The 56,313-nt window shown below is 44.3% G+C and carries 58 protein-coding genes; 25 read left to right on the plus strand and 33 right to left on the minus strand.

Translation table 11 applies throughout. The annotated features are described in order from the left end of the window. Positions 1–710: efflux RND transporter permease subunit (locus R8N28_RS18490; RefSeq protein ID WP_318183396.1), on the plus strand; the 710-nt coding region annotated here is incomplete at its 5' end. A 507-nt stretch (positions 711–1,217) separates the two neighbouring features. Here the strand turns inward: R8N28_RS18490 and R8N28_RS18495 are convergent. The 5 genes from R8N28_RS18495 to R8N28_RS18515 all read right to left on the minus strand — a co-directional run bounded on the left by R8N28_RS18495 (position 1,218) and on the right by R8N28_RS18515 (position 8,542). Next, the gene (locus R8N28_RS18495) at positions 1,218–2,057 is read right to left on the minus strand and encodes a hypothetical protein (RefSeq protein WP_025767990.1); all 840 of its coding nucleotides are present in this window, start codon (positions 2,055–2,057) and stop codon (positions 1,218–1,220) included. Positions 2,058–2,061: 4 nt separating this feature from the next. Then, positions 2,062–3,282 (minus strand): hypothetical protein, encoded by a 1,221-nt coding sequence (locus tag R8N28_RS18500; RefSeq protein ID WP_025767991.1) that lies wholly within the window; start codon positions 3,280–3,282, stop codon positions 2,062–2,064. 339 nt (positions 3,283–3,621) lie between these two features. Then, a complete protein-coding gene (locus R8N28_RS18505; RefSeq protein ID WP_005373876.1) occupies positions 3,622–3,888 on the minus strand; it encodes a hypothetical protein in 267 nt (88 codons plus the stop codon). Positions 3,889–4,212: 324 nt separating this feature from the next. Beyond that, positions 4,213–7,371: an efflux RND transporter permease subunit gene (locus R8N28_RS18510; RefSeq protein WP_065275148.1), complete on the minus strand. Its 3,159-nt coding sequence runs from the start codon at positions 7,369–7,371 to the stop codon at positions 4,213–4,215. Positions 7,372–7,384: 13 nt separating this feature from the next. After that, positions 7,385–8,542 carry an efflux RND transporter periplasmic adaptor subunit gene (locus tag R8N28_RS18515; RefSeq protein ID WP_025767993.1) on the minus strand — a complete coding sequence of 386 codons (1,158 nt, stop codon included), beginning with the start codon at positions 8,540–8,542 and terminating at the stop codon, positions 7,385–7,387. Positions 8,543–9,060: 518 nt separating this feature from the next. Here R8N28_RS18515 and R8N28_RS18520 point away from each other — a divergent pair. Then, positions 9,061–10,578, plus strand: coding sequence for a phospholipase D family protein (locus R8N28_RS18520; protein ID WP_065275147.1), 1,518 nt, complete (start codon positions 9,061–9,063; stop codon positions 10,576–10,578). Between the two features lie 90 nt (positions 10,579–10,668). Further along, the gene (locus tag R8N28_RS18525; RefSeq protein ID WP_017819795.1) at positions 10,669–11,256 is read left to right on the plus strand and encodes a class I SAM-dependent methyltransferase; all 588 of its coding nucleotides are present in this window, start codon (positions 10,669–10,671) and stop codon (positions 11,254–11,256) included. Positions 11,257–11,310: 54 nt separating this feature from the next. On the opposite strand, the gene R8N28_RS18530 is transcribed toward R8N28_RS18525, so the two are convergent. After that, on the minus strand, positions 11,311–11,781 hold the full coding sequence (locus tag R8N28_RS18530) for an ASCH domain-containing protein (protein WP_065275146.1): 471 nt from the start codon (positions 11,779–11,781) through the stop codon (positions 11,311–11,313). A 200-nt stretch (positions 11,782–11,981) separates the two neighbouring features. Between R8N28_RS18530 and R8N28_RS18535 the strand changes: the two genes are divergently transcribed. Then, a complete protein-coding gene (locus R8N28_RS18535; protein ID WP_005373890.1) occupies positions 11,982–12,827 on the plus strand; it encodes a tetratricopeptide repeat protein in 846 nt (281 codons plus the stop codon). 13 nt (positions 12,828–12,840) lie between these two features. Further along, entirely contained in the window at positions 12,841–13,236 is a 396-nt protein-coding gene (locus R8N28_RS18540; protein WP_005373896.1) for a DUF2391 family protein, read from the plus strand. 9 nt (positions 13,237–13,245) lie between these two features. Here R8N28_RS18540 and soxR read toward each other — a convergent pair whose 3' ends face one another. Then, on the minus strand, positions 13,246–13,680 hold the full coding sequence (gene soxR / locus R8N28_RS18545; RefSeq protein ID WP_047102776.1) for a redox-sensitive transcriptional activator SoxR: 435 nt from the start codon (positions 13,678–13,680) through the stop codon (positions 13,246–13,248). A 201-nt stretch (positions 13,681–13,881) separates the two neighbouring features. Here soxR and R8N28_RS18550 point away from each other — a divergent pair, with 201 nt between their 5' ends. The 5 genes from R8N28_RS18550 (at position 13,882) to fusA (ending at position 20,592) form a co-directional block, all read left to right on the plus strand. Further along, positions 13,882–15,090, plus strand: coding sequence for an MFS transporter (locus R8N28_RS18550; RefSeq protein ID WP_065275145.1), 1,209 nt, complete (start codon positions 13,882–13,884; stop codon positions 15,088–15,090). Between the two features lie 153 nt (positions 15,091–15,243). Then, the gene (locus tag R8N28_RS18555; RefSeq protein WP_047102778.1) at positions 15,244–16,125 is read left to right on the plus strand and encodes a LysR family transcriptional regulator; all 882 of its coding nucleotides are present in this window, start codon (positions 15,244–15,246) and stop codon (positions 16,123–16,125) included. A 101-nt stretch (positions 16,126–16,226) separates the two neighbouring features. Next, positions 16,227–17,231, plus strand: a complete 1,005-nt coding sequence (dgcN, locus tag R8N28_RS18560; RefSeq protein ID WP_318183398.1) for an N-acetyltransferase DgcN — start codon at positions 16,227–16,229, stop codon at positions 17,229–17,231. 50 nt (positions 17,232–17,281) lie between these two features. Then, positions 17,282–18,274: an N-acetyl-D-Glu racemase DgcA gene (gene dgcA / locus R8N28_RS18565; RefSeq protein ID WP_065275144.1), complete on the plus strand. Its 993-nt coding sequence runs from the start codon at positions 17,282–17,284 to the stop codon at positions 18,272–18,274. Between the two features lie 293 nt (positions 18,275–18,567). Next, positions 18,568–20,592: an elongation factor G gene (fusA, locus tag R8N28_RS18570; RefSeq protein ID WP_005387204.1), complete on the plus strand. Its 2,025-nt coding sequence runs from the start codon at positions 18,568–18,570 to the stop codon at positions 20,590–20,592. Between the two features lie 75 nt (positions 20,593–20,667). Here fusA and R8N28_RS18575 read toward each other — a convergent pair whose 3' ends face one another. After that, positions 20,668–20,862 carry a hypothetical protein gene (locus R8N28_RS18575; protein ID WP_005373920.1) on the minus strand — a complete coding sequence of 65 codons (195 nt, stop codon included), beginning with the start codon at positions 20,860–20,862 and terminating at the stop codon, positions 20,668–20,670. A gap of 187 nt (positions 20,863–21,049) precedes the next feature. On the opposite strand from R8N28_RS18575, the gene R8N28_RS18580 reads away from it, so the two are divergent. Next, positions 21,050–21,862, plus strand: a complete 813-nt coding sequence (locus R8N28_RS18580; RefSeq protein WP_042523305.1) for an aminoglycoside phosphotransferase family protein — start codon at positions 21,050–21,052, stop codon at positions 21,860–21,862. Here R8N28_RS18580 and nqrM read toward each other — a convergent pair. From nqrM to R8N28_RS18595, 3 genes are read right to left on the minus strand one after another with little or no spacing between them, the layout of a single operon-like run. Further along, on the minus strand, positions 21,840–22,049 hold the full coding sequence (gene nqrM / locus R8N28_RS18585) for a (Na+)-NQR maturation NqrM (protein WP_005464141.1): 210 nt from the start codon (positions 22,047–22,049) through the stop codon (positions 21,840–21,842). The two genes, R8N28_RS18580 and nqrM, sit on opposite strands and share 23 nt — an antisense overlap. Before the next feature lies 1 nt (position 22,050). Continuing rightward, the gene (locus tag R8N28_RS18590) at positions 22,051–22,551 is read right to left on the minus strand and encodes a NifB/NifX family molybdenum-iron cluster-binding protein (protein ID WP_065275143.1); all 501 of its coding nucleotides are present in this window, start codon (positions 22,549–22,551) and stop codon (positions 22,051–22,053) included. After that, positions 22,548–22,838, minus strand: a complete 291-nt coding sequence (locus tag R8N28_RS18595; protein ID WP_042523433.1) for a DUF134 domain-containing protein — start codon at positions 22,836–22,838, stop codon at positions 22,548–22,550. The genes R8N28_RS18590 and R8N28_RS18595 overlap by 4 nt, the downstream gene beginning before the upstream one ends. Positions 22,839–23,338: 500 nt before the next feature. Between R8N28_RS18595 and R8N28_RS18600 the strand changes: the two genes are divergently transcribed. The 4 genes from R8N28_RS18600 to ompV all read left to right on the plus strand — a co-directional run bounded on the left by R8N28_RS18600 (position 23,339) and on the right by ompV (position 27,254). Further along, positions 23,339–24,238 (plus strand): ABC transporter permease, encoded by a 900-nt coding sequence (locus R8N28_RS18600; RefSeq protein WP_042523309.1) that lies wholly within the window; start codon positions 23,339–23,341, stop codon positions 24,236–24,238. Continuing rightward, entirely contained in the window at positions 24,231–25,460 is a 1,230-nt protein-coding gene (locus R8N28_RS18605) for a quaternary amine ABC transporter ATP-binding protein (RefSeq protein WP_065275142.1), read from the plus strand. Before R8N28_RS18600 ends, R8N28_RS18605 begins: the two co-directional genes overlap by 8 nt. Before the next feature lie 261 nt (positions 25,461–25,721). Next, complete coding sequence (locus tag R8N28_RS18610; protein ID WP_005373930.1) at positions 25,722–26,255, plus strand: copper resistance protein NlpE; 534 nt, start codon at positions 25,722–25,724, stop codon at positions 26,253–26,255. A 222-nt stretch (positions 26,256–26,477) separates the two neighbouring features. After that, positions 26,478–27,254 (plus strand): outer membrane protein OmpV, encoded by a 777-nt coding sequence (gene ompV / locus R8N28_RS18615; protein WP_042523313.1) that lies wholly within the window; start codon positions 26,478–26,480, stop codon positions 27,252–27,254. 75 nt (positions 27,255–27,329) lie between these two features. On the opposite strand, the gene R8N28_RS18620 is transcribed toward ompV, so the two are convergent. From R8N28_RS18620 to R8N28_RS18630, 3 genes are all read right to left on the minus strand, one after another. Then, positions 27,330–28,997, minus strand: a complete 1,668-nt coding sequence (locus tag R8N28_RS18620; RefSeq protein WP_065275141.1) for an ABC transporter substrate-binding protein — start codon at positions 28,995–28,997, stop codon at positions 27,330–27,332. Positions 28,998–29,157: 160 nt separating this feature from the next. Beyond that, positions 29,158–29,772 carry an outer membrane beta-barrel protein gene (locus tag R8N28_RS18625; RefSeq protein ID WP_005373936.1) on the minus strand — a complete coding sequence of 205 codons (615 nt, stop codon included), beginning with the start codon at positions 29,770–29,772 and terminating at the stop codon, positions 29,158–29,160. 180 nt (positions 29,773–29,952) lie between these two features. After that, on the minus strand, positions 29,953–30,837 hold the full coding sequence (locus tag R8N28_RS18630; RefSeq protein ID WP_065275140.1) for a LysR family transcriptional regulator: 885 nt from the start codon (positions 30,835–30,837) through the stop codon (positions 29,953–29,955). Positions 30,838–30,930: 93 nt separating this feature from the next. On the opposite strand from R8N28_RS18630, the gene R8N28_RS18635 reads away from it, so the two are divergent. After that, positions 30,931–31,812, plus strand: a complete 882-nt coding sequence (locus R8N28_RS18635) for a DMT family transporter (protein ID WP_005373940.1) — start codon at positions 30,931–30,933, stop codon at positions 31,810–31,812. Positions 31,813–31,874: 62 nt separating this feature from the next. On the opposite strand, the gene R8N28_RS18640 is transcribed toward R8N28_RS18635, so the two are convergent. The 4 genes from R8N28_RS18640 to pncB all read right to left on the minus strand — a co-directional run bounded on the left by R8N28_RS18640 (position 31,875) and on the right by pncB (position 35,548). Next, complete coding sequence (locus tag R8N28_RS18640) at positions 31,875–32,654, minus strand: methyltransferase domain-containing protein (RefSeq protein WP_017819786.1); 780 nt, start codon at positions 32,652–32,654, stop codon at positions 31,875–31,877. Between the two features lie 170 nt (positions 32,655–32,824). Then, a complete protein-coding gene (locus R8N28_RS18645; protein WP_005373945.1) occupies positions 32,825–33,343 on the minus strand; it encodes a glycine zipper 2TM domain-containing protein in 519 nt (172 codons plus the stop codon). Between the two features lie 214 nt (positions 33,344–33,557). Beyond that, positions 33,558–33,917 carry a hypothetical protein gene (locus tag R8N28_RS18650; RefSeq protein WP_005373947.1) on the minus strand — a complete coding sequence of 120 codons (360 nt, stop codon included), beginning with the start codon at positions 33,915–33,917 and terminating at the stop codon, positions 33,558–33,560. A gap of 320 nt (positions 33,918–34,237) precedes the next feature. Beyond that, a complete protein-coding gene (gene pncB / locus R8N28_RS18655) occupies positions 34,238–35,548 on the minus strand; it encodes a nicotinate phosphoribosyltransferase (RefSeq protein ID WP_042523435.1) in 1,311 nt (436 codons plus the stop codon). Between the two features lie 298 nt (positions 35,549–35,846). Between pncB and R8N28_RS18660 the strand changes: the two genes are divergently transcribed. The 4 genes from R8N28_RS18660 to R8N28_RS18675 all read left to right on the plus strand — a co-directional run bounded on the left by R8N28_RS18660 (position 35,847) and on the right by R8N28_RS18675 (position 38,692). Beyond that, positions 35,847–36,572 carry an NUDIX domain-containing protein gene (locus tag R8N28_RS18660; protein ID WP_005373953.1) on the plus strand — a complete coding sequence of 242 codons (726 nt, stop codon included), beginning with the start codon at positions 35,847–35,849 and terminating at the stop codon, positions 36,570–36,572. Between the two features lie 32 nt (positions 36,573–36,604). After that, positions 36,605–37,258 (plus strand): isochorismatase family protein, encoded by a 654-nt coding sequence (locus tag R8N28_RS18665; RefSeq protein ID WP_053307171.1) that lies wholly within the window; start codon positions 36,605–36,607, stop codon positions 37,256–37,258. 29 nt (positions 37,259–37,287) lie between these two features. Further along, complete coding sequence (locus R8N28_RS18670) at positions 37,288–37,644, plus strand: VOC family protein (protein ID WP_042523322.1); 357 nt, start codon at positions 37,288–37,290, stop codon at positions 37,642–37,644. 154 nt (positions 37,645–37,798) lie between these two features. Further along, positions 37,799–38,692 (plus strand): DMT family transporter, encoded by an 894-nt coding sequence (locus tag R8N28_RS18675; protein ID WP_065275138.1) that lies wholly within the window; start codon positions 37,799–37,801, stop codon positions 38,690–38,692. Here R8N28_RS18675 and R8N28_RS18680 read toward each other — a convergent pair whose 3' ends face one another. Beyond that, positions 38,693–39,433: a DNA-binding transcriptional regulator YciT gene (locus R8N28_RS18680; RefSeq protein WP_017635127.1), complete on the minus strand. Its 741-nt coding sequence runs from the start codon at positions 39,431–39,433 to the stop codon at positions 38,693–38,695. A 217-nt stretch (positions 39,434–39,650) separates the two neighbouring features. Between R8N28_RS18680 and R8N28_RS18685 the strand changes: the two genes are divergently transcribed. After that, entirely contained in the window at positions 39,651–40,130 is a 480-nt protein-coding gene (locus R8N28_RS18685; protein WP_005388723.1) for a peptide-methionine (S)-S-oxide reductase, read from the plus strand. Between the two features lie 38 nt (positions 40,131–40,168). Here the strand turns inward: R8N28_RS18685 and R8N28_RS18690 are convergent, their stop codons facing one another. The 4 genes from R8N28_RS18690 to R8N28_RS18705 all read right to left on the minus strand — a co-directional run bounded on the left by R8N28_RS18690 (position 40,169) and on the right by R8N28_RS18705 (position 45,116). Next, positions 40,169–41,224, minus strand: a complete 1,056-nt coding sequence (locus R8N28_RS18690) for an NAD(P)H-dependent flavin oxidoreductase (RefSeq protein ID WP_065275137.1) — start codon at positions 41,222–41,224, stop codon at positions 40,169–40,171. 187 nt (positions 41,225–41,411) lie between these two features. Beyond that, positions 41,412–42,815, minus strand: coding sequence for an ethanolamine permease (gene eat, locus R8N28_RS18695; RefSeq protein WP_005373969.1), 1,404 nt, complete (start codon positions 42,813–42,815; stop codon positions 41,412–41,414). A gap of 11 nt (positions 42,816–42,826) precedes the next feature. Then, the gene (gene eutC / locus R8N28_RS18700; RefSeq protein ID WP_064354513.1) at positions 42,827–43,711 is read right to left on the minus strand and encodes an ethanolamine ammonia-lyase subunit EutC; all 885 of its coding nucleotides are present in this window, start codon (positions 43,709–43,711) and stop codon (positions 42,827–42,829) included. Then, positions 43,704–45,116, minus strand: a complete 1,413-nt coding sequence (locus R8N28_RS18705) for an ethanolamine ammonia-lyase subunit EutB (RefSeq protein WP_065275136.1) — start codon at positions 45,114–45,116, stop codon at positions 43,704–43,706. Before R8N28_RS18705 ends, eutC begins: the two co-directional genes overlap by 8 nt. 184 nt (positions 45,117–45,300) lie before the next feature. Between R8N28_RS18705 and R8N28_RS18710 the strand changes: the two genes are divergently transcribed. Further along, positions 45,301–46,251 (plus strand): helix-turn-helix domain-containing protein, encoded by a 951-nt coding sequence (locus R8N28_RS18710; RefSeq protein WP_065275135.1) that lies wholly within the window; start codon positions 45,301–45,303, stop codon positions 46,249–46,251. Between the two features lie 44 nt (positions 46,252–46,295). Here the strand turns inward: R8N28_RS18710 and R8N28_RS18715 are convergent, their stop codons facing one another. Further along, complete coding sequence (locus R8N28_RS18715; protein ID WP_005373975.1) at positions 46,296–46,823, minus strand: TetR/AcrR family transcriptional regulator; 528 nt, start codon at positions 46,821–46,823, stop codon at positions 46,296–46,298. Positions 46,824–46,945: 122 nt separating this feature from the next. Between R8N28_RS18715 and R8N28_RS18720 the strand changes: the two genes are divergently transcribed. Next, positions 46,946–47,167, plus strand: coding sequence for a hypothetical protein (locus R8N28_RS18720; RefSeq protein WP_017635120.1), 222 nt, complete (start codon positions 46,946–46,948; stop codon positions 47,165–47,167). A gap of 98 nt (positions 47,168–47,265) precedes the next feature. Here R8N28_RS18720 and R8N28_RS18725 read toward each other — a convergent pair whose 3' ends face one another. Both R8N28_RS18725 and R8N28_RS18730 read right to left on the minus strand, forming a co-directional pair. Beyond that, positions 47,266–47,637 carry a VOC family protein gene (locus tag R8N28_RS18725; protein ID WP_005373979.1) on the minus strand — a complete coding sequence of 124 codons (372 nt, stop codon included), beginning with the start codon at positions 47,635–47,637 and terminating at the stop codon, positions 47,266–47,268. A 59-nt stretch (positions 47,638–47,696) separates the two neighbouring features. Next, a complete protein-coding gene (locus R8N28_RS18730; protein WP_005388706.1) occupies positions 47,697–48,587 on the minus strand; it encodes a LysR family transcriptional regulator in 891 nt (296 codons plus the stop codon). A gap of 109 nt (positions 48,588–48,696) precedes the next feature. On the opposite strand from R8N28_RS18730, the gene R8N28_RS18735 reads away from it, so the two are divergent. Then, positions 48,697–49,308 carry a LysE family translocator gene (locus R8N28_RS18735; RefSeq protein ID WP_033906294.1) on the plus strand — a complete coding sequence of 204 codons (612 nt, stop codon included), beginning with the start codon at positions 48,697–48,699 and terminating at the stop codon, positions 49,306–49,308. Positions 49,309–49,439: 131 nt separating this feature from the next. Here the strand turns inward: R8N28_RS18735 and R8N28_RS18740 are convergent, their stop codons facing one another. The 3 genes from R8N28_RS18740 to R8N28_RS18750 form a co-directional block, all read right to left on the minus strand. Next, positions 49,440–49,649 (minus strand): hypothetical protein, encoded by a 210-nt coding sequence (locus R8N28_RS18740; RefSeq protein ID WP_082240179.1) that lies wholly within the window; start codon positions 49,647–49,649, stop codon positions 49,440–49,442. A gap of 105 nt (positions 49,650–49,754) precedes the next feature. Next, complete coding sequence (groL, locus tag R8N28_RS18745) at positions 49,755–51,353, minus strand: chaperonin GroEL (protein WP_053304624.1); 1,599 nt, start codon at positions 51,351–51,353, stop codon at positions 49,755–49,757. Between the two features lie 33 nt (positions 51,354–51,386). Further along, entirely contained in the window at positions 51,387–51,677 is a 291-nt protein-coding gene (locus R8N28_RS18750) for a co-chaperone GroES (protein WP_005373989.1), read from the minus strand. Between the two features lie 267 nt (positions 51,678–51,944). Here R8N28_RS18750 and R8N28_RS18755 point away from each other — a divergent pair, with 267 nt between their 5' ends. Beyond that, a complete protein-coding gene (locus tag R8N28_RS18755) occupies positions 51,945–52,295 on the plus strand; it encodes a rhodanese-like domain-containing protein (protein WP_054865459.1) in 351 nt (116 codons plus the stop codon). Between the two features lie 93 nt (positions 52,296–52,388). On the opposite strand, the gene R8N28_RS18760 is transcribed toward R8N28_RS18755, so the two are convergent. The 4 genes from R8N28_RS18760 to R8N28_RS18775 form a co-directional block, all read right to left on the minus strand. Then, positions 52,389–52,787 (minus strand): GFA family protein, encoded by a 399-nt coding sequence (locus tag R8N28_RS18760; protein WP_005388696.1) that lies wholly within the window; start codon positions 52,785–52,787, stop codon positions 52,389–52,391. Between the two features lie 251 nt (positions 52,788–53,038). After that, complete coding sequence (locus R8N28_RS18765) at positions 53,039–53,302, minus strand: DUF3012 domain-containing protein (protein WP_005373992.1); 264 nt, start codon at positions 53,300–53,302, stop codon at positions 53,039–53,041. Between the two features lie 194 nt (positions 53,303–53,496). Further along, on the minus strand, positions 53,497–54,516 hold the full coding sequence (gene fni, locus R8N28_RS18770; protein WP_054576170.1) for a type 2 isopentenyl-diphosphate Delta-isomerase: 1,020 nt from the start codon (positions 54,514–54,516) through the stop codon (positions 53,497–53,499). Between the two features lie 238 nt (positions 54,517–54,754). Further along, positions 54,755–56,313: sodium:proton antiporter (locus tag R8N28_RS18775; RefSeq protein ID WP_318183397.1), on the minus strand; the 1,559-nt coding region annotated here is incomplete at its 5' end.

The following is a 56,313-nucleotide window of genomic DNA, read 5'->3' on the forward strand; positions in this document are numbered from 1 at the left end:
TCACTCAAGTTGAGTATGGGATCAAGTTAACCTTGTCACATAACTTCGCTGTCAAGGCTTCGCGGGTGAAGAGTTACGCCAACTCAACCGCCATTATTCGTCAGTTCCAACAGGATGAGGCGCCAAAGCTTATGCAAAAGTATCCTGGTCTTCGCTTTGATTTTGAAGGCGAAGCCAAAGATACCGCTGAAACTGGCGCATCAATGGGTAAAGGCTTCTTGCTTGGTTTATTTGGCGTGTTTGCGATTCTGAGTTACCAATTCCGCAGTTATTTGGAACCATTCGTCGTCATGCTTGCGATTCCACTCGCCTTTATTGGCGTGGTATGGGGACACATCCTACTCGGTCACTCATTAAGTATGCCGAGTATGATGGGCTTTGTCTCACTAGCGGGGATTGTGGTGAATGACTCGATTCTGTTAGTTCAGTACATACGCCATCATGTCGATGAAGGGGATAATGTGCACGACTCAGTAGTCAAAGCCAGTCGGGAACGCTTTAGAGCAGTATTCCTGACATCAATGACCACTGCAGCAGGTTTGCTTCCGTTACTGACTGAAACCAGTTTGCAAGCACAGGTTATCCAACCACTGGTTATCTCCATCGTGTTTGGTATTTTCGCATCCACTCTGCTGGTGTTGTTTATGATCCCTGCTGCGTATGCCATTTTAGCTGACTTCGGCCTAGTCCATAAGCACGAAGAAATCTAAAACGACTGATAAGTAAACTTATCAAAATGCACAAGAGCGGCTTAGGTCGCTTTTTGTTCAATACCAATGCGTTAAAAAACACACAATCACTTAACAAACAGAGGGTTATTGTGTCTCATTAAGTGTGAATATGAACAGTTAAGGATTAAGTATGTTGAGTTTTATATAACCAAATCAAATAACCAACACAAGATTTATAATATGTCTTATTGTCAAAAACGGAATTTCACAGAGTAAAAATACACGTAGGCAACACATTCACAATTTAAACTCACGATAATGAAAACATTGATTGAAGAATTAACATTTTAACAATCATTACAACAATGTTAACTTTAGCCTCGTTGGTCGCGCTGGTGGTAAGCCTCTCACCAAGCCTATTGTCAGTTTTATATGGACGTTCGACCATCTCCAAAATGAATAGACACCCAATTTGGTGCCCTTTTTTCGCCCGTGAAAGCATTCTTCGCGGGCTTTTTTCTTTAAGTTAAGTATGAACGCTCTGGATCAACTTTTTTTTGTCAACCTTTCGGATTTGGAGGTAGTATGTGAATCAATAAGCGGAGACAGTGCTAGCAACTCTAAAACATTTTTTTCAAAGATTTCATCCGCGTGTCTTACCCAATCTAAAAACTTTTTTTGAGCAAACATAGGCTCGATTTCATATAAAAATTCAATACTAAAGTAAAACTCATTTTTGATAGGCAAATTGTACACTCTTCGATAGTCTTTTTTATACTCCAAATTTCCTTCTACATATTTTGAAAATGTATTTTCACCAATCTTGATATCTTGGCATTTGATTGGAGGGTAACCACGAAGAAACTCTCCTACAAGGAACTCTTCTTTCGCTCTCTTTTTTTCTTCGTTTATCGGGTCCATTCCCCAACGATGATTTGCGTACGCAATGGCATCATTCATCAACTCTGTATGATCACCTTTTCGAGAGCCGTCAGGTGACTCTACAGCATGATAAAAATCCACGTACTCTTTCTCTATAAATGAAGATAGTTCATTAACACTAGTAATATATTTATCTGAAGATTTAATCCTTAACCGAATATATAAACCACCTTGTTTATTGATTGGTAATAGTGGATTTATTATTTTATTTTGAAAAGAGAAATAAATCGTGGCCAATTTTATAAACTTTTCATGCCGCTCTACTTTTGAATCAATATTGAACCGTTGTAATTCAATAAAATCTTGGTATACATGTCCTTCATATATGTTGTTCGGACACTCAAATGACAGCACTAAGTCATCTATCTGGAATACATTATGTAACAAGTTTGCAAAATCTGGCTTTCCTCGAAAGCCATCTTTATACATTTTAATAAGGCCCATATATCTAACCCTTGTTCTTTAAATATTCATCAATATCTTTTAAACGTTTACTAGCCATATTATTACCAGACATCATCAGTTGTCGTCGATAAGATTCCACACCGAAATAGGGTAATGTATGTGGGCTCTCTGTGACCTCTCCATTCATCACTAATCCCAAGAATTTACAACAACGAACGAGACTACTTGCAGATAATGGAGTTTGTCTCGCAGCAATATTTGGGACAATATCAAAGGGATTCGTTCGGGTTTTTGTGTAATTAACTTTCAAACCAAGCTGCTGTGCATTTTTCCCTATCTTCGTTGTATTTGTTCCCCCTGCATGCACAACGATTTGTTGATTCAATAGTCTTAAGCTCGGATTATTTTTTCTAACATACTCAAGAGCAGAGTTAAAAATAATGGCACCTTGGCTATGCACTGTCCATTTTACTTCCTTACCCTGCTCTGCACATTGTTTCATTACTGCTGCTAGGTGTTGAGCATTGTGCGAAGTAAAACGAGTTTTGTCATAAACACATTCAATAAGGTCCAGCTTCGCATTATCAGAAGGGTTGTGAAACAACGTATACTCTGTTGGCTTATCTTCTTTGTACGCCACCTGCGTATGTACCCCCATCAGTGTCGCCGCTTTCTCATAATCATTCAACATTCCATTTACCGTTGCATGAAGCGTATTGACTTGATGAGTTACTTGAGCTTTAGTGTGGTCCCACTCAGCCAACAATAACTTTGCTTCATCATTGTTCTGCACTCCATTATACTCACCATTTTTACCTGTTTCTTTCTTCACATGATACATTTGGGTTCTTTGATGTGAATGCTTAAAAATAGACTTACCATGCAACTGTCGATCAAAAGCAATATCATGAATTACAACTTTCCCGTCTCTAAGGATACAAGTTAATAAGTAATGATAATTTTTGAAGGGATACCTAGTTCGAAATATTCGAAGCAATGGATTGCGTTTGTGTCTAACTACAGAGGGTGTGCTTGGATTAGATGAAAGAAAATACATTTCTTTGACAACTTGCTTCTGATCATATTCATTCAGAGACGCAAGCATGACGAGGGATTGTCTTGATAAGTATAGTTTTTTATTGCTAAAGAGTGCAGCTGAAAGTCTCACTCTTCCATGTAAGAATTGTTCAACCTCATTAACCGACTTATTATTTAGCCCAATGTAATCAAAAGCCTCTTTCCTTTCAATAAATTCCCAAGTCATTACTAATCCCTCTTCAAATAAAAGTGAACCACATACTAAGGTATTATGAAGGTCAAAAAGGAGATCGGATCTTTTCTAAATTTTAAATATCTAACATCACCTCCACTTTACTGAAATCTACACTTTTAAAAGTTACATCCGCTCCATCCAGCAATAGCTCATCAAACACGCCAACTATTGATAATAAGCTTGAGGATCTGATCTCCACCCATGAAATGAGAAACAAAAAAGCCAGCCTTAAAAGGCTGGCAAGTTGAGCAACAAGGTCAGTGCTTACTGCTAACTAACACCGAACTCGTATTGGATTCATTTTCGTCTGTTAGTCTCTTTTAGCGGCGTTTATGACTTGCTTGCTTTCTCTTTGTGGCACGTTACCTTTACTAACTGTTCTTGCTCATCTTTAATGTTTTTCACGATACGCTCATCACGTGCGTGAATGGCATCCATGTTCATTTGCTGAATATCTGCTATAGCTTCATGTTTCATCTCAGAAAAGTCCTGACGTAAATCTGAGCTCCACTCCTCTTTGTCTAAAGTGTTAGCAGCAGCGATTGGTGATGACATTACAGCAATAAGACTTAGAGTAGATAGAAATACGCTTTTCATAATAAGCTCCTTGAGGATTAGCAGTTAATTTTAATTACAATTTATATATTGCACATACGATGCCAACTTTTATTTTGTTATTTTTCAACAACTTAAATAAAGCCTCATATTCAACGTTATCTTCGTCTGGTAAATTTCGCTAACCAAGCGTCAAATTAACCATGCGAATTTAAAACATTAGAAACATACACATTAGAAATGCTTTGTCAGGCAGTTTTCTCATCAGATAATTACGTAACTGCCCACTAAAAAATCGCTTTGAATCAAAATGCGGAAACAAAAAAGCAGCCCGAAGGCTGCTCCTAATCGTTAACATCAAGCTTGTTAACTCGATACGCTTGCTTCAACGCTCGACGTCACTGGCGACTTTCTGAAACGATTAATCAAACGATGGATAAACCTCTTAATCGATCTGAAAATATTTTTAATATCTTCAAGCATTAAATACAAACAAGGCACCAACACTAAAGTCAGAACCGTTGCGTACAACACCGCAAAGCCCAAAGCGACAGCCATCGGTATGACAAAACGCGCCTGCAAACTCGTTTCAAACATTATCGGCAATACACCCACAAACGTCGTTATTGAGGTGAGCGTGATAGCTCGAAAACGAGCACAACCCGCCTCAACAACCGCTTGTTTGATGTTCATACCCTTTTCTCTCACTTGGTTTACGTAATCTGTCATAACCAGAGAGTCGTTAATAACCACGCCAGCAGCGGCGATCAAACCAAATGTCGACATCATACTGATGTCTAAACCTAGCCAGAAATGGCCCCAAATCGCCCCCGTCAGACTAAACGGAATGACGGACATTACAATCAAAGGTTGGGTATAACTTTTTAACGGTACAGCTAACAAAATGTAGACGATGATCATGCCTGCAATAAAGAACAAAATCTGTTCATTACGCTGCGCAGCCTGCTCTTCAATATCACCACCCAATTCTGTTTTCACACTCGAGAACGCTTGCTTCATATCCGGTAAGATATTGTCGTCAATGACCTTCACGATTTCTTGAGGTTCAACCAATTCTTCGTCTATGGAACCATAGACATAAACGGTTTGATACCCGCCTTCACGTCGAATGCTACTCACGCCCGGCTGCTCATTGATCTTCACCACATCACCCAACATGACCTTCTTACCTGCTGGTGTGGTAATCACAGCGTAACGCAATGATGAGAATGCTTCACGCGTCAATTGCGGGTAACGCACCATAACTTTAATTTCTTCACCATCACGAATAATGCGCTGTGCTTCGCCACCATAAAAGCTGCCACCAACTTGCTCTGCGATCATGGTGAGATCCAGACCGAGATCGTACGCTACAGGCGCAAGAGACAGGAGTACTTCTTTGCTTCCAGAATCAATAGAAGATGAAATATCATATAACCCTTCTTCCTGCTGTAAACGCTCTATCAAGTAACGCCCAGCCTCGTTGAGCTCATTGATGTTAGAACCAAACAACAAGTAGCCAAACTCATCTCTGTCACCACCACCCGCACTCTGCTCGCGGATTTTGATGCTCTTCATACCTGGAATAACAGGCATAGCTTCACGCCAACGTCGAGCTAGTTCAAATGTATTGAACGGGCGTAACTCTTCATCAACCAGAGGTACTAATACACGACCTTCGGTGCGGCTTCTGTTGTACGACAGCACATCACGAATCATTCCTTGACCATGTTCTGCAATGGTCTCAGATTCGATCTTTTGCATGACACGTTCAATAGTCTTGAGTGCACTGATTGTCTGCTCACTTGAAACGGTATCATTCATTTCAATAGTGATCGCAGGATAGTCAGTCGGCACTTTAGGGTTAGGGATCACCCGAACATAATTCGCGTTGATCAAAGCCGCGCTGATCAGCAGTAAACCACAGAACACCGCAAACACTGTCCAGCGCCAATGGGTGCATGTTGTTACAAAGTTCCGATATGGACCATTTACAAAACCAAAAAAACGTTGGTTAAATCGGTCACGCCAACCACCTGGTTTAACTGGCTTAAAATGAGTATGCGCAAGGTGTGCAGGAAGGATCAGCTTCGATTCAATCAAACTGAAGATCAAACAAAGAATCACGACCCCCGCGATACCATAAAAGAAGGCACTATCAATACCGCTAGACAACAAGAAAGGGGCAAACACCGCAATTGTGGTTAACACACCGAAAGTGGCTGGTGTGGCAACACGTTTTACACCACGAACCACGTTTTCGACGCCACCGCCTTTTTCTTCAATTTCGCTGTAAGCGCTCTCTCCCATCACGATGGCGTCATCAACTACAATACCGAGCACCATAATGAAGGCAAAAAGAGACACTATGTTTACCGTGATCCCTAATGCAGGCATCATCATTACGGCACCGAGAAAACAGACAGGTAGCCCAATCATTACCCACATAGCCAAGCGGAAACGTAGGAAAATGGTCAGCATAATCGCGACTAATGCAGCGCCTTGCAGCAAGTTTTTCAACATCATGTCGAGACGCCCATTTAAATAATAAGTCGTATCAACTAAGACTTTGAGCTTAACATCCTGCGGTAATGTCTTGTTTTTTGCTTCAATATAATTACGAACGGACTGTGCAACAGGGATAATGTTCTGGTCACGAGTTGCTTCAACAGACATGTAGATCGCATTCTGACCTGAGTATTCAAAGTAGCGCTCTTCTTCCGTAAAGCCATCTTTTATTGTGGCAATATCTTGCAACAGAACCTTTGCACCATTTGCGCCAAGCTTTACTGGAATATTTCTAAACTCATCACCACGGTAGTATTGGTTTTCAATCCTTACTGCAATCATCCCTGAGTTTGTTTTTACTTCGCCCGCAGAAAAGTTGGCTGAGTAACGGCTGATCGCGCTGCTGATATCGCTCAACGTCAGGTCGTATTTACGAAGAACAAGTGGGTCAACTTCAATCGCTATTTCTTCTTCTGGCGCACTCAGATACACCAGCATGACGTTTTCTAACTGAAGTAATTCATCTTCGATTTGCTTAGCAAGCGGTTTAAGCTCCTCGAGCGGTCGGTCCCCAACTAACCCCATTTCGATTACATCTTGGCGCCATTCAACTTGGTAAACATTGATTGGTTCCATACCCGTTGGTAAGTTAGACAATGTATCAATACGTTGGTTTACATCATCTAAGACACGCTTGATATCGGCATTAACGTCTACCTCGATAGAAACATACGCGCTACCTCTAGAGGCCGTTGAGACTGCTTTTTTAATCCCGGTGACGTCTTTAATCGATTCCTCGACCTTAACGAGAATACTCTCTTCTATCTCTTGAGGAGAAGCGCCAGGATAAGTCGCACGAACATCAATGTAGTTCACCTCAATATTCGGAAACATCTGCCTTTGAATAAAGAGAAAACTCACCACACCCATGATAATGATGAACACCATCAAAAGGTTGGCAGCGACGGGGTTATTCGCAAAATAGGCAATCAAGCCCTTTTGTTTAATATCTTCCATGACAAACTCCTACTTACTGTACGACGGTTTCGGAGTCGTCACTCTTTTTTGCGATTTGTACCGCCATGCCTTTTTGAGGGTACTCGGGCAAGGTCAGTACCAACTTATCACTTTGCTCTAAACCTTCGCCCACCAGCAAAAACTCACCTTCTGCTCTCAAAACCGTGACAGTTCTGGGTTGAAGTTGATTATCGCCATTCACTACCCACACGGTACGATTTTTTACTAATTCCTGTGGTAAGCGGTAGATATGCTTAAGTTCCTTACCAGTGAAGCTCACTTCAACGTAGGAGCCGAATTTAATTGGAGGCTGCTGGTTATCGACACCGTATGGGTCCGCGATTTGAATGACCATGTTAATCATTCGGGTAGCGCTATCAATCATGCCTAAATCACGAACTACTCGACCTTCTCTAGTGGTAGAAAACACACCTTGCTGCGTCACTGTCGCAGTGAGTTCACCAATGGATTCGGGTAAAAATGCACTATCAAAACCGGCAATGGGTACGTGCACCTCTGCCACTTCGATGTTGTTTAACGTGGCAACTCGAGAACCAGATGTAACAAATTGACCAACACCAATATCACGCTCAACAACCAGCGCATCGTAAGGTGCAACGACTTTGCAATTTTCTAACTCTCTTTTTGCTCGTTTGAGTGCCGCTTGAGCCGACTTCACTTGGGCTTGTGCGCTCAAAACGTGAGGTTTGCGTAAATACAGATCCGTCACTTGCTTATCGCTCAGTCTCTTTGCCTGACGTTTTGCCACTTCGGCTTTCGCTTGTTCCTCAATCAAGTTTGCGCGTGCACTAGCTAAATCGGCTTCAGCTTGTAGAACCGACGCTTCATAGTTGTCACTTTCAATTGTGAAAAGAACCTCTCCTCGTTTCACGATGCCACCCGTTACAAAATTCGGGTGCCAACTTATCACTTCACCACTGACTTGCGCGGAAAGGTGTGTTTTTTCAAAAGGGACTAATTCACCGTGACTGGTAATCACCACTTTGTGATCAGTAGGAAAAAGAGAAGAAGCCTGAACAGTAGGTTCTGTAATTGCATCTTTGGTTGACTCTTTTTCCGGCGCAGTTGCGGCAATTGCAGCATATCCTGCATAAGAGCCTCCAACGACGACGAAGGGTAAAAGCCAACGTAATATGGGTTTTGCTAACATCGAAAATCCTTTTTTATTGTTGTTTTCAACACCACACTTTTATTCAGTCCATTGCTCCCGGTAAGCATGGTGGTGAGAGAATTGAATTTGAATAAACATCAAAGCGGCGCTTGCCTAGTCTTTTAAGCAGCTAACTAGATAGTTATTGCCAATTCAAAGTTAATAAAATTAACAAAAAATTAACCAACTGCGCAAGTTGCTCTGACTTAACTTTTATTCTAAACAGCAAATGACATGCCAAGCATTTATTTATTAAAAATCATATGGTTATATAAAAATCATTATTTTATCCAGTGTGCTATTGGTCATAATCACCAGATATTAGTGATTATGACCAATACGGCCATAATGATAATTAAAATAAATGATTATCTGCGCTCTAAAAGTTGAACTTAGTGCAGGCTCTATGGCAATTCATTGATTAATCGCTCGTTATCAAACGGTTCTGGGTGCATGTGGCGTCAGCTTAAGTCTATAATTTGGAGTAGGTAACACTCTGTAAGACAAGGAAATGTGCTTTGTTACAAACGCTCGCCAAGTTGCTCTTCCCCTCGCTGCTCACTATTTTATCGGCATGCTCATCCGTATCGTTGAATGACGCCAGTGAAAAGTCCACCAGCTTTCAGCTCGGTTATCAAAAGGATTCTGTTCTTGCGAAGTACTTTGAAGCTTACGGGAGAGACCCTAAGTCCATTACTGGCTTTGCACCGTTAAATCAGGGACACGATGCCCTTCTTGCTCGAACCTCTTTGATCGAGTCCGCCCAGAAAAGCCTTGATCTTCAATACTATATTTACCGTGGTGACGAAACGAGTCAGCTAATAACGTGGCGCTTGTATGAAGCGGCAAAGCGTGGTGTTCGAGTAAGGCTGTTGCTTGACGATATGCAAAAGCGAAACGACGATGTGATGGCTGCCCTCAATGCACATCCTAATATAGAAATCCGCTTATTTAACCCGCATCAGTATCGCGACTCCCGTTGGTTCGCTCTTGCTAGCGATTTTGAACGCCTTAATCGTCGTATGCACAATAAGTCTCTGATTGCAGACAGTGTTTCCGCCATTGTCGGAGGTAGAAATATCGGCAATGAATACTTCTCTTTTGAATCGCAAGTTGAGTTTGGTGATTTTGATCTTCTGCTCTATGGTGAGGCGGTACAGCAAACTGCCGATCAGTTCGACCTCTACTGGAATAGCGCCTATTCGATACCAATGGAATGGATTACACCGAATTCACAGCAAATTACCGACCAAGCGATTCAAAAGCAGGTCAATAAACTCCGGTTAGAGGAAAAGTTTTCAACCGGCCGCTATGACTTCACTCAACTGGATATGTACCAAGATCTAAAACAAGGCAAACTCAAGCTCTACTGGGGAGAAGCGAAAGTATGGTTTGATCTGCCCGATAAAGTCGCGACCCGAGAGAGCCAACTTATTGATAATTTAACGGATCTGGTTAAAAGTGTTGAGGATTCATTTGTGCTCATCTCTCCCTATTTCGTTCCAACTGAAGTAGGTACTCAAGCATTAAGTAACGCGGCCAAGCGAGGCGTTGATATCACGATTGTGACCAATAGCCTCGCGTCTAACGATGTGTTTGCCGTGCATGGTTGGTACGCAAAGTATCGAAAAGATCTACTCGAAGCTGGAATAAAGCTTTGGGAAGTAAAAGCGAGCGCGAAACTCAAAAGTAAGTGGAGCCTCACGGGGAGTAGCAGAGCAAGTTTACACGCTAAAGCAATGACGATTGATAACAAAACACTTTTCGTTGGTTCGATGAACTGGGACCCACGTTCGGCCGCTTTGAATACCGAAATGGCCGTTGTTATCGAACAGCCAGAATATGTGCAAATGTTTCTAGAACAACTGCCGAGTCAACTGTCGAGTAACGCCTATGCCTTAACTCTGCGCGACGGGGACATTGTCTGGACCGACGTAAAAACAGGCGAAGAATACGACTCCGAACCAGAAGCAGGAGTATGGCGAAAAATGGGCGCTTGGTTCTCCGGAATATTACCGATTGAAGATCAGCTATAACAGCTGCCAATACTGCAAACCTCCCCAGTCAAGCAAAACAAAATGGACGCTAGTTTTGGGCAGGGGACACAACCAACATAAGGAAGTTCAATGCCAGCGCAATGGAATGAATACTATCAGAAAATTTTAAGCCAACCTCACCGCCCAAACGTGGAAAATGCCGTAAACCAACTTAAGATAGAAGGCAAAGTCGCTCTTGATATTGGCTGCGGAATAGGTCGAGACAGCCACTTTCTACTCGAACAGGGATTTAAGGTTCACGCATGTGATAGCAATGAAGATGCAGTAAAAACTTGTTTAACACGCTTTGAAGGTAATAAACGATTTTCGGTTTCGCAGTGCTGTTTTACTGAATTTAATTACCCTCAGTGCAGCTTGGTTATCGCAAATGCCAGTTTGTTCTTTTGCCCTGACACAGGCTTCAAACAAGTCTGGACAAAAATAGACAGCGCATTACAACCGGGCGGTATCTTCTGCGGCGATTTCTTGGGAGTGAAAGACTCCTGGGTTACCTCCGAAATGCACCCAAACATTACCGCATTAACAAAAAAGGAAGTGGAAAGCTTATTCGAAGGTTACGACCTCATTTCATTGCATGAAAGAGATGAAGACGGGACCACTGTAGTCGGAAGCCAAAAACATTGGCACATGTTTAGTGTGACCGCTCGAAAGCGCTAAAAATGGTCTCTCAGTAAAGAAAGCAGCACTTCAAATCAGTGCTGCTATCAGAGATTAATTGACGGGATACACCACTTCAAAACGCTCTAAAACCAGCGTACGTTTCTCATGCCAATCGATGTTCAACTCATCGCATTCAGCTTTAAAAAATGCAGTATGAGCATCACGCCACCAGTTTAAGGTTCTATCACCTTCGCCTTCTGCGTAGGCAAACTCTGCGGTTACATTCTCATATTTGCATGTACTTACGTCAGTAATTCGTATCACGCAAACCGGGTCCCCATCCCAATTCGTCACTACTTGTAAATGACCGACTTGGGGCATGGTTTCACCATGTTCTCGATACCAAAGCTCCAAACTGCACGATGCAGTTTTCTGTCCAATACGAACCAAGTCTGCGCATACATTCGCGTTGTGTTCATCGGCACAATAATAGTCAGCACTGACTGATGGTACAGCTTCCCTTTGTTCTGGTGATAATAATTCTAGGAATTGTTCTAAGTAATCCTTAGCTCGCGCGTCCATGCTCACTCCATTAATCATAAATTCGCAAGGAGGATAAAAGATATCACAACAAATAACCACCAGGAACAAACTGAAAAACAACAAGAATATGACTTCTACGAAGACGACTGTTATTTCTTTTGTAATAACTTTGCTAAACGTTTGTGCTATTTGCTATTGTTGCATGGTCTATCTGTACTCTTCTCGTGAAAGGACGTTATATGCGCTTATTTATTGGTATTTTTTTCTCGCTGATACTTGCCTTGCCAACAATGGCATCGGAGGAAAAGTATTCAGAATCGGATCTGTTAGATAGACCATTAATGGAACGCTATATTTTAGATGAACTAAAAGCGCTGCGTCAGGACTATCAAAGCCTAGAAAAGCGAATGATCACAGAGATCACCGATCGCGAGCTAACGGTCGCAGATAAATCGTTGAACTATGCCAACGTGACCGTTACATACTTCTTCTACATCATTGCTGGTGTCGCATCTCTGATTGCCTTTGTCGGATGGCAATCTCTGCGCGAGTTTAAACACAACACCAAAGAGATGGCTGATAAACGATTGGAGAAGATCGCCCAAGAATACGAGAAAAAGTTTGTCGCCCTTGAGCGAGATTTAAAACGCAAAACTCGCATTATCAGCGAAAACAACAAAGAGATTGAGAAAATCAACGAGATCCATAACTTATGGCTACGTGCACAAAGCTCTCAAACTCCAGAACAACGTATTGAAATCTATGATGAAATCTTATTAATTCGTCCAGGTGATTTAGAAGCGTTGACTTACAAAGCCGACGCAGCGATGGAAATCAACGAATACCATTGGGCACTTAGCATTTGTAACCGCGTACTTGAAGTCGATTACACCAACGGCCCTGCACTGTATCAACGCGCGTGTGCATACTCTCGCCTTGGTATCGAAGAGCAAGCTATTGAAGACTTGGAACGCGCAATTGAATACAGCCCATCCATTCGTGATTTACTTGCCGAAGAACGAGACCTCGAATTGCTGCACGGTAATGAGCGTTTTGAAAAGCTCTTACATCTAGCAAGCGAATAATGGAATAAACAGCATGAGCAGCCACTTTAATCTAGAAGACGCTAGCCAAGTATTGGTTGGCGCTTTTGCCCTAGCAGTCCCGATCTCATTTTCGGAGGAAGCGTGGCGATTGGGTGAGAGCCTACCAATGGCAAACTTGCTCATGCTGTTAAGTCTTTCTGTCATTTTCCTCAGTTTTTTCGCGTATCAAAGCGTGTTTCAAAGCCACATCAAGAATCGCGTATCCATCTTTATTTTTCGTGTGGTTATCGCGTACCTCATTGCGGCCGTTGTGGTAGCGTTAGTTCTTTTCTGTCTTGATAAGCTGCCACTCATGAATGAGCCTTTGGTTGCGATAAAGCGCGTTATCGTCATCACAATGCCTGCTTCGATGGGCGCGATCGTAGTCGACAGTTTCGACAAAGAATAGAGATAATCGCTACTCTTCTTCTAACGTTAAGTTCGACCCCGAGTGGTCTTTCCCTAATACATCTTCTGGGTTTCGCAGTGCGCAGGTTTCTAACGACAAGCACCCGCAGCCAATGCATCCTCCTAAATCGTTTTGCAACGCTTTAAGTTTTTGAATCTTTTGTTCTAACTGTTCATGCCAATGGCTTGCCATTTTTTCCCATTGCGCTTTGTTAGGGGCTTGGTGTTTCGGCAGTTCATCTAACGCATGTTTAATTTCTTCTAACGACAACCCAACTTGCTGCGCTGCTTTGATCACCGCAACACGGCGCAACACACTACGATGGTAGCGACGCTGATTACCTTGATTTCTCCAACTCGAAATCAGTCCTTTTTGCTCGTAAAAATGTAGGGCAGATACTTTCACTCCAGAACGTTTTGCCACTTCTCCTACGCTGATTTCCATCCTTGACTCCCTGTGTATCAATTTTGTTAAAAAAATGCTTTACCTCAAGTTTACTTGAGGTTTTAAAGTTGAACCATCTTAATTAACGCTAAACCCCGGCGATCTCAAGATAATGTGTTCAGCGCGAACGACTTGGTTGTTAACCACAAGACAGTTGGACATCAACCTTTTGAAATCCATCGGGAGTTAGAGGCAAACATAATGAAAAATAAAACTCAGCCGTACTTAGCTGGCCGCTTCTTCGACAGCATTTCCTCTGGCTTATTCATGATGGCGCTGCCATGGGTCATGCTTTCCGAACCTAACATGGGCACTTTCGTCGCTTTAGTTTCTCTGAGCTGCACCGCGATTTCTTTTCTAGCAACGCCTTTCTTTTCCACTTTAATTGACCGACATTCACGCAAAGTACTACTCGTGCTCAATCAATGGATTCAATCGGGTATGGCTTTGGTGGTGTTCATTGCTTATTGGTTAGGGTTTGAGTCACACTGGTTGCTGGCTTTTGCGCAATTGGTGTATTGGGTTTCGAGTAATTTTGCATGGACGACCAACAACGCCTTCACCCAAGAAAATTATCAGCACCATGAGTATGCGAAAATTTCGGGTCAGCAAGAAATTGTAATGCAATCCACAACCCTCGGAGCTGGCGCGTTGGGTATTGTTTTGCTTGAAATGTGGGGTATGAAAGAGTTTGCTTTGTTTGCGGCCAGCGCCTCTGCGTTAGCAGCGATGTTCTATATTCTGACGCCTTATACCCAACAATTAAGGGCATCAAAATCCGTTGCTTTCATCGCGCAACTCAAAGAGAGCAAACAAATATTCCGTCTCGAACCTCGATTTTATGGCTTTATTCTGCTCTCTTGCCTCGCTTATCCTGCATTGACGTATTTGAGCAAACTGGTGCCGATTTGGTTTTCTGAACAAGGCATCTCTGGCGATTGGTTTGCAGGGTTCAACATCAGTTTTGGCCTCGGCTCGTTGCTAACCGGCTTTATTGTCACCAAAGTGCTAAGCCGTGCCTCCCATAGCCACATTATGTTCGCTTCGATGGTTATGGTCTCTTTTGCGCTTATCGGGATGAGTTTTGCGATGAACCCGCTGACCATCTTATTGTTTACGGCGCTGTTTGGCGTATTTAACGCGCTAAATCGCATTGCGAGAGTCAACTGGATGCATCACACCGTAGCGGTTCATCAACGAGGTCGCGTCGATGGCGGCATCAGCATGTTTGCCACCACCATTCAATCTCTCAGTTACGTCCTGATTGCAATGTTGAGTCATTACGAACTAACACAATACGGTTTTGCAATCGCAGCTGCTGTCATGGTGTTAGCAGTGATTTTGATGGGATTACTCAGTCGAGACGTAGAGCCGTTTAACGACCTGCCCCTTCATGCAGCAGCAAAGTGAAGCATAGAAATTGAGAAGTTGAGAAATTGAAAAAGCGAGATAGGAAGGCACCAACATCGTCTTCCTATTTTTTACGCCAGCACTTTTACCTCTATCGCTCATCAGCAAGGTTGGGTATTCTGAGGTGAGCAACATGAGCAGAGGGAAATCGCAGTGAACTTAAGGCAATTAGAAGTCTTTTACGCCATTATGCAAGCAGGAACGGTGTCAGGCGCGGCTCGCTTACTGCACGTTTCCCAACCTAATGTCACTCGAGTTCTCGCCCATACAGAACAACAACTGAGCTTCGCTTTATTTGAGCGTGTAAAGGGCCGTCTCGTTCCCACTCAAGAAGCCAAAGCCTTATTGCCAGAGGCTGAAAAAGTCTATCAACAACTCGGACAATTTCGCTCTCTGACCAACAAAGTCAAACAGGGAACTCAACATTTACGAGTCGGTGCTCCGCCTGTTTTGGCCGCACACTTGTTAGCGCCGACTGTCGCGTTGCTGTCGAAAGAGCACGGCATCTCCTTTGAGCTCTCAACGGCTAATCGCGATGAGCTGTGCTCAGGTTTACTGAAACATGAATTGGATGTCGCCATTGCGTTCGGTGAAGAAACGCCACCAGCGATCATGGGACACATGTTATTAAAAGAAAACTTGGCGCTAATTGCCCCTAAAAGCGCAGCGATACCCACAGAAAAAACCGTCACTTTAGAAGAACTCATCAGTCACGATTTACCCATTATCGGTTTAGATAGCCGAGACCCTCTGGGCTTATTGCTGCATCAAACCTTATCGGCGCGTGACGAGCATTATCAACATGCCATCACCGTCCGCAGCTACTCCGCGGCGGCTGAACTGGTGAAAAACGAAGCAGGATTCGCGATTGTAGACCCTTGGACTGCAAAACAATATCGCCAAGATAATGCCGTTTCCGTGCATGCTTTGGAGCCAAATATGTCCTTCTCTGTCTCTATTTTATTCGCAGAGCACACACCTCAATCCATTGCGACAAAGCAATTTATCACCGCCCTAAAACAACAGATGGTTTAAAGGTATAACCTGAAGTTATACCCGCCTAACAAATAAGCATTCGGTTTCCTAAATCAGTCTGGCTACATTAATGAGCAATAACGATGACGAAGGGAACCATCATGCAAATTGCTCAACCTTACCTACTCTTTCTTGGCGATGTAACCGATCCACTCGCAGCAAAAACCGCGCGTGGCATATATCAATGGCGACCTGAGATTTGTCTTGGCCAAATCCGCCTGACGCCAGAAACCGTATTGCTTGGTTTAACCGACATGACACTGCAACAAGCGCAGCAGCAAGGAGCAAAAACGCTGGTGCTCGGCACGGCAAATTCAGGAGGCGTCATTCCCGAAGCTTGGCAAGCAACCTTACTTGAAGCGGCAGAGATGGGGTTTGAAATTGCATCGGGCATGCACCAACGTTTGGCGGAATTTTCTCCTCTTGCCGATCTAGAACAACGCGGATTAACCAAACTGTATGATGTTCGCCATTATGATGCCCCGCTCAAGGTCGGCAATGGCAAAGCTCGCGCAGGCAAGCGAGTACTTACTGTAGGGACAGATTGCTCCGTTGGCAAAATGTACTCTGCCCTTGCCATTGAGCATGCATTGAAGCGTAAAAACTGTCGTGCAGAGTTCAAAGCAACGGGTCAAACCGGAATTCTCATCGCAGGCAGTGGCATTTCGATTGATGCCGTAGTTGCCGATTTTATCTCCGGCGCAGTAGAAACGATCAGCCCTGAGTTCACCGATCACGATTGGGACATCATCGAAGGGCAAGGTTCGTTATTTAACCCTTCGTTTGCTGGCGTAAGTTTGGGCTTACTTCACGGCGCACAAGCTGACGCTCTGATACTGTGCCATGAGATTGGTCGCCCGCACATCCGCAACTTACCACATGCGAGCTTGCCAACCATTGAACAAACGATAGAAGCGAATCTGGCCGCTGCTCGCCTAACAAATCCAAACGCTCAATTAGTGGGTATTTGCTTAAACACTTCGGCGCTCAGCGAAGAAGATGCTGCCCAGTTATGCCAGGATTGGAGCGACAAATACCAAGTGCCCGTCACCGACCCTGTACGTTTTGGCGTTGATGCGGTTGCAGATAGGCTCCTTACGATTTAAGAAACATTTACGGTTTAGAAAATAACTGTGGTTTAGGGAAAACTAGTGAGATGAAAATTCATGTAGAATCTGTCACGCTTGCCATGGCGACACCATTTCGCATCTCTCGCGGCAGTCGGACAGAGTGCCACGTAGTCCGAGTGACAATTGAACATCGAGGCATGACAGCCCAAGGTGAATGCACGCCATACCCTCGTTATGGTGAATCGGTTGAATCGGTGATTAAGGCGATTTCTCACGCCGCACATGAACTGCAAAGTTTGTATGCCAAAGGCGAAGCTGATGTCATGGTTCTCAAAAGCCTGCTTCAATCGTTATTGCCCGCGGGGGCGGCAAGAAATGCATTGGATTGCGCCCTTTGGCATCTTCACGCGCTTTTGAGCCAAAAGCAGCAGGTTCACGACCTCTTTACGTTACCCGAGGCGATTGTGACGGCGATGACGGTTTCTATCGACAAGCCGCAAGCGATGGCAAGACAGGCACAAACTTACCTTAGCCAAGGCGCAAAACTGCTTAAGGTAAAACTGGATGGTGAAAACGTGATTGAGCGCGTTGCAGCAGTACGCGATGCCGCGCCGCACGCACAAATTGTCTTAGATGCGAATGAAGCGTGGCAAAACCTCGACCTCGCGACGGTATTTGCTCAACTCGAACCGCTAGACATCACCATGATCGAACAACCGTTGCCACAAGACTGCGATGACGTACTCGCCAGCATTCCGCACCCCATTCCACTTTGCGCCGATGAAAGTTGTCACACCAGAGAGCAATTGCATCAGTTGGTTGGCAAATATGAAATGGTGAATATTAAGCTAGATAAAACTGGCGGGCTCACTGAAGCACTATTATTAGCCGACGACGCCCAAAAACTCGGTTTTAGCCTCATGTCCGGTTGTATGTTGGGGACGTCGCTTGCGATGCGTGCTGCCTTACCCATTGCTGCTCAGGCAAGCGTTGTCGATCTTGATGGCCCGGTGCTGCTCGGACAAGATGTAACGCCAAGCTTGGTTTATCGCGACGGCGAAATCGTTCTTTCCAAATAGCCTAAACAATCCAGAGGTTTTGCTCCAAAAGTCAGAACCTCTGAGTTTATGATCTCGATTAAAAAACAATCAGCCCCATCATGAAATAAGTCACATAAATTATACGGTTATTACGGCATGCTAAGATTACAGTGGTCCAAGAAGGTGGTCTTATGCATCGAGTCATCCGAAAAATGACATGGAAGACGAATAGGCGGTAATCCCGCCCTACTCCAATGCAGTGCGTGGGTTTCTATAGCAACCCACTTCCTAGCAATTCGTAGGTTTTTCACGCCATCTTGCAAGGAGGCTCTATGCCTATCAACAAAATACGCAATATCGCTTTTGTCGGCCAAACCGGGACCGGTAAAACCACGCTAATAGAAAAACTGCTCTTCACCTGCGATGCCACGCACCATTTAGGCAGCGTAGAAAAAGGCGATACCGTTACCGACTTCGACCCTCAATCCATCCAATATCAACACAGTATTGAAGCAACGCCAGTCGCACTGCGCTGGAATAAACACCGGCTCAATATCATCGACACTCCGGGACAAAACGAGTTACTTGGCCGTACTATCAGCGTTTTTCCTGCCGTTGAAACATCTGCCCTTGTCATCGACCCTCAAACCCCACTTAACCAAACTTCCGATCGCTTATTCACCTTTGCTAAAGAGCAGCAAAAATGTCAGATGATCATCATCAATAAGCTCGATAACCACGGTAATCAGTTAGAAAGATTGATGGAGAACATCGTTGAGCATTTTGGGGACCACTGCTTGCCGATCAACTTACCTTCGGCTGACGGGGAATCTGTAGTTGACTGCTATTTCGAACCAGAATTGGGACGAGAAACCTTACTTGCAACGGTAGATGAAGCTCATGAGACCTTAATTGACCAAGTCATCGAAGTCGATGAAGAACTGATGGAACTGTATCTGGAACAAGGCTCCGAACTCACCGCAGAGCAACTGCATGATCCGTTTGAAGAAGCACTGAGAACTGGACATGTGATTCCGGTCTGTTTTGTCTCAGCACAAACCGGCGCGGGCGTCGAGTTGCTGCTGCGCACCTTGGCGGAGATCATGCCCATGCCAAACGAGGGTAACCCTCCTCTACTGGAAAAGAACGGCAAAAAAATCAAAGTAAATTGCGAAACCTTAGAGCACACCGTCGCACACGTGTACAAAGTCAGCGTCGACCCATATATGGGAAAACTTGCCTACTTACGTGTGTATCAGGGTGAAATCAATGCGGGCAGCCAGCTTTATATTGGCGAAAGCAACAAGGCATTTAAAGTTGGGCACTTATATCAACTGCAGGGCAAAGATAGAACCGAGATCCCTCGCGCGCTTGCAGGCGACTTCTGCGTTTTAGCCAAAGTGGATGATCTCGAATTCGATTCAATCGTTCATGACTCTCACGAAGAAGATGGAGTTCAACTCAAAACGTTGGACCTTCCTGACTCCATGTATTCTTTGTGCTTGAAGCCTCTTAAGCGTGGAGATGAGCAAAAATTAGGAGATGTGCTGAATAAAATTGCCAGTGAAGATCCTTCGCTGCGCATCGAACATCGCGCTCGCACCAACGAAACCATCATCAGCGGCCAAGGGGAGTTTCACCTCAAAGTCGCATTAGAAAAGATGGCGAACGTGTACAAACTGGACGTCGAAACCTGCCAACCAAGCGTCGAATACTTTGAAACCATCACCAAACCTGCCGAAGGGCATTATCGACACAAAAAACAAAGTGGCGGTGCAGGCCAGTTTGGTGAAGTGCAATTGAAGGTTCGTCCACTCGAACGTGGTGCCGGATTTAAGTTCATCAACAAAGTGGTGGGTGGCGCCATCCCAACCGCGCTCATTCCTGCTGTTGAAAAAGGTATTTTGCAAGCGTTAGAGGAAGGCGCGATTTCTGGCAACCCAATTAAGGATGTGGAAGTCACCGTTTATGACGGTAAATATCACTCCGTCGATTCGAAAGAAATTGCGTTTGTCATCGCAGGTAAGAAAGCCTTTTTAGATGCTATTAACAACGCCGATCCTATTGTGCTAGAACCCATTGTCCAGATGGAACTGCACATCCCAACCGCGAATGTTGGCGATGTTTCTGGTGATTTATCTGGCAACCGAGGCTTAATCGAAGGCTCCGAGCCAATCGACAGCAGCTTCACCTTACTCAGAGCCAAGTCACCTGTAAACGAGCTGCAAGATTACGCTCGTCGATTACGCTCTATCACTGGTGGTGAAGGCAGCTTTAGTATGACCTTAAGCCATTACGAGCCTGCGCCACCAGCAGTGCAAAAACAGGTCTGCCAAGGCAGTACACAACAAGGTTAATTCCCTAAGATTCAAATCAATCACATAAACAAAAAAGCGCCCTCATTTTGAGGGCGCTTTTAGGTAAAAGAAAAATTATTTATCGAGAGACAAACCTATCTGACTGATTTTGCTTTCAAACTCTTCGATGCTGTTCGCTTTGTAAGTCGGAGCACCGTTAAAGTAGCGCGGTTTCTCTGGCAGCATCGCATTTTTCAGCTCTTGTTCTTGATCGATATTGTCATGGTAAACCGTTACACGATTTGGAATATCCTGCTTCATTACAGCCATTTTGGTTCTCCTTTATTAAGACGAATAGTAAGCGTAGAACGAATTTATCGGAGTACAGGCGAGACTGTGTAAAATTTAGACACTCACAGCAAAATCATATTTAAACAGTTGCATTTAATATTTTTGAGGCACTTTGTCGTGGCTATTGGAAAACGTGAGTGCAGCGATTAAGGTGAGCTCTCTCTACATGAAGACAGGAAGTCCGGTGTCGCAACAAGAACTCAACCAAATGGGCAGTGCCAAAGTTTTTCTCATCGAAAAAGATGGCGTCCAAGTAATAGAAAAACGTAACCCTACTCAAATAGAAGTGGCGTTTTATCAACGCTATGCCGAGCAGTTTAACGCGCTTGGAATACACGTACCGCGCTTGATTCAACTCGACGACCAGAAAAACGTTCTGTACATTGAATACGTTCCCCACGCAGTCGAGCAAGCATTCTTACTTGAAGATGATCGAGTCATTGAACAACTCGTCAAACTGCACCGACTTCCACCAACATCAGATGGTGTTTATCACCGCCACCAGTGGACACCACAAGCGACTCAACAAGCACTCGCAACACTTAAACTGGGCTCAGAGACAGAACAGTTCTTCCACCAGCTACAACAACGATCGGCGCACCTTTTCGATGGGCAGAACTTGATCTCCGGAGACACCAATGCAGGAAACTGGGGACAGCGCCAAAATGGCGAGCTGGTGCTGTTCGACTGGGAGCGCTTTTCTACAGGGCATGTCGCGATAGATTTAGCGCCGCTCATCGAGGGCATGGGCACATTTGATGATTACTTGAACGTAGCAGACAAATATATAAAGTGCGCAGAGAAAGGTGAAACAACAGAATTGGCGCGCGATATCGGATTAGCAAAAGCGTGGATCGTCGTCGAGGTAGTCAACATACTGGTCTCCAGAAAAAATCCGCAGACCAGCAAATATTTGGACTGGTTTCGACAAACCTTGCCGCAATGGGCCAAAAGCCTTAGCGCTCAGGTGATGAGTTAGGCTCTGAGATTTGATACAAGTGACGCTCAGGCTCTGCGCATGTGGTTTCGCAGTTGCATACTTTGTCGACACCGACGTTGTTTAAACCGCCGCAACTTCCTTGAATACGCTTGTTATGAAAGATAACCCCAAGCGACATCAGCAAAATAATCGCGAGAAAACCAAGAAAGGTAAACAACCAAACCATACTAACCTGCCTTTTTAATCGACGCCTTTACGCTAAGTATAGCTGGGCTCGATTTTGCGGCGAATAATGCAGCAGCCTGTTTGGGGCGTGCTAGCAACGAGGGTTTGGCTTTTTTACCGCCGCAGCCACATGATCCGCATCCACCTTTTTTCTGATGATTGGTTGATGGACGACCTTGCGATGCGTCTGTCAGTGGCTCTCTCGGAACGGCAAGTACATCTTCCAATGAGCTGCGCGTTGAAAGTCTGAACACTTGTTTGCCACTGTGCAAAAGCTTTTCTAATGCGCGCTCGCCGATGTTGCGCACCAGCACAGCTTCTACATTGTAGTCTTGTAAAGATTGGATAAGCTGGGACTTCGCTTTGCAGCCAGCTTGGGGCATTGCAGCGATGTTTGCTAGGTTTTTAAGCATTCCGTCAGTATCAGAATAAATAGCGATGTAAGGCGCTTTGACAAAATGGTTTGCCACCCGCTCATCATCATTAGGAATAGCATAAATCATAAGTTTGACTCCTCATTCGGAAAAACTAATGCATGACCTTCAACTAAACTTTTTGCGACCTTGAACCGCGCACTTTTTACTGTGTTGCCAAAAGTTTGTCTAGATATGCCCATTTGATCTGCGGCTTGTTGTTGGCTGAGTCCCTCTAAATCAGCCAAGCGCAGTGCTTCAAGTTCTTCTGGCAATATGGCGACTTGCTCCAACTGATTAAATGGAATGCCATTGGGCTTAAAGCAGTGGTGAGCCGCACGTCCGCATATTCGTCTTTCTATCTTTGGTCTTGCCATCATTGTCCCTCAAAAACACAGAGTCAAATTACGCCTTAAACTGGCATATGCCAATAACATTTTTAGCATATGCCAATAAACTAAGTTTGCAAAAATCAACACGACAAATACGTAATACATCAGCATTAATTAGACATCTAATAATTTAGGAATTTTGATGACAAACGAACAAAAAGATCAATTCTAATTAACCGGATAATAAAAACGTTAGTTTGCGCAGATTTTTCATACAAATACACGCTAATGTGTTCATTTTATTGAAGAAGAAAAACTATAATCCAAGCAAATCATTAGTTTGAACACTAATGATTGTTTTATTTAAAAGGATGTATACCTAAGGAACGAAAAAGAGAAGTTTGACGACATTGGCCTTAGCTTAAAGGGTAATACTTTCGATACAGAACCTGTCGAACGACCATTACTTGGCCTAGGTGCCCTACTCTTCTTGCCAAATTAAGTTTCTTGAGAGCGCTTAGGTATATCAGAAAAAGGAAGTACATATGTCTGACTCAAATTGGCTCAGCGAATTCCCGGAAATGGATGCCACTGATCTCAGGGCGATTCGCAAAACACTCGACGGCGCCTATAGAGATTTCTCTCGCGAGTATGGTGAACTCATTGAGTCTCTGTTTGATCCGCTCCTTGCGTTTCTTGTCTGGTTTGAAAAACTTCTGATTTCTACACCTTGGTTCATTATTTTAGGTGTCTGCACCACTCTCGTTTATGCCGCCAGCCGCTCTTGGAAACTGGCCGCTGCATGTTTTGGTTCGCTGATTCTGATTGGCTATTTTGGAATGTGGGAAGACACTATGCGCACGCTCAGTATCATCACTGTATGTACTATGCTTGCCATAGCACTTGGTATCCCTATCGGCATCGCTATGGCGCGCTCTAATCGCATTCAGTCGGTGGTAACACCATTACTCGACGTCATGCAAACCATGCCGGCATTTGTGTATCTCATTCCAGTTGTGATGTTATTGGGCATCGGGAAAATTCCTGGCCTTATCGCAGTAGTGATCTACGCGATTCCACCGGTTATTCGTTTAACCAATTTGGGCATTCGTCTAGTTGATAAAGAAGTATTGGAAGCCGCAACCGCATTTGGTGCCAGCACTCGGCAACGGCTTTTTGGGGTTCAGCTTCCGCTTGCAATGCCAACCATCATGGCGGGAATTAACCAAACGATCATGATGGCACTGTCAATGGTGGTCATCGCATCAATGATTGGGGTAAAAGGTTTAGGTCAGCCTGTTCTAAAGTCTATTACCAATCAATATTTCACTCTTGGTCTTCTCAATGGTTTAGCAATTGTCGCCCTAGCAATCCTTTTTGATCGTGCTTCACAAGCGTATGCGAAACGCACTCAAGCTCATTTAGGAGACTCAAAACATGACTAGTCCACTTATCGAAATCAGCGGTCTGTATAAAATCTTCGGCCCCAAGCCCAATAGCGTGATTGAGCGCGTTAAGTTGGGACATAGTAAAGAGCAGGTTTTAGCGGAAACGGGCCACACGGTCGGACTAAAAGACATCAACCTGCAAATTCAAAAGGGTGAAATTTTTGTCATTATGGGATTATCCGGTTCTGGAAAATCCACCATGATTCGCCACTTCAATAGATTAATCGATCCAACCATGGGGCAGATCTTGGTAGAAGGGGTGGATGTCATGCAACTTTCTAACAAAGAACTTGAACAGTTTCGCCGTCACAAGATGTCTATGGTGTTCCAACGCTTTGGCTTGCTGCCTCATCGCACTGTTATCGACAACATCGCATATGGTTTGGAAGTTCAGGGAATGAGTAAAGAGGCGCGCTTAGAAAAAGCAAATGAATGGTTAGAAACCGTTGGACTGACGGGTTATGAGCACCAGTATCCTGCTCAACTATCGGGTGGACAGCAACAGCGTGTGGGCCTTGCACGGGCACTGGCTACCGACGCCGAAATACTGTTGATGGACGAGGCTTTCTCAGCATTGGACCCTCTGATTCGGAGCGAAATGCAAGATCAGTTGGTAGAGCTGCAACAGAAGCTGCACAAAACCATTATTTTCATTACTCATGATTTAGATGAAGCGCTTCGACTTGGCGATCGCATCGCGATTCTTAAAGACGGTGAACTTGTCCAACAAGGTTCACCAGACGAAGTTTTACTGCATCCTGCCGATGAGTACGTTGAAGCCTTTGTAAAAGACGTCAATAGAGCGCGAGCACTGACAGTCGAAACGCTGATGCAGCCACCTTCGTACTGTGTTCGCGCTGAAACCATTGAAGATGCACTAAGTGAAATGAAACGTGTTAAACGTGATTATGCCTACCATGAGACCAATGCAGGCTATCAAGGCGTGATAACACAGCAAGGATTGCTAAACGCAGCGAAGTTAACTCATATATCAGATTGGCGTGATGATATCTATGAAGAGGTGCCTATCATCTCTCCACATTTAGCCATTGAGCAAGTGCTGACTGAAGTCATGTCGTGTGAACATTCACTGCCCGTCATCGATGAGCACGGCCATTTGAAAGGCGAATTAAATCGTCAGGTTATTGCGGAGCTGTTTTCTGATCAACGAAGCACAAAACGAGGCACTTCACGCTCAAGCTTCAATAACGTTTCTTAGATGATGTTGATAATACAGCTCACAACAATGTGGGCTGTTATCAATTAACTCACTCCCACTCCCCTTTTTAGATATTTGTCTGTGGGCTCAAGCTTGATACCCAAAGCAACATTTACATTGTTCTGATTTTCCTGACAATTTCATGCTCATATCCGGTTTTATTGACATAGTTAGATCATTCTATTGCTTTTTGATGACGCAAATCCTCGATAAATGTCTACTATTACTCTCATACAAAATCTTGATTTAAAGAGGGATAAAATGAAAAAGACAATGTTGGCACTAACAGGCGCGGTAATAATTCTTGCAGGCTGTCAAGATGAGAAACCTGCCGAAACAAGCGCAGTTGAAGTACCTCAGGCAACGGAAACTGAAGTCACCACCAGTGCAGACGTTACGACTGAGACAATTGACACGTTACCAGTAGAAGAAGAACAGGTAATTACTGAAGAGACATTTGTAGACTCTGAACACAACGCACAAAGTGCTCTGGACTGGAACGGCACCTACAAAGGAACACTACCTTGCGCGGATTGTGCTGGTATCGATATGACCATCACACTAAATCAAGATGGCACTTACGTACTTGAAGAAAGCTACCAAGACAAAGAAGACGGTCAATCAAAATCTGAAGGTCAATTCACTTGGGACGCAAATGGCAGCATCGTAACGTTGACAAATGAAGATGCACCAAACCAATACTTTGTTGGTGAAAACGTACTTATGAAGCTAGACATGAATGGCGAAAAAGTAACGGGTGACCTAGCACCACTATACAACTTAACGAAACAGTAAGAAGTTAGTATCAATACCTGATAAATACCCCAAATCCGAGCCACCCCAGCTCGGATTTTTTCGCTGTTTTAACGAAAGCTATTCCAGCAACCTTTCTATTCTGAAGCAACATTCTGCTTCTTACCCTGATTGTTCATTACATTTCCATACGCTTTGCCGATAGATGCTTACAACGTCATTTTGTACAGTGTTCAAAACAAAACAGAACAACTCGGAAAAATGATGAAAAAAACATTAATTGCACTACTTACTCTGACAGCTGCTGGCTCAGCTTTCGCTGGCGATACTTACATTCGTAACGGTAACATCTACAACAACGAAGGCAGTTGGAACGTAGAAGCTGGTGTGGCTCAAGGCAGCGATCTTTTCAAAGATCAAAAGCATAATACAGCACCAATTCTCAACGGGGGTTACCATGGTGACGACTTTAATGCTGACCTAAGTGGCATTAACTACCGCTTCTTCGGTAACACCAATGAGTTAATCAACATGAGTGCCTACCTTGTAGGTAGCGGTGTAATGCGCGACGGTGATACAGCGAAAAGCCTGAAAGGCACAGATAAACGCCGCTTCGCCGTCGATCTAGGTTTAAACGCAGACTTTACACTGGATCAAAACAACGTCATTTCTACGTACCTTCAGCACGATATCAGCGGTGCTTACAAAGGTTACTTAGCGGGCGCGACTTACTTCCACATCATGAAATTCGGTAGTGTTGATTTTGTTCCTTTTGCTAACCTAACTTATCAAAGTGAAGACTACGTAGATTATTACTTTGGTGTAAAACAACGCGAAGCAAACGCAAACCGCAAAGCATACAAAGGTGATTCAACGGTAAGCTATGGTGTGGGCTACAAACTTGTTATGCCAATCAACGACAACTGGCAAGTAAGCCAAATGACACAATACACGCGCCTAGGCAGCGGTATCAGCGACTCTTCTATCGTTGATAGCGCAAACCAATGGGTTGTTGGCGCAAGTGTGTCGTACAACTTCTAATCCGATACGCCCTTATAAAGCCATCATTTCGATGGCTTTATGCGTTGGACATTTGCATCATATTGAACACAGACTTTAGTGTGAATGAGCAATCCATAACCTATGTAAATCGCTATAGCCTGTATTCTTCACCTGCACACCTCGCACTTGCTGTGTTTTTGTCACTTCTTCGTAGCCAACAAACAAAGGCAAATATAGGTACTGATCGCGCAGCGCTTTCTCTAGGTTTAATAAAGACTGTAGCGAGTGATCATCTGCCATCGCCCTGCGAACCTTTTCTCTATGGCTTAACATCTGGCTTTGATCAAAACTAAAACGCAGTCCAGTTGCTATCGACAGCCATTCGAAGATGCCATATTCAAATGGTGCTTCCATGACTTCCTCAATGAAGAGCAAGTCTGCTTGGTGAGACACTACCTCAGGAAAACTAATGTCATCAATAACGACGATCTGCAACTCCAATCCCGTTGCACGAATCACACTGTGCAACCATTCGGAATGACGAATTAAACTCGGTATCGTCCAGACAGGTTCAGCTAATACCACTTTACCTTTCAGTTTAGGTATCACAACACCATCTGTTATTGATAAATCTTGCTCGTGAGTCTCTAACTGAATGCTGTCAACGGCACTTGGCGCATCATAAATTCGCTTTTGCACATGGATGTAATCAGCGAGTTGATACCAAGTTTCTTTTGTGAGTTGGGATTCCGCACGTTCGCGGTAGGTCAGATATGAAAATGCGCTAATTTTTTCCACTTCAACGTGATCGGAGCTTTGGTTAAAGCTCAACATATTTAAGGTTTTAACATCACCATGAGACAGCGTTATTTGATCTAACAATGCGCGTGCTGAAAAATACTCTTTGTGCGCTTCAAGAGTCATACTCTCCTGGTTCCAGTCGCTGATTTTAAATGGCCCAGTCCCTATGTGGTAGGAATAACTAGAACCGAAAGAGACGACATCTCGACACAGAATAGACGCATGAGGAGTTGCTAGCATGTATGGAAACAACTTGTTCGGATGCTTCAATATGATTTTTAAGCAGTTAGATGTTTCTGCAACCACGCTATCAATGCATTGCCAGAGCTCGTGAACTGGTCCTTTTATCTCCCTGAGTCTTTCTATACTCCAAACCACATCCTGTATGTTAAGGGGCTCGCCATCATGGCGATATATGCCTGGCCGCAACCATAACGTCATTACCTTGCCTTCCATTTTCCATTCGTGTGCTAACGATGGCTCGATACCACCATTGGAATTTTGGGTCAGCAATACGTCATAAACGCTTTTCGCGACGTGTAATTCAGTGTGACGGTAAGTATTCGCAGGGTCGATTTTGGATACCCAAGGGTAAGAAGAAATCAAAATAGCGTTATTTGATTCATTCAATCGATTCACTTTTTCAGAAGCGATAGTTAGTGCTCTAACCGCGGTTTGACCGAACCAATCAATAAGTTTCGTTATTGAGTTCATTCTTCCTCTGCCAAGCTCCTCAACCAAAAACTCGGTCATCGCTTGTTGGAGGGAAATATTAATACTGAGACGGCTAGCGTTACTTCGGCCAATCGCAGGTTGCCAATCGACCCAATCGTAAGTGGCAAGCTTTTTCATCACAATAGAAACATTGCGCCTCGACGTGCAAATCACCGCTTCTAGCTCAGAAAGCGTAACAAGGTGATACTGGTGAGGTTCAAAGTGCTTTAACAGTAGATCCAGATACCTAAGATTGACATCGTTCACAAAGATTCCTAAGAGTTATTCCAAAGCAAAAAAATAGCACAGGACGCTTAGCAACTAAACTTCCTGTGCTATATCTAAACAAATTCAAAGCTTGGACTCAGCTCGACCAACAGAAGTCAAAAACGTTTACTAAGCCAAGAGGTAACTTGAATAAGTATTCTTAGAAACGGTAGCTCATACCTACAGAGAATACATTGATGTCTGCATCAACCGTTACTTTTTCATTGCCAAATTTCGCAATGTCTAGCTCAGGCATCATGTATTCCCATTCAACTTGTAGAGCAAAGTTTTCAGTAATAGCGAACTCTGCGCCTAAACCGTACATGCCTGTTACAGTGCTGTCAGAAATGGTGGTATGGCCTGCGCTACCGTCAATCACAGAGTTGCTAATTTTGAATTCAGCATTGAAGTAAGAAAGACCAGCTTTAGCAAAAAGGTTGAAACGATCGCCAATCGGTAGAGTCGCTTTTGGCTGAATCGATAGATACTTCATATCACCAACAGTAACAACTTTGCCGTCTAAAGCATCGTAGCCACCAATGGCTGCTTCTAGAGAAATGTATTCGTTGAATTTGTAACCACCGAATACTTTGCCTGAAAGGCTTGAGTCATCTTCAAGTTTAAGTTTAGTGCTAGCGTTAGTACCACCACCATTGATAGAGCCATTAACATCACCAAACGATGCTTGACCTACAGATGCACCAACGTAAGGAGCTGCGTTTGCAACAGAACATGTTGCTAGAAGGGCTGTCATTAGCCATGTTTTTTTAAACATTGTATTTCACTGCCTGTTAATTATTGAGGTTGTGTTTTGCCCATCCTTAAGCATGCCATGCTATCCATTTCACTTGGTTTCAAAACCAAGTGGATGTTAATGAATAAAAACTCAATAAAACATGAAATATTTAGACACAACTTTGCCACTTTCTTTCTTAATTTTGACAATTTAGTCATTTCACAAGCATTGCTGCTTCAACCAGTTAGTGAGCTTGATGATTTCCGCTTGCTTGGCTCGACTCTTTTTATGAATAAAATAAAAGCTGTCTCCGGTTTCCAATCCATGAGAAGGGATGTACACCAAATCGTGCGCTTTATCTCTTTCATTGAGCATAAAATCATTCGCAAATGCGATGCCTTGGTCATAACGCGCCGCCTCTATTGCCAACAACATATGACTAAAATGTTGAACATCGACATCTTTCGGCAAGGTGTAACCGCCCGCTCTGCACCACTCAGCCCAATCTTTTCCTCTCTCTCGATAAATTGAGTCTGTCGACAAAATAGGGTATCGCCAAAGCGCTTCTGGAATCGGTTGATCTTGCAACTCTTTCCAAATTTTATGGCTGCAGACCGGATACAGCGTCTCCGCGTATAACTTTACCGACATGTAGTTTCGCTTTGGCTTTTCTACCGTGATAAAACAATCGCCAACGCTGTCTGTCTGTTCAGGATCACCAACGACCATATTGAGTGTCAGGTCGATTTCTGGATGTAAGCGCTTAAAATCAGACAAACGCGGAATAAGCCACTTTACGGCAAGCGAGCTATAAATCGCCAACCGTATGCTGCCTTTGTCCCCTTCTCGCACCTTTTGGCTGGCTATCGCAATTGAACTAATTGCTGGGCTAATATCCTCTAAATAGCGTGTGCCCGTATCGGACAAAGAGAGCTTTCTGCCTTGGCGGATAAATAATGATTCACCCAAGTAATCTTCTAATAATCGTATCTGGTGGCTAACGGCACTTTGCGTCACATTGAGTTCTTCAGCAGCAAGCGAAAAGCTAGAGTTTCTGGCAACAGATTCAAAACAGTGAACCGCTCTGAGTGGTGGCAATTTCATTATCTAAAAATCTCATACTTAAACTAATAAATATCACTTCACTTCATCCTATGACATCACCTACTCTTTGGCAAAGAAAGAGGAGAGGAAAAAGTGAAAGTTACATCGGTCGGAGCAGCGATGCTGCTATTAATTGTTGGAAATCTCATTGCGGTGCTTTCGGACTCTTTAATTAAAAGTGTCGGAAATGAAGTGCCTATTTTTCAATTTGTCTTTTTCCGACAAATATCAGCGGTGCTTTTCCTGCTGCCAGTCTACCTGCTAACAAAAAATGCGCCTTTTCTTGAAGGGTTTAAGTGGCATGCTGTTCGCGCTCACGTATGGTTACTTGGTGCAATATTCATGGTTTTGGCGATCTCATCTTTACCGCTCGCAACTGCGAACGCGATCTTTTACGCCGCGCCATTGATCATGTTGCCACTTGCAGCAATCTTTTTTGGAGAACAGTTGTCTAAGCAATCGGTCGCTGCAGCGATAATGGGCTTTGCCGGTGTATTGGTCATCATTCGTCCAGACCAAATCGATTGGGCAGCCATTTCAGCTTTAGTTGTTGCAATTACTTTAGCAATCAATAACTTGCTCATTCGAAAACTGCCAAAAAATCAGTCTGTGATGCAAACGTTATTGATGACAAACTTGGCAGGTATTCCAGTAGCCTTCTTGCTTGTTCTGATCGAAGCAGAACCTTGGGACTGGAGTGCTTTCCCTGTTGCTGCTGGCTCAAGTTTGTTCATCATGATTTATGCAGCAACATGTGTCATCGCTTACCGCTCGATCGATAGCAACAAAATTGCTAGCGCTGAATACAGTGGCTTAATTGGTGCCGTGTTTGTGGGATTGATTTGGTTTGGAGAAGTGCCAGATATATTTATGGCAATAGGAACCATTATGATTGTTGTGCCTCTGGTTTGGCTTTCTAAACGAGAGCGTCGCAAGAAAAAGTTGCAAGAGCAACAAGAAGCGCACGTTACTTAAAGTTGTGCTCTAGCCCAAAGACTAAAAAACCGAGCCGTAAGTGCTCGGTTTTTTATGTGGCTCTAATCGTTTTTTACGTAAGCGACTACGTGAGATAAAAACTGCCTTGCAAAGCGATCATTAAACCGGATGCGATATTCATGCTCGGCTTCCGACACTAGACGCCAGCCTTCAGCAAAGTATTCTTTGATATCATCAACCGCCTCTTCTTTATTTTTGATGTGTTTCGCGTTCCACTGATAAGTGCAAGAGACAACGATCAGCCCACCCACCTTGGTGGTTTTTTTTAGAGCATTGATCACGCTAAGTGGCGACTCACATTGATCAATCACATTTAAACATACGACTAAATCAAAGCGAGATTGGAGAGTATCAAGCTCAAAAGGCTGGTTAATTAGCGTCAAATCAACATGAGCACATTTCTGTACGATATCTCTATTCTCTACCTCTAAAGTGTTTAAGGTGTTCACATCGTGAAGGTAAGTAAGCTCGACGCGTTGTTCTTCTATTAATAGTTGCTTCAAGCCATCCATTAACCTATTTGAAGGCTCCACAAGCGTCGCTTCTCTAAGGTTAGGTAAGCGTTGCACTAACTCATAATAATTTCTTCCCAGCGCCGCCCCAACCTCAAGTAGGGAATACGGCTGAACGCTGCTTTCGATTACCGCCTGCGCAATAAAATCAGCAACTTGGGAGCAGTGAGGTGATGACAAAAAAGAAAGTGGGACTTGTTTTGAGCGACTGGTTATCATCTCAATCTGTTGATCCTCAATGAACTTGTCGAACCATTGCGCTTCGAAATAACCAGCCAAACCGTGCTCGGTCAGGTAAAAATCTTCCATGTTTTTTCCGTTCGTACTTTTAGAAAAGTGATTGTATCGAACACGGAAATTAACGGGTATTTCTGGCCGCACATTCCAATAGGAAAACAGATGAAAACGCCGCTTGTGTGAAAAAGCCCTTTCATCTCAAAGATAAAAGGGCTTGTTAATCGCTTCGGTTAAGTCGCTAACTATTGTGGTAGAACAACGTTACCATCTTGAATTGGGAACGTTTTTGTCGCTGGCTTGCTCGCCAAACGAACCGTCGTTGGTGCACCTGAAACTTCGTAAGTGACGTCGTAACCCACTACTTTATCAGATGTCGTATATTCTGTATGACACTGTTTTTTCGTCGTTGTTACTACATCACCTTTTTGCACATTCTCCTGGATCTTACGACCTGTCAGTGCACCAGCAATCGTACCAGCTGCAGTTGCAATCACTTTACCTGAGCCACCACCGATTTGGTTGCCCAGCGCTGCTCCAGCTGCTGCGCCACCAACCGTACCAATAATTTTATTGTCATCCGCAGGGGCAACTTGCTCGGTTACTACCACGTCTTTACATACTTGGTGCGGCTTTTTCACCGTTTCAGTCACCGCTTCAACCAAAGTAATGTTTGCTTGAGTTGGAGCTGGTGGCGTTTTGTCTTTACAGCCTGCTAGTACAGCAACAACTGCCGTTGCAATTGCGATAGATTTCATATTCATGATTTACATCCCAGTATGGTTTGCTTTGATGAGCGTTATGGTAAATCGCAAAAGGGAAATCACATCAGACGAAAACAAACCCTCTGTTATTAACAAGTAAAGAAACACTGTTTTATAAGAGGTACGTCAAGAAACACTCAGCAGAATGTCAACAGAGCTAAAACTGTATCACTACTGATTATGATTGGGCTGGACTAGTCTATGAGATTTATTTTTAAGCCAAGCTCAAAAATAGTTCGTCATCCGTTAAATACTTATGACGGTGGCTTAGATTACGCACGTGCATAAACATAAAATCAGGGAAACCAGGCGCTATAATGTTATTTGGTTCCCAGCATACACCGCCAACAAACACATATCGCCCCTGCTTGTCATCTTCGTGAAGGGGGTTATTAAGAGGAGAAGAAAACTCTGCTCGGCAACCTTCAACCACACAAACAATTTGTCCTTTAAAAAGGCCAATCACGCGCTTTACAAGATTTGCCTTGATACCACACTTCCATGCTTGGCGAGTGGCCATCTCATAGCCATATTTTCGGATCGCTTTCTTTTGCAAATGTACTACTAGGTTCATTTTGACTCCTGATTCAAGCAACTACGTGAAGCCCAAAGTCATAAAAGCAGATAGACGTCTATACCCGAGTGAGCTCATGGTACGTGGGAATAAACTACGTGATTAGACTGAGTTTAGTGTCGGATGAGATACACCGTCCACGATGCTGTAACGTATCGATTTACACCAATCAAAGGCAGATAACACATCAACTTTTGAGTGCTTTCCTGCGCTGTATCTGGTTACTTCTGTATATTACTATAACGAAATCACCCTCCACGTTTACCTATATAAATTTGTCGTAACGATAGAGGGTGCTTATCATGGAGAGAGGATAACGCCTACGCGTCGATGAGATAATTTTGACCTTCAGTTTCTAAACGATCGATCATTTTACGACACTCATTTAAATCAAGAGGTTGTTCAAAGCGGCGCTTGAGATTCATCAAAAAGAAGATATCTTCACACATGGCTTTCTCAGGTTCGTCACTGATTTTGGCGACCGGTGAACCATTGCACGTGACCATTTTTATCACGATAGAAAGTGGCTGGTAGGCTTCACCATCTTTATTGACATAATCACCCATATCATTGGCAAGAAAAGTACCGATACCAAAACTCACCTGAATACGTCCTTGGAAATACTCGCAAATATCTAACGCTTGTTCGAAGTTAAGTCCGTCGGTAAACACCAGTGTTTTTGTTAATGGGTCTATATTCAGCGACTGGTAGTGTGCAATCATTTTTTCACCCCAGCTATAAGGGCAACCACTATCGTGACGTACACCGAAGTACGCGTTACTTAGTTCTTCATCAAAGTCTTTAAGGAAAGCATCGATACCAATCGTATCGGTTAACGCAATACCTAGTGCACCATTAAACATTTTTTGCCAACGTTGCAACGCCACTTTTTGCGAATCTCGCACATTCACCAGAGCTTGGTGTCCCATAAACCATTCATGAGCAACCGTGCCGATAGGCGTCAAGTTTAGCTCTTTTGCTAAGTGATAGTTGCTTGTTCCTGTCAAACATTCCGGCACTTCCTGGCACAAATATTCCAGCATAGTGCGCTGAGCTTGAAAGGAAAAACGTCGACGCGTCGACATGTCAGAAAATTTAAAGTTAGTAATGTTACGACGTTTTAGTTCCGACTTTAGGTGTCGAACTTTCTCTTCTAAAACAGTGGTAAATTGCGCAACAGGGATATCTGACCAACGCTGACGGCTACGAACTTCAGACACGATACTCATGATGATCGTTTCGTACAAGATGGTATCTCGCCACAAACCGTTAATGGTAATTCTTAACTGGCTTGAGCCATCAGCCATGGCTTTATTATGGAAAGAGACATCACTTTGTGGGTTGAAACGGAAATGGCGCAGTGCATCAACAAAGTCAGGATTCAGGTAAGGCGCGACACGCTTAATATATTCAATTTCTTCTTGCGTAAATTGAATATCTTGCAGTTTAAGGACTTCGGCTTTTACCTCGGGCAAAAGCTCAGAGAGGTCTTCCTCACTGCGCACGATAAACTTATATGACACCATCGCATCAGGGTAAAGCGCTGTTACAGCGCTCATCATATTGACTTTGTAGACATCGAAATCCAAAGCGCTTTGAATGATGCGGGAAGAAAATAGTTTGGTGGTCATTAGGTGCCCTTCTACATGCCCTTCCTGGGTATATAACTTTTTGTTACTAACTAATTTGCGTAAACAATAAACACCCATCTATAGTTTGTCAACTTTTGTTACTAACCACTCATTTTTATAAGGTTTTTTTGTCTAGAATTCGAGCAAGCATTGTGAATAAGTCAGAGTCATCCGTAAATTTATGCTCAAACCGTATTACGAACACTACCAAAAACGTTTCTAACAACTCGTTACTTACCCATTGATTGACCACTTGTTATGCGCTAGATTATTTACAAATCAATATTAGGACCCAACCATGATCGTATCTGTCGACATTATTCCATTCAGGCTATCTGGCTGTGCCGATAAGGGATTGGAAGTGTTGTTGATTAAACGTTCAAATCCAAATCGGCCATACCATGGAGTCTGGGCACTACCGGGCGGATTTGTCTTTGATAAAGACTTAACCAGTGAAGGCGGACGCCCGGCCGATGAAAACTTTGAAGCGGCGCGTCGCCGAATTTGCCGTGAGAAAATCCATACCTACCCTCGCCATTTTAGCGAAGCGTTTATCGACGGTGATCCAAAACGCGATCCAGAAGACTGGAGCTTAAACATTACGCACTACGCCTTAGTTGATCGTAACAATGTAGAGCAAATAAATAATGCAGGTGTACCGGAATGCCAACTTAAATGGTTTTCGCTACAGGCTATTCTCAATGGAGAAGAGACTCTCGCATTTGATCATCAAAAAACCATTGAAAAAGCGTGGCAAAAGCTTCGTGCATCCATTGAATACACATCGGTTCTTTTGTTTGCATTAGACAAAGAGTTTTTGGTTGCGGACATCATTTCTGCTTATCAAGAGTTTGGTATTGATATCAGCCGAATGACGATTAAGCGCCGCTTGATAGATTCAGGCGTACTAAAACCCACTAATAAAGTCGCTTCAACCAACAAAGGCAAAGGTGGAAAACCCGCAATGGTATATACGCTGACTAGCGACGAAGTAACCTTTTTTCAAAACTGTTTGCGTGGATAAACGCAGACAATCAGACAGACAAGGAGTCTGCCATGACTGTTCGAGTAAACTATCAAACTACAGCAGTGATCGACGTTGATCCAGAGAAAGGCTTTAGTGAGTTATGTCCAGATGAACTGCCCGTTGCAGGTGCGTTGGAAATCGTACCGGAACTTTTGAACAATCATGCCAAAGGCCGATTAAAACTGGTCAGTCGTGACTTACACCCACCAAAAGCAAAGTGGGATGCAGAATCGCCATCCAATATGCTTGAGCCCGTTGGTTTACCGAATGTGGATATAAAGTGGAACCGTCACTGTGTGCTTGGCACAACAGGTTCTGAGCTGCTAGATGGCTTACCACCCGTGTTGGACTATGATTTTCAAGTTAATAAAGGTATGGATCCTGACGCACACCCTTACGGTATTTTTTTCCATGATATTGCCGACACCAAAACGACAGGCGCGCATGAATTTCTAAAGTTCAACGGGATTGATACCTTAGTTATCGGTGGCCTTGCCTTAGACTTTTGCGTGAAAAAATCCGTCATGCAAGCGCTGGAACTTGGCTACAATGTGGTAGTTAATCTTGCTTCAACTCGTGCGGTGCTGCCTGATAATGTAGAGAATGTGCTGACAGAGCTCAGAGATAATGGCGCATTATTTGTCGAAAAAGCGGACGACATCATCGTAGAAAAGTTCGCTTAGAAACGATAGTAACCGAGAAGGATTTCACCATGCATCAACATGAAAAATTGAATTACGTTGAATTTGGTTCCACTAATGTCAGTGCGACCAAACAATTTTTTGAGCGTGCTTTTGACTGGAGCTTTACCGATTATGGTCCAGAATATTCTGCATTTTCAGGACAAGGGTTGGATGGCGGATTCTTCAAATCTGAGTTTATAAACCAAACCGCAAATGGTGGCGCACTTTTAGTATTTTATAGCTCAGACATTCAGGCCACTCAGACAAAAGTAGAGCAGCATGGTGGAAAAATTATCCGCCCTATTTTCGAATTCCCCGGCGGCTGTCGATTCCACTTCACTGAACCGAGTGGAAATGAATTCGCAGTATGGTCAGAGAGCCATTAAGTGATCACAAATCAACAACACACCATCAACGTGAGCCCAAGCTAGCCAGATCCGGAACTGGCATTACATTTCTGGTTGACCTCATCCTTGGTTTAATTCACTGTTAGCGCAACAATTAATCGATGAGGCGCTAGACCTCGACCAAGGATGTCAAATGACTGCCGTCAGTTTTTTTCGCTTACTCTGCCTTGCTGCTATTTGGGGTGGCTCGTTTCTGTTTATGCGAGTCGCCGCCAACACATTCGGGCCGGCTTACTTAATCGAATTTCGAGTTACATTTGCCGCCGTCGCTTTGTTATTGATCGCCGTATATTTGAAGAAGAAACTCACGTTAACTGCGCATACTAAACACTTCTTTATTATTGGCTTATTCAATAGCGCAGTTCCATTTTTACTCTTTGCGTACGCAGCCCAGACACTGAATGCATCAACTTTAGCAATATTGAACTCAACCGCCCCAATATGGGGAGCACTAGTTGGCTTTGTTTGGTACCGCAGCCCACTCACAGCGAAATCTGTTCTCGGTATGCTAATAGGCATTGGAGGCGTTGCAGTCTTGGTCGGCTTAGATACTTCAACCATAGATGAAGAAGCCATGCTCCCTATTGCCGCCAGTTTGATGGCTTCTTTCAGCTATGGCATTGCTACCAACTACACTAAAAATGCGCCACAAGTACCAGCTTTTGACAATGCTCACGGCAGCATGTGGGCGGCGGTTATTTGGGTACTGCCGCTGCTACCATTCTTACCAATGCGTGCAGAACCAAGTCATTTCGAATGGAGCTCTGTTGTCACGCTCGGCGTTGTATGCACAGGGTTCGCTTATTTGCTCTATTTCCGCTTAGTTTCTGATATCGGCCCAGCGTCAGCACTGACTGTCACTTTTCTTGTTCCTGTTTTTGGTATCTTATGGGGCTACTTGGTGCTAGATGAGCCCGTCGGCTCTAACACCATCATAGGAACAATTCTAGTGCTTAGCGGCACTATGCTAGTCACCGGTTTCTCCCCAACAGCAATGCTCGCGAAGCGAAAACAAAGCGTTGCTTAATCAGCCTAATATAACTTCCACACCTCGCTTTTTGATTTGTTCAAGGTCGCTTTTCGGAGCGGCTTTGTCAGTCAGCAGCACTGATATTTCGTCAGTCTTACCAATTGATGAGGGATAAATTTGCCCAAATTTACTAGAATCCGTTAGAACAATATTGCGCCTTTTTTTCGCAATGATGGTTTCTGCGATCTCAGCACGCATCATGTCGCGGCTAGTAAAGCCAGTGTCTTGATGGAAGCCGTCAATACCCAAGAAGGCCGTGCTGAAATGAATGTTCTCAATACACAACTTAGTCAGCGGTCCGACCAAGCTCTCGCCTTGGTGCTGATACACGCCACCAAGCAAGATAATGTTGGCAGAAGTGTTACGGATGAGATGGGCGATATACGCCGATGGCGTAATGATGGTCACATCGCCGCGCTCAGCCAATGTCCGAGCCAACAACGCATTGGCACTGCCTCCTTCAATCAGCACTGTCTCATTCGGTGCGACCAAATCCGCAGCTTGGTTTGCGAGCGATTGTTTAATATCGAAACGTACTTCTAGGCGGGCATCAATGTCATCACTTTGCAACGCGGTAGCTGCGCCGTGAACGCGCTTTAGGTAGCCCTGTTGCTCCAGAAAGTTCAAATCCTGTCTGATGGTCACACCCGACACGCCAATGATGTCAGAAAGCTCTGTGACTTGAACGCGTTTACGGTCGTTCACTAATTGCAGGATTTCATTTTGTCTTGGGTTCACAGGTTCGCTCCTTATTGATGAGCTTACAGTATACTCACCTGATGTTTCATAAGAAAAGAACTTGAAAGTAAAAAGGAAAAAACGCGTGGTCTGATTAGCCAAGCTGTACCTTGCGAATATCGCTCCCATCAACAGATAATAGGGCAACGAAAATGGGATGGAAGAAGAGGGGTTAACTCCCTACATCCCAACAACGATAGAGACTAGGATAAAAGTAATGGAAGAAATTTACTTCGCAGGCGGCTGCCTTTGGGGCGTGCAAGAATTTATGCGCCACCTTCCGGGCGTAATCAACACAGAAGCCGGGCGAGCAAATGGCACAACGGATAACACTCAATCCGAATACGATGGCTACGCAGAGTGCGTGAAAACCCAGTTCGATGCTGAGCAAGTTTCGGTTGAAACTTTAATGGGGTATTTGTTTGAGATAATCGACCCTTACAGCGTTAACAAGCAAGGTGAAGACGTAGGTGAGAAGTACCGTACTGGTGTTTATAGCCAAAACGAACAGCATCTCACCATCGCGAAAGCGTTTATCGCAGCACGACCGGACGCCGACAAGATCGCCGTAGAAGTACTGCCACTCACAAATTATGTGCCAAGTGATGATGAGCACCAAGACAGACTCACAAACTTTCCGAATGATTACTGCCACATCCCATTAGATTTACTACATAAATACAGGGATAACTCGTAACCATTCGGTCAGCATCGCTTTAAAAGGCAAGATGCATATCAGTTTAAATCGATGCCTTCCACTAATGACAATGTCATTTCTGCCGCCGATATTTCCTTACAACCCGACGAGTTTTGTCCGCACCACAACGGTGTGAATTCATCTCGGTTTTGCTTTTCCATAAGCGCTCTTAGTTGAGCCATTTCAATGGAGGCGTATGGGAATTTCGGCGCAAACTCACTGATGTAGCCTAGCTCCGACATCGCGCGATTCACAATGCCTCTCGCTGGTCGGCCCGAGAAAACATTGGTCACTGCGGTATGTTGCGCGCGTTCACTGGCAATGGCATATCGATGTAAAGACGATGTTTTCGCCTCATCACACAACAAATAGACGCTGCCAACTTGAACGGCACTCGCTCCTAATCTCAACGCGGCTTCCACCCCACTTCTATCAGCGATTCCGCCTGCAGCAATAACGGGCAAATTCACCCGTTTGGCGATTTGTGGTAATAACGCCATCAAACTTAATTGAGTAGTTAAATCATCCGATAAGAACATACCTCGGTGTCCACCAGCCTCCAAGCCTTGGGCGATAATACCGTCAACGCCTTTTGCTTCTAGCCAAAGTGCTTCGTCCACCGTGGTCGCTGACGAAAGGATCTTCCCTCCCCACCCTCTAATTCGAGCTAACAGATCATCGTCTGGCAAACCAAAGTGGAAACTGATCACTGGCGGTGCAAATGGTTCAATCGCGTCAGCAATATCATAATTGAAAGGCATCCTTGTCGGAGCGTTTGGCTGAGCCTGAACGGTTGCATCAACCTCGGAAAAATACGGTTGCAGCGTTTTTTGCCACTTTTCGTGCTTGTTGGCGTCATACTCCGGCATTTCATGGCAAAAGAAATTGAGGTTAAACGGTCGGTTAGTTGCCTGCTTGATAAGTTGAAGTTCTTTTACGATGGCGTCTTTGTTCAGCATTCCACAAGGTAACGAGCCAAGCCCGCCAACATTACTGACGGCGATGGTCATTTGGCTGTCTTGCACACCGGCCATTGGCGCTTGAATAATCGGTAACTCTGTTCCCAAAAGTGTATTAAATACCTTGTTTATCATGATCTTTCCTTGAAAACTTAACCTTTACCTGTGATGGATCTGCGCCATCGTTATCCAGACTAGACTTTCACATGATTAAACACTTATAAAGTTAAAGTGATGCATTTGTGCGCTATGCACTTTTGATAGAAATGACAAAGGGAGCCTATGGCTCCCTTAATATGCTGAATAACAAGAATCAAAGTGACTATCGTACGACATCTGATTCAAGCTCTAGCTCTGCTACAGACAGCATGGCAAACTCTTCCTCGGCGGTTGCTGCCACCAGTTTGTTGCGGCTGTATAACCCATAATAAACACCACCGATAAGAAACAATCCCATTGTCATGAAAAAGGCTGAGGGATCAAAAGCATAAACACCTGTCATTGCGATCAAAGAAAGCACCAGAGAAATACTCGAAGTAATTATCCCACCAGGCGTTTTATATGGACGAGTTAATTCCGGCTGTTTAATTCGCAATAAAATATGGCTCAAGGACATTAATGCGTACGATACAGTCGCACCGACAACAGCCATCGCCAAGATTAAGTCCCCCTCACCCGTAAGTGAAACCAAGAACCCAAAAACGCCCGGAACCAAAAGCGCACGAGAAGGCACTTTTTTGTCACTGGTTAATGACAAAGTTTGCGGTAAATAACCCGCGCGGGAAAGCGCAAACACCAAGCGACTGTAACCATAAATGATTGAAAAGAAAGAAGCGATAAGGCCAGCCAATCCAAGTAAGTTCACGGCCATTGCTACCGTTGAATTGCCCGTAAGCTTTAGGGCGTCAACTAATGGCACCGCGCTATCGCCTATGACCTTTGAGCCAACCGCACCAGCCAAAAGGACGACTACGAGAGTTGCGGTTAGCAATAAAAACAGCATCGCACCAATGATGCCTTTGGGAACATCTTTTGCCGGATTTTTTGCCTCCTCTGCCGCTAAAGGCACACCTTCAACCGCAAGAAACAACCACATTGCAAATGGCAACGCAGCCCATACGCCATACCACCCAAACGGCAAGATTTCTGTTGCCTGAGCCGTCGCCGGAGCAATATCGAATAAGTTATTAACATCAAAGTGACCAATAAGCACAGCAGCAGTAATGAGAATAGCTAGCACAGCCAAACCGCTGATGACCATCATCACTTTGAGAGCTTCGCCAACACCTGCCATATGAATAGCGATAAAGACGGCGTAGAAAAGTGCGTAAACAACAGGGCCATCGATACCAACCAATTCATTCACGGCTGAGCCAATAAAAATCACTATCGCAGCAGGCGCGAGCGCATATTCAATCAAAACTGATAAGCCAGTGAAAAAGCCGCCTGTCGGCCCCATCGCCTGTCTTGCGAAGCTGTAACCACCACCCGCAGCAGGAATAGCCGCAGACATTTCAGCTAAAGACAATACTAGCGTGAAATACATTACTGCCATCGCGATAGCAGCAATAAGAAAGCCTCCCCATCCTGCTTGAGCGATGCCAAAGTTCCAACCGGCGAAGTCACCAGATATAACATACGAGACACCTAAGCCAGCAAGTAAAATCCAACCTGCGGTGCCTCTTTTTAGCTGCCTTTTGGCCAAGTACTCCTGATGTTTAGACATAGTAAATCCTTCTACTTTGATGAAATTAAAAAGTTGTCGCTGTGTTTATCTTCAACGCTTGCGCCACTTGGCTCGTTGATATCTGAGCGATCTTTCAGATTCACTCCTGACAGTTGTAATTTTCGAGCTTCCTTGAGCAAGTAAAATGCGCGTTCACAGGCATCGTCATAGTTGAGCCCCTGAGGGCGCACATTGGAAATGCAGTTTCTTTGGGAATCTTTAGAGCCTCGTTTAGCCCCCCAAGTGAGATACATACCCATGCTATCCGGAGAAGTTAGACCGGGTCTCTCTCCAATTAAAACCAGCACGGCCTTGGCGTTAAAACATTCACCAACATCATCCCCTACCGCTACTCTTCCTTGCTTTACGATTGTGATAGGTGCGAATTTCCATTGATGTTCATCACCAGCGCTTAAAAGAGAAATCAATCGAGTAACAACAGGCACGGCATGGTTTTGAATTGCGACGGAAGAAAGTCCATCAGCAATAACAATCGCAAGATCAATGTCAGTGTTATGCTCATTTGCTATCGAGTTGAGCGTTTGCCAAGAAGATTCATCAAGCAGCCTTCCTAAATCGGGCCTTTGCAGGTACATAAGCCGGTCACTCACTTGACTGCTAACTATGACAGGAGGTTCTAAGGTATTTTCAAGAATCGAGTAAGAGTCCGATAAACCAGCAACGAGAGAGTCAACATTCAAACTGCAATGCACTGCATCCATAGCTTGGGCGTGATCCAGCTGAAATGAGAGTAACTCGTTGGTTGGTACACTGTTCCCGCTGCGACCCAGAGCGATCCGAGCAGAGGTGAAGTCGCGTAACTTGCCCCAAGGGTTATGTGTGACAACTTCAGACTCATCTTGTGGGGACTGAGCAATGGTGATTACTTTACCCATGAGAATACCCCTTATTCACTTGGTTAATTGCTCCCGAAAACGAGCGAGAGATTTGCTCACTTAACCGAACGTCTTGCACGCTCTCGAAAATCTGCATCTCCATTAACCATTGTTCAAACTCTGGTGCTGGCTTCAAACCGAGTACTTTTCTTGCGTAAAGGGCATCGTGAAATGAGGTAGTTTGATAGTTGAGCATGATGTCATCAGACCCTGGAATACCCATGATGAACGAGCACTCGGCCACACCTAATAGTGTCAGCAAGTTATCCATGTCATTCTGATCGGCATAGGCATGATTGGTGTAACAGATATCGCAACCCATAGGTAAACCAAGCAACTTCCCACAGAAATGATCTTCAAGCCCAGCACGAATGATCTGTTTGCCATCAAACAGATACTCAGGGCCAATAAACCCAACAACTGTATTAACCAACAAAGGATCGAACTGTTTCGCGACAGCATAAGCACGGGCTTCACAAGTCTGTTGATCGACCCCATGAAATGCATTCGCAGACAGCGCGGTACCTTGTCCGGTTTCAAAATACATCACATTGTTTCCTACGCTACCTCGATTCAAAGACAACGCGGCTTCATGGGCCTCTTTCAAAATCGACAAGTCGATTCCGAAGGTATCATTCGTCCCTTGCGTGCCACCTATCGACTGAAAAACGAGATCGACTGGTGCACCCATTTCAATGGCTTCGATCGTGTTCGTTACATGAGTTAACACACAAGACTGAGTCGGTATTTGATAGTGTTGAATCACCTCATCCATTAAGTTCATTAACTTGATAGCTTGAGGCACATTATCTGTTGCCGGATTGATACCGATAACCGCGTCACCATTTCCGTACATCAGACCATCAAAAATGGTCGCTGCGATACCGTTGAGAGAATCAGTGGGATGATTCGGCTGTAAGCGAGTAGACAGGCGACTCGGCAAACCAATCGTATTCCGAAAAGCCGTGACAACTTGGCATTTTTTAGCAACGAGAATCAAATCCTGGTTGCGCATAATCTTACTGACTGCGGCCACCATTTCTGGTGTTAAACCTTGACGAATTTTAGCCAACGTTTCACCATCGGCTTCTTCACTCAGCAGCCAATTTCGAAAATCTCCGACCGTCAAGTGCTCAATCGGCTTAAAGGCTTCAAGGTCATGCGTATCGATAATTAGACGAGTGATATCGTCGCTTTCGTATGGAATAACCGCCTCGTTAAGAAACGTTTTAAGTGGTAACTCAGACAGCGCCATTTGTGCGACTACACGTTCTGCCGCTGACTGAACACAAACCCCGGCTAACGCATCGCCTGAGCGCTCCGGTGTCGCTTTCGCCATCAAGTCAGCTAATGACTTAAAGGTATAGACTTTACTTCCTTGTTGCCGACGATAAGTTGCCGTCATTGCTCTTCCTCTTCACTATTTGGTTCGCTTTTTGCTGAACTATCAATAAGCTTTAAGAAAGTATTGCCAAATGTGTTCCGTAGCGTTATCAAAAACTGGCAACATTTATAAACCAATAATAAACAATGAGTTATGTAAATACTGCTCCAACATGACTCACAAAAAAGGAATGAGCATCACAAGGATGAGTAACCAAATACCCCAAACTGCACCAATGCTGTGCATCCATCACACTAAGGATGCAAACCAACAAGCTGCGAGTCTGATAAACTGGCAACAGGAATATGACCAACTCAGCGATGGTCGATTTTTAGGTCAAATTCGAGAACGACGATTTCCCAATTTCCATGTGTTTCGTGAAGACAGTAACCGCTCGCTAAGACAGCAATGCAGGGTTGAAGAGGGAGGTATTTGGTTGGGTTTGAGTGCGGAAAATAAGCCGCTACACCTAAATCACAGTCAGTTTAATTCAAGCCAACTTTTGCTTAGGCAAGGTGGCGCTGATTTTGAGTTAATGACACCGGAGCAGTTTTCTATCTATGGAATAGTGCTCGACAAAAACTTCGTTCACATCATAGAAAATCAACTTGAGCTTGGGAGTATCCAAAACAACACATTACACTTAACGGGTTTGACGGAAAAACACATTCAACAACTTAAATACTACTTAGGCACGTTACTTGGTTCCGCCGAGCCAAGATGGTCTGAAACCACACATCAAGCAATCTTAAAAGATATTGTGCTGGAGTTGTTCTCACTCAGTTCACTGCACACGAGCCATCCGATATCAATCTCTCATCGTCAACACGTGATGCACCGTATAAAACAACAGCTACAGGATCTAGACTACCGTACACCGATAACCGTCAGTGAACTGTGTGACGCAGTACACGTCAGTCGTCGCACACTACAGTACACCTTTGAACATTGCTGTAATACTTCCCCAAAGCAGTTCATACATCGAATGCGCCTGAATCAAGTACGTAGAGTGCTACAAAGCCCTGAAGATAATCGAACAATTGCAGAAATTGCTTTTGACTTTGGTTTTTTCCATCTCGGGCAGTTCAGTCAAAGCTACAAGCGGCTATTTGGTGAGACGCCAACTGAAACGAGAAAATGGGAGTCCAGCAAATAAAATGACAGGCAGTATATTCTTTCAGATCCTGCGTTGGGGCCATGTTATGCAGTCGCAATGATTTGCTGAAACTTAGCATGAAGCTCTTCAAGTGCCGCTTCAACATCCGGTTCTGCACGGCTCAAGTGCGAGATTAACGTCATAAAATAGCAGTCAAAAATCAGCGGTATTTTTCCCTCAAGGACGGAGCTTCCGTTTACAGATTGAAACAAAGCTTGGTTAAACGACTGATAATAATCCAAATCCCAAATCACTTCTTTCAACAAAGCTCGGCTCAGCTCAACGTTCGCAAAATAGTAGCGATAGTATTTCTCCGTCAGCGCCAAACCAATGTCGATATCGGTTTTACCTTCCACACTGACTAGCGTTTCTTGGCTGATCTGTTGCAGTTGCGCCAGCATCCCTTCGCGCAAAATCGACAGTTTAGTCGGGAAATGGCTAAACACTGTACCATCGGCTACTCCTGCTTCTCTCGCTATCTGCCTTGTGGTCGTCATGTCATAGCCATTTTGAGCAAAAGATGCCCATGCGGCTTTTAGAATTTTATCTCTGGTTTGTTGTCGCTTCGTCATTGATGTGTCTGCTTAATGAGCCTGAAAGGATCATACCTTGCGTGGTTGAGATTGACAAATTGAGCGCGCTCATTTATAAAATTGAGCATGCTCATTTTATATAAAAACAAAAGGAATCGCTCATGTACGTATTAAACAAACTAGGCCAAGGATTGATTTTCTTCCCGACCATCTTCTGCTTTTCGTATATTTTAAGACCGATATTAATGGTCATCCTTATTCCAGGAGGACTCGCACTTTTGGCGTTAATCGGTGGCGCAGAAGTCAGAGCGGAACTCAAAGCCATGCTGCTTGAGGAGTTTTTTGGCGTTAGCCCATCGCACACCACCTCGAAAAAGGCGTGAGTGCGCTACAAACGTTGGCAAGGCTAAGTAAAAAAGAAAACGCGCAGATATCGAGATCTCAATACCTGCGCGTAGATGCGGTGAAAATAAGACTGGCTTTAGTCAGTATTCATGTTCTGGCCAATTCGCCATAAAACGCCACTAGGGTCAAACAAACAACATTCGCGCATGCCCCAAGGTTGCTCGACTAGCTCTGTCAAACGCGAACCAAATTCCTCATGACCCACTTTGGATAAGTGCTGATGCCAACTTTCTGCGTCTTCTACGAGCAAGTGCATCATGAAGTTATTGCCGTGTTCTGGCTCATAAAAATTCTGTAAAAGAAACGCGCAGCTACCTTGAGAGAAGTATGCTACATCACCGAAGTCCGACGCCATTTCAAAGCCAATCGCCTCATAAAAGCGTTTTGATAGCGCGTAATCTTTCGCCGGAACAAATGATTTGATTTCAACAATATTGAGGTTTTCCATTTCCAATTTCCTAAGCCTTTTTCCATAAAACTGACTGACGTAATCTCGCTCTATGCCTTCTATTCGCCTTGCGTGATCTGCTGTGATGACAGTGGCACACACTCTGCCATTTGCGTTTGTAACCACGTGATAAATTTATGTTCGAGTTCTGTACGCTTTTTATCTTGACTCAATAAAACGTAATTGCAACTTGATGGAGAAAACCCAAATGGTGCGACCAAATTACCACGCTTAATATCGTCCATGACAAAAGGATACGATCCCATTGCGACGCCTAAGCCATCCACTGCGGCTTGTATGCAAAAATAAAAATGCGCGAATGATTGCTGAGTGTTGCCGTTGAAAGTTTCACAACGTGTTGATTGCTGCCAATCCGCCCAAGCATTCGGTCTGGTTTGGCTATTCAACAATCGAGCTGCTTTCAAATTGTCTTTAATGGATTGCCAATACTCAGGAGAAAATACCGGCCCCACCCACTCTTCCACAAGAATGGTTTTGTCGTAATCGTGATGCTGCGCAAAATCGTCTCGACGAATCGCCATCGAAAGCCCAGTTGATCCTAATGTTACCGGGCCACCAGCCGTCGACAAACGAACATCAGCACGGTGTTCATCATTAAACGCGGCCAACCTTGGCATCAACCAGCGCATGGTTAATGTCGGTTCACAAGACACTTCAAGATGCTGATGCTTCTCTTGAATAAGCGTATTCACGCCTGTTTCTAGCGTTTGGAATGCCGTTTCTGTGTATGTCTTGAGTAATTCGCCTTCTGCCGTCAACACGACTTTCCTGCCCTCTTTGAAGAACAAAGGTTGAGACAGATATTGCTCAAGTTGCTTGATCTGCTTACTCACGGCTCCGTGGGTAATGTTCAGTTTGTCAGCCGCTTCAGTGTAGCTTGAAGAACTCGCCGCAACGTGGAAGACATAAAAAGATTTCAGGTGACGCATCTGTGAGTTTTTCTCACCAATATGGGAATGTTTTTCGATTATAGTCAGTAATAAAGACGCCTACAATTTCGCTACATCCCAGACTTCATCATTCAAACAGGAAATCGATATGGAATTTGTAACTCTTGCGTTATTAGGTGTGCTTATTGTCATTAGCCCTGGCGCAGACTTTGTTTTGGTATTAAGAAATAGCTTAAATCAAGGACGAAAAGCAGGCGTATACAGTGCGATTGGTATCAGCATGGCGATCAGCATCCACATCGCTTACTCCATGCTGGGGATCAGTTACTTAATTTCACAAAATGAATGGTTGTTTAATCTCGTGCGCTATCTTGGGGCCGCTTATCTTGTCTACCTTGGGATTAAAGGAATATTCTCCTCGCAGCCTGCGTCAAACTCAGAAACCATTCAACAGAGCGAGTATTCAATGTGGCGATTTTTCATGCAGGGATTTCTGTGTAATTTACTCAATCCCAAGACGATGCTGTTTTTTCTGAGTATTTTTAGCCAAGTGATTTCTCCCGACTCTAGTCAGCAACACATCGCCTTTTTTTACGGGATTTATATGATTGCGCTGCATGGTATTTGGTTTTCTATCGTTGCTGTTTTATTCACGTCATCCCAGCTACAAGCTTTCTTGTTGAAGATTAAGCATCGACTCAATCAAGCATGTGGGGCGGGATTGATCATTTTCGGCGCGATGCTGGGCTTAAAGGTGTAGTACGCTTGCGGTCCGATTACCCCAATTCAAATTGATCATTGAACAAGTGGCAGTAATCAAATAAAAATCTACACTATCAATACTTTAAATTAGAAAAAGACAGCCAACGTACGCTGGCTGTTTCGATACAGTTAATGGATGACCCGAGCGTCCCCTTTAAATAACTGAGACAGATCGATAGTGAATATCGTCACTATCGGACGTTTAGGCAGAGCATTTTCGATCGAAAACTCTGGCCCAGCTGGAACGAGGGGGAAGTGAATAGCAGTCGGCCACGTTGACGAAGCTTCATTACCGCCCGGCTCAGATATTGAGAAAGAAAACGCAGGTAAACGGGTCATAACACTTACCTCAAATGACTGATTAGCGGGCTCAAGCGAGCCCGCTTAGGTTTTGCAATGTTATTGTTATTTTAACGCTTACTTAATCACTAACGGTTGATGACGTTAGATATCAAGTTCTTTGTCTTCAACGTGGTTGGTGATCATCGCTTCAGTGGTGATCATCAAGCCAGCAACAGACGCTGCGAATTGAAGCGCTGAACGTGTTACCTTCGCAGGGTCCAAGATGCCCATTTCGATCATGTTGCCGTATTCACCTGTTGCAGCGTTGTAACCGTAATCGGAATCACCAGCTTTGACAGCGTTCGCCACAACAGAAGCTTCGTCACCTGCGTTAGTTGCGATTTGACGAAGAGGCTCTTCCATTGCACGTAGCGCAACTCGGATACCCACGTTTTGGTCATCATTGTCGCCTTTTAGATCCGCCAATTCTTTCGCGATCTTAGTTAGAGCTACACCACCACCAGCAACAATACCTTCTTCAACCGCTGCGCGAGTAGCGTGTAGCGCATCGTCCACGCGATCTTTCTTCTCTTTCATCTCAACTTCGGTTGCAGCGCCGATCTTGATCACCGCTACGCCGCCAGATAGCTTCGCAACACGTTGTTGAAGCTTATCTTTGTCGTATTGAGAAGTGGTTGTTTCGATTTGTTTTTCAATCGAAGCCACACGATCAGCAATCGCGCTTGCTTCTGCTGCGCCACCCACAATGGTTGTTGTGTCTTTGGTAATGGTCACTTTCTTCGCACTACCTAGTTGCTCTAACGTTGCTTTTTCGAGCTCTAGGCCGATTTCTTCAGAGATGACCGTACCAGCAGTTAGTACCGCAATGTCTTCCATCATCGCTTTACGGTTGTCACCAAAGCCAGGCGCTTTCACCGCGGTCGCACGCACGATGCCGCGCATGTTGTTCACAACCAATGTCGCTAACGCTTCACCTTCGATGTCTTCAGCAATGATCAATAGCGAGCGAGAAGATTTCGCTACTTCTTCTAGTACAGGCAATAGCTCGCGGATGCTGCTGACTTTTTTGTCCACCAATAAGATGTATGGGTTGTCTAGCTCGACGCTGCCATTTTCTTGGTTAGTGATGAAGTATGGCGACAAGTAACCGCGGTCAAATTGCATACCTTCAACCACAGACAATTCGTTGTTTAGACCTTGGCCTTCTTCAACCGTAATCACGCCATTGCGACCCACTTTCTCCATCGCTTCTGCAATGATTTCACCGATCGCGCGATCGCTGTTTGCAGAAATGCTACCCACTTGGGTGATAGATTCTTTGTCGCTGCATGGCTTAGACATTTCACGTAGTTTCTCAACCGCCGCTTCAGTGGCCTTGTCGATACCACGTTTTAGGTCCATTGGGTTCATGCCAGAGGCTACCGCTTTAAGACCTTCATTGATGAAAGATTGCGCCAGTACGGTAGCGGTCGTTGTACCGTCCCCCGCTTCATCATTCGCTTTGGACGCCACTTGTTTCACCATTTGTGCGCCCATGTTTTCGAACTTATCTTTCAGTTCGATTTCTTTCGCTACAGACACGCCATCTTTGGTGATGGTTGGCGCGCCGTAAGATTTATCAAGCACAACGTTGCGGCCTTTCGGGCCTAGTGTCACTTTTACTGCGTCCGCCAGTAAGTTCACACCTTTCAGCATTTTTTGACGTGCGTCATTAGCAAATAATACGTCTTTTGCAGCCATGGTTATCTCCTCAAAAAACTACTACAAAAATAATTACTCAACGATTGCTAACACATCAGATTCGGACAGAATTAAGTATTCTGCGCCGTCAATTTTCTCGGTTTTCACGCCGTAACCGTCATTGAAAATGATTTGGTCGCCCACTTTGACTTCCATCGCAGCGCGTTCGCCATTTTCAAGACGTTTACCTAAACCAACAGCAATGACTTTCCCGCGGTTTGATTTTTTCACCGACTGAGAAGTTAAAACGATTCCCCCTTCAGATTTATTTTCCACCTCTTGTCTTTCAACAATTAGCTTGTCATTTAAAGGACGAATTTTCATTTTTAAGTGCCTCCTACTTGGAACCAAAAATAAAAGACAAAATAAACATCAAGATGGATTTGCGAGTCGACAGCTCGCTTTCGATGAAAATAATAAGGTCGAAAAATGAGAGTTCAAGAGGTGAATTTGATAAAAAATTTTTATTAAATTAAATAAAATTTTCTATCGAATTATCGTATTCACAACCACTTAGCATCTCTTTATGATGGAAAATGTGCTCAATCAAATCTAGAGTGGTTACGTACTCTTAAAAAGGATAATCAAACAATGAAAAAGGCCGTATCTCTATTTCTTGCAACGTTATGCGTGGGCTTCCTCTCACCCAACGTGTCGGCTTCTGAACGCGCTGAACAAGGGTGGCAATTGATTGACAAGGGCGCGATGATTGTCGATGTGCGCACGCCGCAAGAATTTTCTGAAGGGCATTTGGATAATGCCGTCAACTTCCCTTTATCTGAACTTGATAAACATTTTCAAGACGTCGATAAAGATCAAGCTATCGTGTTGTACTGTCGCAGTGGTAACCGCTCTGGCAAAGCGTATCAATACTTAAAATCGCAAGGCTTTACGAATCTGCACAATGCAGGTGGCTTTGAAGAACTACAAGACGCCAAATAGTCGTCTCCGTTCTAATATACAAAGTAAAAGCACAGAGCGTGTCGCAAGCGTATTGTAACGCGCTCTGTTTCTAAATACTTATCTACAACAACTCTATTTTGGCCCTGCATCAAATTGAGTCAGGTTATCCGATATCTCGAGCCACGGCGCTTTCGACGCGACAAAAATATGGAAATCAGGCTTGTGAGAAGGTGTGTCATCCAAGATACCAAGGCGAATATTGACGATCCCATTGTTCTTTTTCGAATACAGGCTCGATCCGCAGTGGCGACAAAAGCATAGCATGGTATTTTCGCTTTTCTGATAAGTTTGAATATCTTCTTTCCCTTGGATAATAAGCAGTTTATCCAACGCAATACCACCGGCAGATGAATAGTCAGAACCTGTGAACTTGCGGCATTCAGAGCAATGGCAATTTCCCATGTACTTAAATTCATCTGCCACTTCCAACTTTACCTTGCCGCACAGACATGAGCCTTTTAGTACTTCCATTTGAATTCCTTTTTGTTATGAATCTAATTGAATTAGATGGCTACCTCGACACCATGCCATTGCAATACGAAAAATTAAAGACAGGCAATACAGGTTTTCAAAAATGAAACGAAAATGTAAAACATTCCATTCAGAGGGAGGTGCGCTGACACGTGAAAAATCGAGCTATTTTAGATACAAAAACACCAAGCAATAACGCTTGGTGTTTACCTCACAGAATGTCGCCTCAGAAAAGGCGCTTTCCGCTGTGCTTAAAAAATGCAGTGTTTAGTAAAGCTGGTCGCTTCGTTTGCAGTCCAGTCACCTTTCGGCTTATCTTTCAGGTTTTCACACCATTGCTCGCTGCCGACACCATCTTGCAGAACACAATGCTTTGCAAAGTCTACCGCGTTGTCTGCTGTCCATTCTGTTTTTGGCTTATCGCGCATGTCGTTACACCAGCCTTCAGTGCCCACTTCATCACTACAAGCGGTCAAAGCAGAAGCCGCCAACATCAGCATGACTAGTTTTTTCATAAATTTAAGGTTCCAGTTGCAAACAATAGTAAAATTAAACTCAATCTCTTCAACACGTGCCCATTCAAGTGTCTGAATAAAGGCGTCACTAGCTGAAGTGACTTTTGTATCAACTATAACGAAATTATCAGTCTACGTGTTAAGACATCGAAAAATTATTGAGCGACTCTGTGTAAAGCGCGCCATTCTAAAAGCTATAGGCAGCGCGCTTTCGTTAGCTCACCAACCTTAGAAGAGCCAGTACCAAAGCACGCTAAACGCAGCTCTAATGCCATTTGTTCAAAGTGTTCGACGACAGACTGCGTGCTGATCGTCGCAGCTTTTAATACCGCACCAGCTTGCCCAATGAGATTAGCACCCAAATGAATGGCTTTCGCCGCTTCAAGTCCGTTATGAACACCTCCCGAGGCGATCAACGGTAATGTAGGATGCAGTGCGCGGATTTGAGCCAAACATGTTGCTGTAGGGACACCCCAATCGCGGAAAAGCTCGGCTGCACGCTGCATTTTCGGATTGTCTTGGCAATACCCTTCAACCGCACTCCAGCTTGTACCACCCGCGCCCGCAACGTCAATTGCATCCACACCAGCATCAATTAATCGCTGCGCAATGTGTCCGCTAATACCAAAACCGACTTCTTTGATAATGATAGGAACCTTCACGCGAGATTTAAGCATCTCAATTGCCTGGAAAACACCAACCCAATTGTGGTCGCCATTTTTCTGAAACGCTTCCTGCATTGGATTAACGTGCACAAACAAGGCATCTGCTTGAATCGCCTCTACCGCACGTTGCGCATTATCGAGTTTACCTTTATCGAGCAATTGAGCGGCTCCAAGATTGGAATACAACGGTACTTCTTTCGCCAACTCACGAATGGTTTTACCCAAGCCCGAATGCTGACTTTCTTCTAAGCTAATCCGTTGCGAGCCGACGCCCATGGCAATACCTAATTCACTTGCGGCTTCAGCCAAACGACAATTGATCGTTTCTGCGTCTTTTGCTCCGCCAGTCATCGAGCTAATCAAAAACGGTAGCGCTAATTGATGACCAAGAAACTCTGTCGATAAATCGATCGCGTGAAAGTCACATTCTGGCAGCGCACAGTGTTCAAACTCGACAGACTCAAAACCCGCCGTTTTATGCTTCATGCTCATATCATGATGTAAAACAGCATCTAGGTGTAAATCTTTTCGGTTAGTTTGCGGAGCCATAATGTCACCCTAAAGTAAAACAGTCGCGCAGTATTGCGATCCTTATCAGTAACGTCAATGCGAATTTTGTGAATTTGCCGGATTACTTTTCCGAAACGAGTAATGAATCTCGACTGCCCCTGACATTATAAGAAAAGAAACTCGATTTCCGTTTTAAACAAGCCGGCAAGTTTCTCTTCAAATTGAGATAATCAGCGTACGATACCCATGATGCAAATGGATCACATTGCTCTGTAGTTTACTTTACGCTGTCCGACAGAATTAGCGACACAACAGTGCTTGTCGTCGTTGGTTCAAACTGTTCGGGATCATCACAGAATTGAATTTTTCCTTTTTCTTCTACATGGAACAGCGGTACAACTGAACTACCTTTGTGATGCGCTAAATAATCTTGATACGTGAAGTTATCGCTCAATTTCGTGTGTTTAACCTCTGCACCACGACTTAACATACTGGCTAGCTGGGTATAGCTTACATTGCCGCCCATCAGCAATTTACCATGGTACTCCTGAGCCACGGAGTGCTTCTCGCTGCCATTGCTGTTGGTTTTCACTTTTTGTAAGCAGTGAACTTTATCTTCCCCGAACTCGTCGACGAATTGCATGCAAGCCATAATGTTGAAATGCTGATCGGGCGTTAATGCAACCACTTGACCTATTCCTATCAAGTTCAAGTTGTCGTCCGCGTGACTAGAAATAGGGTTGCCGTAATAGTAATCCAGTCCCAACATACGAACCTGACTGATGTACTCCCAGTTTGAGTCAGTCATTAATACGCGACGGTCATAACGCGACAACGCCTGCCCTATTTCTCTTGCTACTCGGTTAGCACCAATCAACAAGAAGCCGCGTGGTGCTGGCTCTGCGACGCCCAACGTCAGCGCTACAGGACGTGCCGTCGCACTTTGTAACACGACCGTTCCTATAATCACCATGAAGGTCATAGGGACCAGTAAAATCGCTTCATCAATGCCGTATTCAGTCAATTTGATCGCGAAAAGAGACGAAATCGAAGCAGCAACAATACCGCGCGGTGCAACCCAAGACAAAAACAGCTTATCTTTAAGACGCAAGTTGCTGCGGAAGGTTGAAAGAAAAATCGATAACGGACGCGACACTAACTGCATAAATACAAACAACAATAACGCACCGCTACCTAGCGCAGCAAAATCATCCAGACTGATTCGAGCCGCAAGGAAGATGAACAATCCGGTGATCAGTAAAATGGTTAAATGCTCTTTAAAGTGCAGAATTTGCTGAATATTGATGTCTTTAGCGTTTGCGAGCCACATACCCATTACGGTGACGGTTAGTAACCCAGCTTCAGACTCAATGTGGTTAGAGACCGAAAATACACCTAGAACCACCATCAAAACCGCAAATGGCTGCAAATATTCCGGTAGCCAAGAGCGACGCATGATCGTCGCAACTGCATAGCCTGAGGCCGCACCTAGCATGACACCGACAGCAATGATCGTCCCAAACACTTCGACGCTATTTATCGCGCTGTGAGATACGATAAACTCGTAAACCATCACAACAAAAAGCGCACCGAGCGGGTCAATCAAAATCCCTTCCCATCGCAAAATGTTAGCAAGCGTACTGTTAGGTCTTACGGTTCGTAGAAGTGGCACGATGACCGTCGGCCCTGTTACTACGGTTAAGCTGCCGAACAACATGGCAAGCTCCCAAGTAAAGCCGAGGAAATAGTGTGTTGCGATACTGGTTGCCGCCCACGAAATGATCGCCCCGATGGAAACAATGCTCCATACCGAACCACTCACGCCACGAATTTCTT

The organism is Vibrio sp. Vb1554 (assembly GCF_033344235.1).

What these genes read in the sequence shown, in the direction of transcription:
- groL (WP_053304624.1), bottom strand. Translation starts at nt 51,353, where the DNA reads ATGGCTGCAAAAGACGTATTATTTGCTAATGACGCACGTCAAAAAATG.
- R8N28_RS18650 (WP_005373947.1), bottom strand. Translation starts at nt 33,917, where the DNA reads ATGAACCTAGTAGTACATTTGCAAAAGAAAGCGATCCGAAAATATGGC.
- dgcN (WP_318183398.1), top strand. Translation starts at nt 16,227, where the DNA reads ATGCAAATTGCTCAACCTTACCTACTCTTTCTTGGCGATGTAACCGAT.
- R8N28_RS18640 (WP_017819786.1), bottom strand. Translation starts at nt 32,654, where the DNA reads ATGGAAGATTTTTACCTGACCGAGCACGGTTTGGCTGGTTATTTCGAA.
- R8N28_RS18710 (WP_065275135.1), top strand. Translation starts at nt 45,301, where the DNA reads ATGAGTAACCAAATACCCCAAACTGCACCAATGCTGTGCATCCATCAC.
- R8N28_RS18595 (WP_042523433.1), bottom strand. Translation starts at nt 22,838, where the DNA reads ATGGCAAGACCAAAGATAGAAAGACGAATATGCGGACGTGCGGCTCAC.
- R8N28_RS18630 (WP_065275140.1), bottom strand. Translation starts at nt 30,837, where the DNA reads ATGAAATTGCCACCACTCAGAGCGGTTCACTGTTTTGAATCTGTTGCC.
- R8N28_RS18510 (WP_065275148.1), bottom strand. Translation starts at nt 7,371, where the DNA reads ATGGAAGATATTAAACAAAAGGGCTTGATTGCCTATTTTGCGAATAAC.
- R8N28_RS18725 (WP_005373979.1), bottom strand. Translation starts at nt 47,637, where the DNA reads ATGGAAAACCTCAATATTGTTGAAATCAAATCATTTGTTCCGGCGAAA.
- R8N28_RS18580 (WP_042523305.1), top strand. Translation starts at nt 21,050, where the DNA reads ATGAAGACAGGAAGTCCGGTGTCGCAACAAGAACTCAACCAAATGGGC.
- fni (WP_054576170.1), bottom strand. Translation starts at nt 54,516, where the DNA reads ATGGCTCCGCAAACTAACCGAAAAGATTTACACCTAGATGCTGTTTTA.
- R8N28_RS18530 (WP_065275146.1), bottom strand. Translation starts at nt 11,781, where the DNA reads ATGGACGCGCGAGCTAAGGATTACTTAGAACAATTCCTAGAATTATTA.
- R8N28_RS18740 (WP_082240179.1), bottom strand. Translation starts at nt 49,649, where the DNA reads ATGACCCGTTTACCTGCGTTTTCTTTCTCAATATCTGAGCCGGGCGGT.
- fusA (WP_005387204.1), top strand. Translation starts at nt 18,568, where the DNA reads ATGCCTATCAACAAAATACGCAATATCGCTTTTGTCGGCCAAACCGGG.
- R8N28_RS18755 (WP_054865459.1), top strand. Translation starts at nt 51,945, where the DNA reads ATGAAAAAGGCCGTATCTCTATTTCTTGCAACGTTATGCGTGGGCTTC.
- R8N28_RS18600 (WP_042523309.1), top strand. Translation starts at nt 23,339, where the DNA reads ATGTCTGACTCAAATTGGCTCAGCGAATTCCCGGAAATGGATGCCACT.
- R8N28_RS18735 (WP_033906294.1), top strand. Translation starts at nt 48,697, where the DNA reads ATGGAATTTGTAACTCTTGCGTTATTAGGTGTGCTTATTGTCATTAGC.
- ompV (WP_042523313.1), top strand. Translation starts at nt 26,478, where the DNA reads ATGAAAAAAACATTAATTGCACTACTTACTCTGACAGCTGCTGGCTCA.
- R8N28_RS18525 (WP_017819795.1), top strand. Translation starts at nt 10,669, where the DNA reads ATGCCAGCGCAATGGAATGAATACTATCAGAAAATTTTAAGCCAACCT.
- R8N28_RS18505 (WP_005373876.1), bottom strand. Translation starts at nt 3,888, where the DNA reads ATGAAAAGCGTATTTCTATCTACTCTAAGTCTTATTGCTGTAATGTCA.
- R8N28_RS18575 (WP_005373920.1), bottom strand. Translation starts at nt 20,862, where the DNA reads ATGGCTGTAATGAAGCAGGATATTCCAAATCGTGTAACGGTTTACCAT.
- R8N28_RS18590 (WP_065275143.1), bottom strand. Translation starts at nt 22,551, where the DNA reads ATGATTTATGCTATTCCTAATGATGATGAGCGGGTGGCAAACCATTTT.
- R8N28_RS18730 (WP_005388706.1), bottom strand. Translation starts at nt 48,587, where the DNA reads ATGCGTCACCTGAAATCTTTTTATGTCTTCCACGTTGCGGCGAGTTCT.
- R8N28_RS18660 (WP_005373953.1), top strand. Translation starts at nt 35,847, where the DNA reads ATGATCGTATCTGTCGACATTATTCCATTCAGGCTATCTGGCTGTGCC.
- eat (WP_005373969.1), bottom strand. Translation starts at nt 42,815, where the DNA reads ATGTCTAAACATCAGGAGTACTTGGCCAAAAGGCAGCTAAAAAGAGGC.
- R8N28_RS18750 (WP_005373989.1), bottom strand. Translation starts at nt 51,677, where the DNA reads ATGAAAATTCGTCCTTTAAATGACAAGCTAATTGTTGAAAGACAAGAG.
- R8N28_RS18610 (WP_005373930.1), top strand. Translation starts at nt 25,722, where the DNA reads ATGAAAAAGACAATGTTGGCACTAACAGGCGCGGTAATAATTCTTGCA.
- R8N28_RS18675 (WP_065275138.1), top strand. Translation starts at nt 37,799, where the DNA reads ATGACTGCCGTCAGTTTTTTTCGCTTACTCTGCCTTGCTGCTATTTGG.
- pncB (WP_042523435.1), bottom strand. Translation starts at nt 35,548, where the DNA reads ATGACCACCAAACTATTTTCTTCCCGCATCATTCAAAGCGCTTTGGAT.
- R8N28_RS18645 (WP_005373945.1), bottom strand. Translation starts at nt 33,343, where the DNA reads ATGAATATGAAATCTATCGCAATTGCAACGGCAGTTGTTGCTGTACTA.
- R8N28_RS18760 (WP_005388696.1), bottom strand. Translation starts at nt 52,787, where the DNA reads ATGGAAGTACTAAAAGGCTCATGTCTGTGCGGCAAGGTAAAGTTGGAA.
- R8N28_RS18715 (WP_005373975.1), bottom strand. Translation starts at nt 46,823, where the DNA reads ATGACGAAGCGACAACAAACCAGAGATAAAATTCTAAAAGCCGCATGG.
- R8N28_RS18550 (WP_065275145.1), top strand. Translation starts at nt 13,882, where the DNA reads ATGAAAAATAAAACTCAGCCGTACTTAGCTGGCCGCTTCTTCGACAGC.
- soxR (WP_047102776.1), bottom strand. Translation starts at nt 13,680, where the DNA reads ATGGAAATCAGCGTAGGAGAAGTGGCAAAACGTTCTGGAGTGAAAGTA.
- R8N28_RS18500 (WP_025767991.1), bottom strand. Translation starts at nt 3,282, where the DNA reads ATGACTTGGGAATTTATTGAAAGGAAAGAGGCTTTTGATTACATTGGG.
- dgcA (WP_065275144.1), top strand. Translation starts at nt 17,282, where the DNA reads ATGAAAATTCATGTAGAATCTGTCACGCTTGCCATGGCGACACCATTT.
- R8N28_RS18765 (WP_005373992.1), bottom strand. Translation starts at nt 53,302, where the DNA reads ATGAAAAAACTAGTCATGCTGATGTTGGCGGCTTCTGCTTTGACCGCT.
- R8N28_RS18495 (WP_025767990.1), bottom strand. Translation starts at nt 2,057, where the DNA reads ATGGGCCTTATTAAAATGTATAAAGATGGCTTTCGAGGAAAGCCAGAT.
- R8N28_RS18535 (WP_005373890.1), top strand. Translation starts at nt 11,982, where the DNA reads ATGCGCTTATTTATTGGTATTTTTTTCTCGCTGATACTTGCCTTGCCA.
- R8N28_RS18720 (WP_017635120.1), top strand. Translation starts at nt 46,946, where the DNA reads ATGTACGTATTAAACAAACTAGGCCAAGGATTGATTTTCTTCCCGACC.
- R8N28_RS18670 (WP_042523322.1), top strand. Translation starts at nt 37,288, where the DNA reads ATGCATCAACATGAAAAATTGAATTACGTTGAATTTGGTTCCACTAAT.
- nqrM (WP_005464141.1), bottom strand. Translation starts at nt 22,049, where the DNA reads ATGGTTTGGTTGTTTACCTTTCTTGGTTTTCTCGCGATTATTTTGCTG.
- R8N28_RS18685 (WP_005388723.1), top strand. Translation starts at nt 39,651, where the DNA reads ATGGAAGAAATTTACTTCGCAGGCGGCTGCCTTTGGGGCGTGCAAGAA.
- R8N28_RS18625 (WP_005373936.1), bottom strand. Translation starts at nt 29,772, where the DNA reads ATGTTTAAAAAAACATGGCTAATGACAGCCCTTCTAGCAACATGTTCT.
- R8N28_RS18665 (WP_053307171.1), top strand. Translation starts at nt 36,605, where the DNA reads ATGACTGTTCGAGTAAACTATCAAACTACAGCAGTGATCGACGTTGAT.
- R8N28_RS18515 (WP_025767993.1), bottom strand. Translation starts at nt 8,542, where the DNA reads ATGTTAGCAAAACCCATATTACGTTGGCTTTTACCCTTCGTCGTCGTT.
- R8N28_RS18705 (WP_065275136.1), bottom strand. Translation starts at nt 45,116, where the DNA reads ATGACGGCAACTTATCGTCGGCAACAAGGAAGTAAAGTCTATACCTTT.
- R8N28_RS18605 (WP_065275142.1), top strand. Translation starts at nt 24,231, where the DNA reads ATGACTAGTCCACTTATCGAAATCAGCGGTCTGTATAAAATCTTCGGC.
- eutC (WP_064354513.1), bottom strand. Translation starts at nt 43,711, where the DNA reads ATGGGTAAAGTAATCACCATTGCTCAGTCCCCACAAGATGAGTCTGAA.
- R8N28_RS18690 (WP_065275137.1), bottom strand. Translation starts at nt 41,224, where the DNA reads ATGATAAACAAGGTATTTAATACACTTTTGGGAACAGAGTTACCGATT.
- R8N28_RS18540 (WP_005373896.1), top strand. Translation starts at nt 12,841, where the DNA reads ATGAGCAGCCACTTTAATCTAGAAGACGCTAGCCAAGTATTGGTTGGC.